This window comes from Marinobacter santoriniensis NKSG1, assembly GCF_000347775.1.
Taxonomy (GTDB): Bacteria; Pseudomonadota; Gammaproteobacteria; order Pseudomonadales; family Oleiphilaceae; genus Marinobacter; species Marinobacter santoriniensis.
In genome coordinates this window covers 1-57,671 of record NZ_APAT01000013.1, presented here as the reverse complement: position 1 = coordinate 57,671, position 57,671 = coordinate 1, and the positions used below count along the sequence as shown (strand labels likewise).

54 protein-coding genes and 1 pseudogene (1 of these 55 running past the window's edge) are annotated in these 57,671 nt (G+C 58.2%); 22 read left to right on the top strand and 33 right to left on the bottom strand.

The features are described 5' to 3' along the window. The 3 genes in view from hda to MSNKSG1_RS04090 are tightly spaced (at most 21 nt apart) and all read right to left on the bottom strand, a layout consistent with a single transcriptional unit that may run on beyond the window. Positions 1-299 carry the beginning of a DnaA regulatory inactivator Hda gene (gene hda / locus MSNKSG1_RS04100; protein WP_008937982.1) on the bottom strand. It extends 400 nt beyond the left edge of the window, so 299 of the gene's 699 nt are visible here — the first part of the coding sequence; the start codon lies at positions 297-299; its stop codon lies beyond the left edge, outside the window. Beyond that, the gene (locus MSNKSG1_RS04095) at positions 296-856 is read right to left on the bottom strand and encodes a CDP-alcohol phosphatidyltransferase family protein (RefSeq protein ID WP_008937981.1); all 561 of its coding nucleotides are present in this window, start codon (positions 854-856) and stop codon (positions 296-298) included. The genes hda and MSNKSG1_RS04095 overlap by 4 nt, the downstream gene beginning before the upstream one ends. A gap of 21 nt (positions 857-877) precedes the next feature. Further along, positions 878-2,206 (bottom strand): DUF2066 domain-containing protein, encoded by a 1,329-nt coding sequence (locus tag MSNKSG1_RS04090; RefSeq protein ID WP_227497949.1) that lies wholly within the window; start codon positions 2,204-2,206, stop codon positions 878-880. A gap of 133 nt (positions 2,207-2,339) precedes the next feature. Between MSNKSG1_RS04090 and purM the strand changes: the two genes are divergently transcribed. The 3 genes from purM to MSNKSG1_RS04075 all read left to right on the top strand — a co-directional run bounded on the left by purM (position 2,340) and on the right by MSNKSG1_RS04075 (position 4,892). Next, on the top strand, positions 2,340-3,404 hold the full coding sequence (gene purM, locus MSNKSG1_RS04085; RefSeq protein ID WP_008937979.1) for a phosphoribosylformylglycinamidine cyclo-ligase: 1,065 nt from the start codon (positions 2,340-2,342) through the stop codon (positions 3,402-3,404). Then, positions 3,401-4,063, top strand: coding sequence for a phosphoribosylglycinamide formyltransferase (gene purN / locus MSNKSG1_RS04080; RefSeq protein WP_008937978.1), 663 nt, complete (start codon positions 3,401-3,403; stop codon positions 4,061-4,063). Before purM ends, purN begins: the two co-directional genes overlap by 4 nt. 76 nt (positions 4,064-4,139) lie before the next feature. Then, positions 4,140-4,892 (top strand): DUF3108 domain-containing protein, encoded by a 753-nt coding sequence (locus MSNKSG1_RS04075; protein ID WP_008937977.1) that lies wholly within the window; start codon positions 4,140-4,142, stop codon positions 4,890-4,892. Here MSNKSG1_RS04075 and MSNKSG1_RS04070 read toward each other — a convergent pair. From MSNKSG1_RS04070 to apbC, 4 genes are all read right to left on the bottom strand, one after another. Then, positions 4,889-6,166 (bottom strand): valine--pyruvate transaminase, encoded by a 1,278-nt coding sequence (locus MSNKSG1_RS04070; protein ID WP_008937976.1) that lies wholly within the window; start codon positions 6,164-6,166, stop codon positions 4,889-4,891. The genes MSNKSG1_RS04075 and MSNKSG1_RS04070 overlap by 4 nt on opposite strands. Positions 6,167-6,232: 66 nt before the next feature. Then, positions 6,233-6,832, bottom strand: a complete 600-nt coding sequence (locus tag MSNKSG1_RS04065) for a YjaG family protein (RefSeq protein ID WP_008937975.1) — start codon at positions 6,830-6,832, stop codon at positions 6,233-6,235. Beyond that, positions 6,829-7,395, bottom strand: a complete 567-nt coding sequence (gene dcd / locus MSNKSG1_RS04060; protein ID WP_008937974.1) for a dCTP deaminase — start codon at positions 7,393-7,395, stop codon at positions 6,829-6,831. Before dcd ends, MSNKSG1_RS04065 begins: the two co-directional genes overlap by 4 nt. A gap of 251 nt (positions 7,396-7,646) precedes the next feature. Beyond that, entirely contained in the window at positions 7,647-8,747 is a 1,101-nt protein-coding gene (gene apbC, locus MSNKSG1_RS04055) for an iron-sulfur cluster carrier protein ApbC (protein ID WP_008937973.1), read from the bottom strand. 192 nt (positions 8,748-8,939) lie between these two features. On the opposite strand from apbC, the gene metG reads away from it, so the two are divergent. From metG to nth, 8 genes are read left to right on the top strand one after another with little or no spacing between them, the layout of a single operon-like run. Continuing rightward, entirely contained in the window at positions 8,940-10,970 is a 2,031-nt protein-coding gene (gene metG / locus MSNKSG1_RS04050; protein WP_008937972.1) for a methionine--tRNA ligase, read from the top strand. Positions 10,971-10,994: 24 nt separating this feature from the next. After that, positions 10,995-11,576 carry an electron transport complex subunit RsxA gene (gene rsxA, locus MSNKSG1_RS04045; RefSeq protein WP_008937971.1) on the top strand — a complete coding sequence of 194 codons (582 nt, stop codon included), beginning with the start codon at positions 10,995-10,997 and terminating at the stop codon, positions 11,574-11,576. Between the two features lie 16 nt (positions 11,577-11,592). Beyond that, a complete protein-coding gene (rsxB, locus tag MSNKSG1_RS04040; protein ID WP_008937970.1) occupies positions 11,593-12,171 on the top strand; it encodes an electron transport complex subunit RsxB in 579 nt (192 codons plus the stop codon). Continuing rightward, entirely contained in the window at positions 12,171-13,991 is a 1,821-nt protein-coding gene (rsxC, locus tag MSNKSG1_RS04035; RefSeq protein WP_008937969.1) for an electron transport complex subunit RsxC, read from the top strand. The genes rsxB and rsxC overlap by 1 nt, the downstream gene beginning before the upstream one ends. 21 nt (positions 13,992-14,012) lie before the next feature. Next, on the top strand, positions 14,013-15,065 hold the full coding sequence (gene rsxD / locus MSNKSG1_RS04030; RefSeq protein WP_040886633.1) for an electron transport complex subunit RsxD: 1,053 nt from the start codon (positions 14,013-14,015) through the stop codon (positions 15,063-15,065). A 3-nt stretch (positions 15,066-15,068) separates the two neighbouring features. Beyond that, complete coding sequence (rsxG, locus tag MSNKSG1_RS04025) at positions 15,069-15,740, top strand: electron transport complex subunit RsxG (protein WP_008937967.1); 672 nt, start codon at positions 15,069-15,071, stop codon at positions 15,738-15,740. Between the two features lies 1 nt (position 15,741). Beyond that, positions 15,742-16,461 carry an electron transport complex subunit E gene (locus MSNKSG1_RS04020; protein WP_008937966.1) on the top strand — a complete coding sequence of 240 codons (720 nt, stop codon included), beginning with the start codon at positions 15,742-15,744 and terminating at the stop codon, positions 16,459-16,461. Between the two features lie 27 nt (positions 16,462-16,488). Then, positions 16,489-17,127 carry an endonuclease III gene (nth, locus tag MSNKSG1_RS04015; RefSeq protein ID WP_008937965.1) on the top strand — a complete coding sequence of 213 codons (639 nt, stop codon included), beginning with the start codon at positions 16,489-16,491 and terminating at the stop codon, positions 17,125-17,127. Positions 17,128-17,183: 56 nt separating this feature from the next. On the opposite strand, the gene MSNKSG1_RS04010 is transcribed toward nth, so the two are convergent. From MSNKSG1_RS04010 to MSNKSG1_RS03930, 17 genes are all read right to left on the bottom strand, one after another. Next, the gene (locus MSNKSG1_RS04010) at positions 17,184-17,759 is read right to left on the bottom strand and encodes a chalcone isomerase family protein (RefSeq protein WP_008937964.1); all 576 of its coding nucleotides are present in this window, start codon (positions 17,757-17,759) and stop codon (positions 17,184-17,186) included. Between the two features lie 195 nt (positions 17,760-17,954). Then, complete coding sequence (gene rpoS / locus MSNKSG1_RS04005; RefSeq protein ID WP_008937963.1) at positions 17,955-18,941, bottom strand: RNA polymerase sigma factor RpoS; 987 nt, start codon at positions 18,939-18,941, stop codon at positions 17,955-17,957. Between the two features lie 199 nt (positions 18,942-19,140). Then, entirely contained in the window at positions 19,141-19,959 is an 819-nt protein-coding gene (locus tag MSNKSG1_RS04000) for a peptidoglycan DD-metalloendopeptidase family protein (RefSeq protein WP_008937962.1), read from the bottom strand. A gap of 209 nt (positions 19,960-20,168) precedes the next feature. After that, a complete protein-coding gene (locus MSNKSG1_RS03995; protein ID WP_008937961.1) occupies positions 20,169-21,056 on the bottom strand; it encodes a DUF368 domain-containing protein in 888 nt (295 codons plus the stop codon). Between the two features lie 86 nt (positions 21,057-21,142). Beyond that, the gene (locus MSNKSG1_RS03990) at positions 21,143-21,799 is read right to left on the bottom strand and encodes a protein-L-isoaspartate(D-aspartate) O-methyltransferase (RefSeq protein ID WP_008937960.1); all 657 of its coding nucleotides are present in this window, start codon (positions 21,797-21,799) and stop codon (positions 21,143-21,145) included. After that, positions 21,796-22,566 carry a 5'/3'-nucleotidase SurE gene (gene surE / locus MSNKSG1_RS03985; RefSeq protein WP_040886631.1) on the bottom strand — a complete coding sequence of 257 codons (771 nt, stop codon included), beginning with the start codon at positions 22,564-22,566 and terminating at the stop codon, positions 21,796-21,798. The genes MSNKSG1_RS03990 and surE overlap by 4 nt, the downstream gene beginning before the upstream one ends. A 21-nt stretch (positions 22,567-22,587) precedes the next feature. Then, complete coding sequence (gene truD, locus MSNKSG1_RS03980) at positions 22,588-23,631, bottom strand: tRNA pseudouridine(13) synthase TruD (RefSeq protein ID WP_040886630.1); 1,044 nt, start codon at positions 23,629-23,631, stop codon at positions 22,588-22,590. Further along, on the bottom strand, positions 23,628-24,107 hold the full coding sequence (ispF, locus tag MSNKSG1_RS03975; RefSeq protein ID WP_008937956.1) for a 2-C-methyl-D-erythritol 2,4-cyclodiphosphate synthase: 480 nt from the start codon (positions 24,105-24,107) through the stop codon (positions 23,628-23,630). The genes truD and ispF overlap by 4 nt, the downstream gene beginning before the upstream one ends. Before the next feature lie 27 nt (positions 24,108-24,134). Further along, a complete protein-coding gene (gene ispD / locus MSNKSG1_RS03970; RefSeq protein ID WP_040886629.1) occupies positions 24,135-24,851 on the bottom strand; it encodes a 2-C-methyl-D-erythritol 4-phosphate cytidylyltransferase in 717 nt (238 codons plus the stop codon). Positions 24,852-24,902: 51 nt separating this feature from the next. Then, positions 24,903-25,175, bottom strand: a complete 273-nt coding sequence (locus MSNKSG1_RS03965) for a septum formation initiator family protein (RefSeq protein WP_008937954.1) — start codon at positions 25,173-25,175, stop codon at positions 24,903-24,905. Between the two features lie 192 nt (positions 25,176-25,367). Continuing rightward, entirely contained in the window at positions 25,368-26,660 is a 1,293-nt protein-coding gene (gene eno, locus MSNKSG1_RS03960; protein ID WP_008937953.1) for a phosphopyruvate hydratase, read from the bottom strand. 200 nt (positions 26,661-26,860) lie between these two features. Continuing rightward, positions 26,861-27,706 (bottom strand): 3-deoxy-8-phosphooctulonate synthase, encoded by an 846-nt coding sequence (gene kdsA / locus MSNKSG1_RS03955; RefSeq protein WP_008937952.1) that lies wholly within the window; start codon positions 27,704-27,706, stop codon positions 26,861-26,863. Between the two features lie 2 nt (positions 27,707-27,708). After that, the gene (locus MSNKSG1_RS03950; RefSeq protein WP_008937951.1) at positions 27,709-29,337 is read right to left on the bottom strand and encodes a CTP synthase; all 1,629 of its coding nucleotides are present in this window, start codon (positions 29,335-29,337) and stop codon (positions 27,709-27,711) included. A gap of 88 nt (positions 29,338-29,425) precedes the next feature. After that, positions 29,426-30,775, bottom strand: coding sequence for a tRNA lysidine(34) synthetase TilS (gene tilS, locus MSNKSG1_RS03945; protein WP_040886628.1), 1,350 nt, complete (start codon positions 30,773-30,775; stop codon positions 29,426-29,428). Then, entirely contained in the window at positions 30,759-31,712 is a 954-nt protein-coding gene (gene accA, locus MSNKSG1_RS03940; RefSeq protein ID WP_008937949.1) for an acetyl-CoA carboxylase carboxyl transferase subunit alpha, read from the bottom strand. Before accA ends, tilS begins: the two co-directional genes overlap by 17 nt. A gap of 193 nt (positions 31,713-31,905) precedes the next feature. Continuing rightward, positions 31,906-35,388, bottom strand: coding sequence for a DNA polymerase III subunit alpha (dnaE, locus tag MSNKSG1_RS03935; RefSeq protein ID WP_008937948.1), 3,483 nt, complete (start codon positions 35,386-35,388; stop codon positions 31,906-31,908). A 43-nt stretch (positions 35,389-35,431) separates the two neighbouring features. Beyond that, entirely contained in the window at positions 35,432-35,899 is a 468-nt protein-coding gene (locus MSNKSG1_RS03930) for a TlpA family protein disulfide reductase (protein ID WP_008937947.1), read from the bottom strand. 72 nt (positions 35,900-35,971) lie between these two features. Between MSNKSG1_RS03930 and arsC the strand changes: the two are divergent. The 3 genes and pseudogenes from arsC (at position 35,972) to MSNKSG1_RS03915 (ending at position 38,534) form a co-directional block, all read left to right on the top strand. Then, positions 35,972-36,325, top strand: a pseudogene (gene arsC / locus MSNKSG1_RS03925) (arsenate reductase (glutaredoxin)). Between the two features lie 13 nt (positions 36,326-36,338). Further along, positions 36,339-36,698, top strand: a complete 360-nt coding sequence (locus MSNKSG1_RS03920; RefSeq protein ID WP_008937944.1) for a DUF2069 domain-containing protein — start codon at positions 36,339-36,341, stop codon at positions 36,696-36,698. A 36-nt stretch (positions 36,699-36,734) separates the two neighbouring features. Continuing rightward, entirely contained in the window at positions 36,735-38,534 is a 1,800-nt protein-coding gene (locus tag MSNKSG1_RS03915; protein WP_008937943.1) for a GspE/PulE family protein, read from the top strand. Here MSNKSG1_RS03915 and MSNKSG1_RS03910 read toward each other — a convergent pair. The 9 genes from MSNKSG1_RS03910 to smrA all read right to left on the bottom strand — a co-directional run bounded on the left by MSNKSG1_RS03910 (position 38,531) and on the right by smrA (position 46,137). Beyond that, the gene (locus MSNKSG1_RS03910) at positions 38,531-39,589 is read right to left on the bottom strand and encodes a DUF3080 domain-containing protein (RefSeq protein WP_008937942.1); all 1,059 of its coding nucleotides are present in this window, start codon (positions 39,587-39,589) and stop codon (positions 38,531-38,533) included. The two genes, MSNKSG1_RS03915 and MSNKSG1_RS03910, sit on opposite strands and share 4 nt — an antisense overlap. A gap of 26 nt (positions 39,590-39,615) precedes the next feature. Continuing rightward, positions 39,616-40,305, bottom strand: a complete 690-nt coding sequence (gene mtnC / locus MSNKSG1_RS03905; RefSeq protein WP_008937941.1) for an acireductone synthase — start codon at positions 40,303-40,305, stop codon at positions 39,616-39,618. Next, positions 40,302-40,862 (bottom strand): 1,2-dihydroxy-3-keto-5-methylthiopentene dioxygenase, encoded by a 561-nt coding sequence (locus MSNKSG1_RS03900; protein WP_008937940.1) that lies wholly within the window; start codon positions 40,860-40,862, stop codon positions 40,302-40,304. The genes mtnC and MSNKSG1_RS03900 overlap by 4 nt, the downstream gene beginning before the upstream one ends. Further along, positions 40,859-41,485 (bottom strand): methylthioribulose 1-phosphate dehydratase, encoded by a 627-nt coding sequence (locus tag MSNKSG1_RS03895; protein ID WP_040886663.1) that lies wholly within the window; start codon positions 41,483-41,485, stop codon positions 40,859-40,861. Before MSNKSG1_RS03895 ends, MSNKSG1_RS03900 begins: the two co-directional genes overlap by 4 nt. A 69-nt stretch (positions 41,486-41,554) precedes the next feature. Then, positions 41,555-42,553 carry an XdhC family protein gene (locus MSNKSG1_RS03890; protein ID WP_008937938.1) on the bottom strand — a complete coding sequence of 333 codons (999 nt, stop codon included), beginning with the start codon at positions 42,551-42,553 and terminating at the stop codon, positions 41,555-41,557. Then, entirely contained in the window at positions 42,546-44,750 is a 2,205-nt protein-coding gene (locus MSNKSG1_RS03885; protein ID WP_008937937.1) for a xanthine dehydrogenase family protein molybdopterin-binding subunit, read from the bottom strand. Before MSNKSG1_RS03885 ends, MSNKSG1_RS03890 begins: the two co-directional genes overlap by 8 nt. A gap of 1 nt (position 44,751) precedes the next feature. Next, the gene (locus tag MSNKSG1_RS03880; protein ID WP_008937936.1) at positions 44,752-45,231 is read right to left on the bottom strand and encodes a (2Fe-2S)-binding protein; all 480 of its coding nucleotides are present in this window, start codon (positions 45,229-45,231) and stop codon (positions 44,752-44,754) included. 82 nt (positions 45,232-45,313) lie between these two features. After that, positions 45,314-45,511 (bottom strand): hypothetical protein, encoded by a 198-nt coding sequence (locus MSNKSG1_RS03875; RefSeq protein WP_008937935.1) that lies wholly within the window; start codon positions 45,509-45,511, stop codon positions 45,314-45,316. Positions 45,512-45,555: 44 nt separating this feature from the next. Next, positions 45,556-46,137, bottom strand: a complete 582-nt coding sequence (smrA, locus tag MSNKSG1_RS03870) for a DNA endonuclease SmrA (protein ID WP_008937934.1) — start codon at positions 46,135-46,137, stop codon at positions 45,556-45,558. A gap of 169 nt (positions 46,138-46,306) precedes the next feature. Between smrA and MSNKSG1_RS03865 the strand changes: the two genes are divergently transcribed. The 8 genes from MSNKSG1_RS03865 (at position 46,307) to MSNKSG1_RS03830 (ending at position 57,658) form a co-directional block, all read left to right on the top strand. Then, the gene (locus MSNKSG1_RS03865; protein WP_040886627.1) at positions 46,307-48,220 is read left to right on the top strand and encodes a putative nucleotidyltransferase substrate binding domain-containing protein; all 1,914 of its coding nucleotides are present in this window, start codon (positions 46,307-46,309) and stop codon (positions 48,218-48,220) included. Positions 48,221-48,232: 12 nt separating this feature from the next. Then, positions 48,233-48,934 carry a 3'-5' exonuclease gene (locus MSNKSG1_RS03860; RefSeq protein ID WP_008937932.1) on the top strand — a complete coding sequence of 234 codons (702 nt, stop codon included), beginning with the start codon at positions 48,233-48,235 and terminating at the stop codon, positions 48,932-48,934. Positions 48,935-49,142: 208 nt separating this feature from the next. Next, the gene (locus MSNKSG1_RS03855) at positions 49,143-49,406 is read left to right on the top strand and encodes a DUF4212 domain-containing protein (RefSeq protein ID WP_008937931.1); all 264 of its coding nucleotides are present in this window, start codon (positions 49,143-49,145) and stop codon (positions 49,404-49,406) included. A 6-nt stretch (positions 49,407-49,412) separates the two neighbouring features. After that, the gene (locus MSNKSG1_RS03850) at positions 49,413-51,179 is read left to right on the top strand and encodes a sodium:solute symporter family protein (RefSeq protein WP_008937930.1); all 1,767 of its coding nucleotides are present in this window, start codon (positions 49,413-49,415) and stop codon (positions 51,177-51,179) included. A gap of 97 nt (positions 51,180-51,276) precedes the next feature. After that, a complete protein-coding gene (locus tag MSNKSG1_RS03845; RefSeq protein WP_008937929.1) occupies positions 51,277-51,783 on the top strand; it encodes a hypothetical protein in 507 nt (168 codons plus the stop codon). 45 nt (positions 51,784-51,828) lie between these two features. Then, positions 51,829-55,347: a hybrid sensor histidine kinase/response regulator gene (locus MSNKSG1_RS03840; RefSeq protein WP_008937928.1), complete on the top strand. Its 3,519-nt coding sequence runs from the start codon at positions 51,829-51,831 to the stop codon at positions 55,345-55,347. Beyond that, a complete protein-coding gene (locus MSNKSG1_RS03835) occupies positions 55,344-56,981 on the top strand; it encodes a tetratricopeptide repeat protein (protein ID WP_008937927.1) in 1,638 nt (545 codons plus the stop codon). The genes MSNKSG1_RS03840 and MSNKSG1_RS03835 overlap by 4 nt, the downstream gene beginning before the upstream one ends. Further along, entirely contained in the window at positions 56,978-57,658 is a 681-nt protein-coding gene (locus MSNKSG1_RS03830) for a sensor histidine kinase (protein WP_008937926.1), read from the top strand. The genes MSNKSG1_RS03835 and MSNKSG1_RS03830 overlap by 4 nt, the downstream gene beginning before the upstream one ends. Positions 57,659-57,671: the final 13 nt, after the last annotated feature.

The window sequence follows — 57,671 nt, the reverse complement described above, 5'->3', positions numbered from 1 at the left end:
CAAACCAGGCGTTGCGCCTCCAGCCCCGAAAGAGCTCCCGGACCGAAGGGCTCAAGTTCGGCCAGACTGACACAGACCGCACCCTCGCCCAGCGCTTCCACCTGATGGCAGGCGGCCTGGAGCAGATGGCTCTTCCCGGTATCAGAATCGCCGCAGACCATAACAACCGGAACGCCTTCAGGGCGCTGGCATACGGCCCTCAGCCGTACCGCCACGTCCTGATTCCGTTCGCCGTGAAAGTTATCGAATCGGGCATCGTCACGCAGTTTTACGCCGAGAACCAGTTGGGACGCCATCATTGGTGTCTCGCCCTCCAGGCCCGCATTCCCCAGACCAGCAAATAATGACCGCCGCTCACCACCGCAGACAGGGCGACCAGCAGAACTCCGACATCACGCACCCAGGTCGGCATCGGAAAGCCCGCCAGAAGAACAATAATCGCGAGCACGACGAGAATCTGAACAAACGTGTTTATCTTCCCCGGGATACTCGGCTCCATTTCGAACCGTCCAACCGTATAGTGGTAGGCCAGCGCTCCCCCTACAATGAGCAGGTCGCGGCCCAGCACTATCGCGAACAGCCAGACCGGGAGGACCGACGTGAGGGTCAACATCAGGTAGGACGTAATCAGAAGGGCCTTGTCCGCCAGCGGATCGGCAATCGCACCAAAGCGGGACCGCCAGTTGAAGTGCCTTGCCAGAAAACCGTCGAAAGCATCGGTCACGGACGCCAGGAAAAAGATAGCCAGAGCGTATCGATAGTTCTCCATCAGCAGGGCCGCAGCGAAGGGAACGATCAGGACAATCCGCAAAAACGTCAGGGCATTGGGTATCCAGCGCCAGCGTTCCGATTTCACAGGGCTCCCTCCACTGTCGCCTTATTGTCCGGGCTCTGTTCCGATGTTGGGCGCAGGCTGCCAGCGATAATAAAGCACCTGATAGAGCGAGTCGAAGGCCTGGGACGCATCGGCTTTGTCTTTTGCCAACGGCTGGTAGGTAAACGTGGTGGATGCAACGCCTTTATCCTTGACGTCCGCACCGTTGCCAGATGGTGACACAGCGTCCGGGCTTCCAGCGACCTCGTTCGCAGAGGTCTCGGCGCCACTTTCCGAGGCATCCTTAGCCGCCGCCTGGCTGCCTGTCTTTTCCAGCGCTTTCGGGGCGACTGACCCGGGGTCCATAGCGACAAACCGGGAATCCAGCGCGATGTACTGCTTCAGTTGGTCCAACTCTCCGGTAAAGGTCGCCCTCAATGTCAGCTGCGAACCTTTCACTCGGGCTGCGCTCACCTCTTGCACCGGCGTGAGGCCTTCCAGAACACCGGTCACACCGCCATAATCGGCGACGCTGTTAACCCCATCAATGACGATATCCACCTGCGGGGACTCCCCGACTTCATTCGCGGACACGGCATACTGGCTGGCGTACTGTTCAGTCCAGCGATCAATGACGGCTTTAACCAACTCGCCGGGCGTAGCGGCCGTTACTGACTGCTCGCCACCATTCGCAGCGCCGCCGTCAAAGACCCAACCTGCGCGCCATTGTCCACCACTGCGGTTAATACGAACCAGGGCCATGGCATCGTGGCTCAGATTTGAGGCAGACGACTGGACGTTACTGACGAACTGCCCCCATATTTCCGACAACAGTTCCCGGTCCCCGGCGGCAGATGCAGGTGGCAGTGCCAGCGGCAGGCCCCGGTCAGCGGCGGCTTCTTTGAAAGCGGCCCGCCAGGAATCAGCCGGTGACTCGTTTCCTCCCGGATCGCCTTCGGTAACAAGGCGGCGGGATCCCCGCTCCTCGACCGCGACCCAGGCCAGGGTCAATGGCCGGTTGGCGCCCCAAACGGGCGCATCTACCGACGCCAGGGCCTTATTCACGCCCACGGCTCCGAACGACATCTGCAGACGATCATTACCCTGGTCGTCCCTCAGAAACTGATAGGACAGCAACAATGATTCGGCATCGTCCAACAACGACGGTACGCCATCAAGGTTCAGAACGTCCCGGCTTCCCGAGACGCGAACCAGGACACGCCCGAGCCCATCGGCGGCTCCCTTGGCCAACTGATCAGGCCCGGAACCGGCCACCGGCACTTCGACCGAATAGAGGCCGGCGACGGTAACGGCATGAGCCTGGGACACCGTTATAATACTGCTCAGCAGAACCAGTGCTGCCGCTGCGATTGTCCGTACTGTCCGCGCCAAGTTTTGTCCCGATACTGACATGAATCACCCTGGTGTTCGCATGGATGGCGCATAGGATACACCATGGCCTATACCGTGAGTAGCTGTTAAAATCCGCGGCCTGTCCCACTATTGCCAACGGTTCCAATACACCATGAGCGAACAGAAGCCTTCCCTGACCTACCGCGACGCTGGCGTTGACATCGACGCAGGCAACGAACTCGTCAACCGTATCAAGGACACCGCGGCCCGCACCCGGCGCCCCGAAGTGCTTGGCGGCCTGGGAGGCTTCGGGGCCATGGTGGCTATCCCGCCGGGATACAATGAACCGGTACTGGTTTCCGGTACCGATGGCGTAGGTACCAAGCTCCGTCTGGCCATGCAGCTGGGCAAGCACGACACAATCGGCATCGACCTCGTCGCCATGTGCGTGAACGATCTCGTGGTAGGCGGTGCGGAGCCCCTGTTTTTCCTCGATTATTACGCCACCGGAAAACTGAACGTAGACGTGGCAGCGCAGGTCGTTGCCGGGATCGGCGAAGGCTGCTCCCAGGCAGGATGCGCCCTGGTCGGCGGAGAAACGGCGGAGATGCCGGGCATGTATGAAGGGGAAGATTACGATTTGGCAGGATTCTGTGTCGGTGTTGCGGAACGCAGCGAGATCATTGACGGCAGCCGGGTTCAGCCCGGAGATGTCCTTCTTGCTCTGGGATCGTCCGGCCCGCACTCCAACGGCTATTCCCTGATCCGTAAGATTCTCGAAGTCAGCAACGCCGACATCGATCAGACCGTTGGCGATACCCGCCTTGCGGATGCCTTGATGGCCCCGACCCGTATTTATGTGAAGAACCTGCTTCAACTGATCCGTGAAGTCGACGTCCGCGCCCTGTCGCACATTACCGGAGGCGGGTTACCAGAGAACATTCCGAGAGTTCTGCCCAAGGGCAGCATCGCCACCGTTGATACGGACAGCTGGACACTGCCACCGGTATTCCAGTGGCTGAAGGACGCCGGCGGGGTTGCCGCTGAAGAGATGTACCGGACCTTCAACTGCGGTGTCGGCATGATCGTCTGTGTTCCGGCGAACCAGAAGGATCTCGCGATCGACACCCTGAACGCGCTGGGCGAAACCGTGTGGCAGATCGGCGTGATCGAGAGCGCGGACGCCCAGGACGCAGAGCCCGTGGTCAAATACCAGCCAGGATTGTTGTCGGTATGAAGGCAGATCAAGCTCCACTGCCACGTATCCTGGTACTCGCATCCGGAAGCGGAACCAATCTCCAGGCACTGATTGACGCCAGTCGTGAACGGGACTATCCGGGGCAGATTATTGCCGTCGGATCCAACCGTCCCGGCGCCTTCGCCCTTGAGCGGGCGGCCCAGGCAAATATCGAGACGTTCGTTGTCGATCACACCAAATTCCAGAGCCGGGAGGAATTCGACGCCGCACTGATGGCAGAGATTCGTCGCCACAACCCGGACGTGCTGGTGCTGGCCGGCTTCATGCGGATCCTGACCACGGATTTTGTACGGGCCTTTCGAGGCATCATGCTCAATATCCACCCCTCCCTGCTACCAAAATACACGGGGCTGAACACCCACCAGCGGGTTCTCGACGCTGGCGATCAGATTCATGGGGTATCGATACATTTCGTGACCGAAGAACTCGACGGTGGCCCGGTGATTGCCCAGGCCGAGGTTCATGTGGCACCGGATGACACCGCCGAATCGCTCGCGGAAAAGGTGCAGGAGAAGGAACACATTCTGTACCCCATCGTTATTCGCTGGTTCTGCGAGGGCCGCATTCACCTGGGCAGCGATTATGTGCTCTTCGACGGCGAACCCATGGCTGCGCCGATGAGACTCCCCGAGAACTGAACAGATTGTCATGCCGGGATACCACATCACCGGCTACACTGTCGCTAAACCTGTCAGGTGAAAAGGACCCCGACTCATGACAAGCGACCGTCAACAGCCTCTTTCGTGTATCGGAAGGCTCGCAGGATTCCTCACAACCCTCGTCTTACTCCTGGCCTCGCCACTGGCGAGTGCGGAGCAGACCACCGACCTCGTCCCCTTCAAGGCCAACTACACGGCCACCATGGAAAAGGGCATTGAACTGAGCGGCACCGGCACCCGAAGCCTGACCGACCAGGGCAATGGGGTCTGGCTGTATCGAACCGATGTAAAGTCGTTTATCGCCAACATTGACGAATCGCTGGTGCTCAAGTGGGAAAATGGCCGGGTCATCCCTCTGCGCTATCGCTACCGGTTGTCCGGGCTCTTTATCAAAGATCGCAAGAAAGCGATCGATTTCGACTGGTCAGCGGGAACCGCCAGTGGCGAGTACAAGGGAAAATCCTTCGAACTCCCCCTGAAAGAGGGCACGCTCGACCCACTCGGCTACCAGCTTCAGCTGCGTCAGGACATCAAGGCGGGCCTGCGAGACATGACCTATGAGGTTATAGACGGGGATGAGTATGATACGACCCACTTCGCCATCCTCGAAAAAGAGCCGGAGACAGCCTCAAGCGACCTCCTCAGGGGCACCCTGAAAGCGGAAAAGGTTCGTAAGGAGGGCTCAAAGCGACAAACGCTGATGTGGTTCGATCCAGACCGGGAGTTCATCCTCGTACGCCTGCTCCAGATAGAGCCCGACGGCAAACGCTACGAACTCCATCTGGACGACGCAAAGGTCGAGGGCTAGCCCTGCCCTTTGGCGCTCTGCCAGACGGCCTTGACCTCATCCGCGATAATCCGAAGCCCGGCGGCTACCCGCTCATCATCCTGGGAATAGGTGACGCGCAGACACTCATGACGATGTTTCCATTCGTTCTCCGGCAGGCCGGGGAAGAAATAGTGGCCAGACACCACCAGCACACCCCGCTGTTTCAGGCGCTGGTAGAGCTCCAGACTAGAAATCGGAAGGTCCGGGAACCAGAGCCAGAGGAACATGGCGCCCTCAGGCTTGTGCACATACCAGCGACAAGAGTCCTCACCCATGGCCTCACGGAAGACTTCGACGGCACGCTCCATCTTGGCCTTGTAGAACGGGCATACAACATCCCGGCTGAGTGACAGGATTTCACCGGATCTGACCAGCGGTTCCGCTAACATGGCCCCGAAGCTACCCGTTGCCAGGTTCAGAATCGCGTTGATGCCCGACAACGCCTTGATCACCGGCTCCGAGGCAATCACGATGCCGGTTCGGGCAGCGGGAAGCCCAAGCTTCGACAGGCTCAAGCACAGAATGATGCGTTCATTCCAGGTTGGCTCGGCATCCACGAACAGAAGGCTCGGGAATGGCGTTCCATAGGCGCCATCGACGATCAGGGGAATGTCATGCTGTGCGGCAAGTGCCTCCAGACGGGCAAGCTCGTCGTCGGTGATCACGTTGCCGGTAGGGTTGGTCGGACGCGACACACAGATGGCGCCAGTTTCTCCGGTGACCTCCACCGCGTCAAAATCCACCCGGTACTTGAATTCGTGCGCATCGGTAAATGAGATATCCGGCTGAACCGCACGGAACAACTCTGGCTCAATCCCGGCATCGGCATACCCGATGTATTCCGGCGCAAGGGGCAGCAGAATGTGTTTTCGCTGTCCGTCGCCATAATCCCCACCAAACATGTTGAATAACATGAAGAAGGCAGCCTGGCTGCCATTGGTAAGGGCAATATTGTCCGGACTGAGGCCCCATCCGTACTCGCGATTCAACAACTCTGCCAGAGCACTGATGAATCCTTTTTCTCCCTGGGGCGGATCGTAGATGCCGACGAGTCGGCGAACTTCGTCCTCGTTCTGACTCATCTCAGCCAGAATGGCCTGAACACGATGCTGGATTTCCGGGATATGACCCGGATTGCCGCCACCCATCATGATCATGTCGTCACCGGACGCCATGGCATTTCCAAGGTCATCCATCAGTGAGGTTATACCGGCATCGGCGGTGAATTTACGGCCAAACGCAGAGAGTTTCATGGCACCATCCATTCAGCAACGAAACGCAGGGAGTTCAAAACAGAGTGAAGCGCGGATTGCCCGGGGTCAACTGTCCAGCGCAATGCCGAGGTTACTGACGCCCTCGTTGGCTGCACCGGTCCGCAATTCCTCAACAAAAGATTCCTTCGGAGTACGCTGTCGCTTCAGCGCCAGCACCAGGTCCCTCTGGAACATCTTGTCTTCTTTCATCAACGGATGATGATCCAGCAGACGGACCAGCTCATCTTCTGGCAGCGACTCGCCTTCCGACATTTCAATGAAATTCATGACCGTCGTCGTGGCCAACTGGGATGCTTCAGTTGCCCGGTGCTTATTCGGGTTGAGCCGATTGAGTAGCGCCTGCTCCAGCAACTGGCAAAAATCGAACGCGGGATACACGCCATAGGCGTCGTAGTCATCAACCTGAGGCGATAGCGACTCCAGTTTGGAGAGCAGCTGCGGGATCGCTGCATCACTCGTATCTTTCTGAAGCAGCTCCCAGGCGATGTCCAGCAACTGGCGCATCTTGGCGCCAGTTTTCAGGCCGACGGCCTCGACAAAGAGGGCGTAATTCGGAAACGAGCGCTCGGCGAGCGCCAGCAGGAAGGCGTATTCACGCCATCCCTGCAATTGTGAAACGGCTTTGAGGAACTGGTTGGCGTTCATGTCCTGGGCAGGGTCACGCCGGTCTGCCCCAGGTATTTGCCGCCCCGGTCCTTATAGCTGGTGTCACAGACTTCATCGGACTCGAAAAACAGCATCTGGGCAACGCCTTCGTTGGCGTAGATCTTGGCCGGCAGGTTGGTGGTGTTGGAAAACTCCAGTGTCACCTGGCCTTCCCATTCCGGTTCCAGCGGTGTGACGTTCACGATGATGCCGCAACGGGCATAGGTGCTCTTGCCGAGGCAGATGGTGAGCACGTTTCTCGGAATCCGGAAATACTCGACGGTCCGCGCCAGCGCAAAGCTGTTGGGCGGGATGATACAGACGTCGCCGGTGTAGTTGACGAAGCTGTTGTCGTCGAAGTTCTTCGGGTCGACCGTGGCGCTGTGGACGTTGGTAAAGATCTTGAACTCGTTGCTGCAGCGAACGTCGTAACCGTAGCTGGAAGTCCCGTAGGAGATGACACGGCCTTTTCCGGTTTCCCGAACCTGTCCATGCTCGAACGGTTCGATCATGCCGTGCTGCTCGGACATCCGGCGTATCCACTTGTCGGATTTAATGCTCATCGGTGAATTCTCGTTTCCGCTGGAAAAATTGAGGCGTAGTTTACCTGTTCCCTCGAGGTCTGTCGAAGCTTCCTCGGCTTCTCTCAAGACTGCTTGATCGGGGGCTGCAAGGCCAGGAAACGCTCTCCAAAACACGCTACGAGCACATCCCTGTGCGCTTGTTTCGGGCCGTCCATGGCCCTCAACAGTTTTGGAGAGCGTTTCCTGGCCTCGCGATCAAGCTTTACCGGAATTCGCCTCTTGTCGCCCCCTCAGTGCTCCGTTACCGAAACACTGGAGATCGAACCCGACAGATTCCGCTCCCGGGTGGACAATTCGGCACCAACCCGGCGAGCGATGTCGCGGTATCGGCGCGCCACTTCGGAGTCCGGTTCGGCGATCACCGAGGGGGTACCGCCATCGGTCTGTTCCCGGATGGTCATGTGCAGGGGCAGCTGCCCGAGGAGGGTGGTGTCGTATTCCTCGGCAATCCGCTCACCGCCGCCGTGGCCGAACAGGGGTTCTTCGTGGCCGCAGTTGCTGCAGATGTGAACGCTCATATTCTCGATCACGCCGAGTACCGGAATCTCCACCTTGCGGAACATTTCGATACCCTTTTTGCCATCCAGCAGCGCGATGTCCTGGGGCGTGGTGACGATGACCGCACCTGTCACGGGCACCTTCTGCGCCAGGGTGAGCTGGATGTCGCCGGTTCCCGGTGGCATGTCGACGATCAGGTAGTCAAGTTCGTTCCAGAGGGTCTGCTGGAGCAACTGCATAACGGCACCACTGACCATGGGGCCCCGCCAGACCATGGGCGTTTTTTCGGTGACAACGAACGCCATGGAATTGGCCTGCAGGCCATGGGCGTCCATGGGAACGAAGTATTTGTTTTCCCGGGTGTCCGGACGCTTGCCCTCCGGCACGCCGAGCATCATGCCAATGCTGGGGCCGTAGATGTCGGCGTCGAGAATGCCGACTCGAGCGCCTTCGGCCTGGAGAGCCAGTGCGAGGTTGACGGCGGTGGTGGATTTGCCGACACCGCCCTTGCCTGACGCCACAGCGATGATGTTTTTGACGCCGGGGACAGAGGGAATGTCTTTCTGCACTTTGTAGGAGTGGATCTTCTGGCCGACGTGCACGTCGGCGCTTTCTACTCCATCAACGTTTTCGAGCGCATTGGTAACGATTTGCTTGAGCGCTCCGGCAATTCCCTTGGATGGATAGGGCAGCTCAACCATCAGGGTGACTTTTCCACCCTCTTCCGAGGCGAGATTCTTGACGGCGCCGAGTTGGTACAGGTCCTTGTCGAGGTAAGGATCCCGATATTCTCGGACAGCGGCCTCCAGGGCCTGCTGGGAAATCTGGGTCATCGGCTTCTCCGGAATAAGCTCATGAACACGAAAACGGGTGTTTCGGGTGAAAAATTGCTGCTTGGAAGGTATCATCTGTGCCCGTTTCTGACCATATGGGGTCGCCATCCGCGACTATCAACACGGGTGTTTTCAACCGGCCCCTTTTATTTGCATTGCCAATCCTTATTCACAGAAGGTTCGGACATCACCATGACGCAAGCGAGCAAGCAACAGCGCGACATTCTGGTTACCAGCGCCCTGCCCTATGCCAACGGGCCGATCCACCTGGGTCACCTGCTGGAATACATTCAGACCGATATCTGGGTGCGCTATCAGAAAATGCGGGGCCAGAACTGCTACTACGTTTGCGCTGATGACGCTCATGGCACTGCGATCATGCTGAGAGCGGAGCGGGAAGGCATCACGCCGGAGCAGCTCATCGATCGAATCCGTCTGGAGCACCAGCAGGATTTCGCCGGTTTCCATATCCGTTTTGATAATTACTACTCCACCCATTCGGAGGAGAACCGCTTTTTCTCCGAGTACATCTATCGCCAGCTTCAGGAAAACGGACACATTGCCACCCGGAACATCACCCAGTTCTTCGATCCGGAGAAAGAGATGTTCCTGGCAGATCGCTTTATCAAGGGCACCTGCCCCAAATGCAAGACCGAAGACCAGTACGGCGACAACTGCGAAGCCTGCGGCGCCACCTACACGCCGGCGGAGCTGATCAACCCGCGCTCCGCGGTGTCCGGCGCCACTCCGATCGAGAAAGAGTCCGAGCACTACTTCTTCAAGCTCCCGGATTTCCACGATTTCCTGGCCAAGTGGACCCGCAGCGGCACCCTACAGCCGCAGGTTGCCAATAAGCTTGCCGAATGGCTGGATGCCGGATTGCAGGAATGGGATATCAGCCGCGATGCGCCCTACTTCGGGTTCGAGATTCCCGATGCGCCCGGCAAGTTCTTCTATGTCTGGCTCGATGCCCCAATTGGCTACCTGGCGAGCTTCAAGAATCTGTGTAACCGCGAAAACATCGACTTCGAGCACTTCTGGAGAGCCGATTCGTCCGCCGAGGTCTATCACTTCATCGGCAAGGACATCATCAACTTCCACGCCCTGTTCTGGCCGTCCATGCTGCACGATGCAGGGTTCCGGACGCCGACGGCCGTCTGGGCCCATGGCTTTGTCACAGTCAACGGCAAGAAGATGTCCAAGTCCCGTGGTACCTTCATCATGGCGCGCACCTATCTGGATCACCTGGATCCCGAGTACCTGCGCTACTACTTCGCCGCCAAGCTGACCGGCGGCGTGGATGACATGGACCTCAACCTTGAGGACTTCGCCGCGCGCGTGAATTCGGACCTCGTTGGTAAGGTCGTCAATATTGCCAGTCGCAGCGCCGGCTTCATTACCAAACGGTTCGACGGTCAGCTGGGTGAAGTGACCGAGCAGGAGAAGCTACGGGAGTTCATTGAGGCCGGAGAGCAGATCGAGGAATTCTTCGAGACCCGCGAATTTGGCCGTGCCATGCGTCGAATCATGGAGCTGGCCGACATTGCCAACCAGTACGTGAACGACGAGCAGCCCTGGGTCATTGCCAAACAGGACGGCCAGGATGCCAAGCTGCACGCGATCTGTACGAACGCCATCAACATGTTCCGCATCCTGATGACCTACCTGGCACCGGTACTGCCGGACACGGCCGAGGCATCAGAGGACTTCCTGAAGGCCAGACTGGACTGGAACAACCGCAAGGAACTGCTGGAAAACCACGGCATCAGCAAGTTCAAGCCGTTGATGAATCGGGTGGACATGGCCCAGATAGAGAAAATGCTGGACGCCTCCAAAGAGGAACTGCCCGCAGCGACCGGTCAGCCCGAACCGGCTGCCAATCTTGAACCGGTTGCGGACGAGATAGAATTCGGTGATTTCGCGAAAGTGGACCTTCGGGTGGCTAAAATTGTCAAAGCAGAGCATGTTGAGGGGGCAGACAAGCTTCTCCGCCTGACTCTTGACATAGGGCATGGCGAGCGCAATGTGTTTGCTGGTATCAAGTCTGCCTACAAGCCGGAAGAGCTGGAGGGCCGCATGACCGTCATGGTGGCCAACCTGAAAGCCCGAAAAATGAAGTTCGGTCTGTCCGAGGGCATGGTCCTGGCGGCCGGCCCGGGCGGTAAGGATATCTTCATTCTTTCTCCGGATTCCGGTGCCACTCCCGGCATGCGGGTGATGTAAGCAAATCGAGGTACGGAAGATCCGATGACAGAGTATTTGCTGATCCTGGTCAGTACTATCCTGGTGAACAACTTTGTGCTGGTGCAGTTCCTGGGCCTCTGTCCGTTCATGGGCGTGTCCGGGAAGCTGGAAACCGCCATGGGCATGTCGTTGGCCACCACATTTGTGCTGACGCTGTCATCGGTATGCAGTTACCTCGCCTACACCTACCTGCTTGCGCCGCTGGACCTGGCCTTCCTGAAGACGATCACGTTTATCCTGGTCATCGCGGTCGTGGTTCAGTTCACCGAAATGGTGGTGCGCAAGACCAGCCCCCTGCTTTACCGGGTACTCGGCATTTTTCTGCCCCTGATAACAACGAATTGCGCTGTTCTCGGGGTCGCCCTCCTGAATCTCAACAAGCACAACAACTTCGTCGAATCCGTTCTCTACGGATTTGGTGCGGCTCTCGGCTTTTCCCTCGTTCTGGTACTGTTCGCAGCCATGCGGGAACGCATCGCGGTTGCTGACGTACCAGTTGCCTTCCGGGGAGCGGCGATTGGCATGGTAACGGCGGGGTTGATGGCACTGGCGTTTTTGGGCTTTACCGGTCTGGTCACCGTCTGACGGAGCGTAGGTTGTTATGTGGACTGGCATTATCATCGCCGTTGTCGTTCTGCTGGCCCTGGCCCTTGTGTTCGGGGGGTTGCTCGGCTTTGCCTCCGAGCGTTTCCGGGTTGAAGGCAATCCCCTGGTAGACCAGGTTGATGCGCTCCTGCCCCAGACCCAGTGTGGCCAGTGCGGGTTCCCGGGGTGTCGCCCCTATGCCGAAGCCATCGCCAATGGCGAATCCATTAACAAGTGTCCGCCCGGGGGCGAAGCCACCATCAAGGCCCTGGCCGACCTGCTCGACGTCGAGCCGGAACCGCTGGATGCCGAGCATGGAGAGGAGCAGGCCAAGCGTGTCGCTGTTATCCGGGAGGACGAATGCATCGGCTGTACGAAGTGCATTCAGGCATGTCCGGTGGACGCCATCCTGGGGGCAGCCAAGCACATGCACACGGTGATCGAGAGTGAATGCACCGGCTGCGACCTCTGTGTCGAGCCCTGCCCCGTAGACTGTATCGACATGGTCACCGTTGAGCCGGACATCCGCACCTGGACCTGGTCACCGCCCGAGCCCGACATTATTGCGACCGACCGTCAGGGGGTAAGCGCCTGATGACACAGCTCTGGGACTTTGCCGGTGGCATCCACCCGGCCGAAAACAAACATCAGTCAACCCGCACTCCCATCCGGGACGCAGGCGTTCCCGAGTTACTTGTCCTGCCGCTTCAGCAACACATTGGCGAACCGGCGGAGCCATTGGTCGAGGTGGGTGAGCGAGTGCTCAAGGGCCAGAAACTGGCGGATATCCGCAGTGGCATCGGCGTACCCGTCCATGCCCCCACTTCCGGCATCATTGAGAGCATCACTGAACAGCCAGTGCCTCATCCATCCGGCCTGAATGACTGGTGCATTGTTCTGAGACCCGACGGTGAGGATCAGTGGCGGGAACGTCAGCCGATTACCGAATACCGGAGGCTGGAGCGGGAGGCGGTTCTTGAGCGGATTCGGGAGTCTGGCATTTCCGGCATGGGCGGTGCGGGCTTCCCGACCAACATCAAACTGCGGCCACCCAAGGATCGCAAGGTCGACACGCTGATCCTGAATGGCGCGGAGTGCGAGCCCTACATCACGGCCGACGACATGACGATGCGCGAGAAAGCGACCAAGGTCGTCGCTGGCCTCAAGGTCATGGCCTGGATCCTGCGCCCGGAGCGTTGCGTCATCGGCATTGAAGACAACAAACCCGAAGCCATCGAAGCCATCAGGGCCGCCTGCGAAGGAACCCAGATCGAGGTTGCAGTGATCCCGACCAAATACCCGTCGGGAGGCGAAAAGCAGCTGATCCGGATTCTGACCGGCCTGGAGGTTCCCAATGAAGGGATTCCCGCCGACATCGGCGTGATGTGCCAGAACGTTGGCACCGCCGTGGCCGTGGCACGGGCACTGTTTGAAGATACGCCACTGATTTCGCGAATCGTGACGGTCACCGGTGATGCCTTGCGGGAGCCGGGAAACTACGAAGCGTGGATTGGCACCCCCATCGAACACCTGCTGACAAAGGCCGGTGTCGACGAGGAAAAACTGAATCGTCTGGTGCTCGGCGGCCCGATGATGGGATATACGCTGACCACAACGGCGGTCCCCGTTACCAAGACGACCAATTGCATCATTGCGGCGACTGCTGCAGAGCTTCCCGATCCGCCAACGGAACAACCGTGCATCCGTTGCGGCCAATGCGCCGAAGTCTGCCCGATGGAGCTTCTGCCCCAGCAACTGTTCTGGTATTCGAAGTCCGAGGAATTCGAGAAAGCCGAACACCTTAACCTGTTCGACTGTATTGAATGCGGCGCCTGTTCCTACGTTTGCCCAAGCTCCATACCACTGGTTCAGTACTACCGCTATGCGAAGGGTGAAATCCGGGTCCAACGAGCCGAACAACTGAAGGCTGATCGTGCCCGTGAACGGTTCGAAGCCCGGAAAGCGAGGCTCGAACGGGAGCAGGAAGAAAAAGAACTGCGCCGCAAAGAGCGAGCCAAGGCCGCAGCGGAAGCCCAGGCCCGAAAACAGGCCGAGGCTGAACAGGCGGCGGAGACCGGCGACGCCACGGATGATCGCGCGGCCAAGGCAGCGCTGGTCCAGCAGGCTCTCGAACGCAAGAAGGCAAAGGCCATGGCGGGCGAGGCAAAGCCCGCTCCGGAACAAGACGACAAACCGGATATTGAAGCCCTTGAGAAGCAGCTGACCCAGGCCCGGTCAAAACTCGAAACGATGCAACGGATGCTCGATGAGGCAAAGGAACAACAGGCTGATAACGTCGATAAACTTGAACGCGCGGTCGCCAAGAACCACGATCGGGTGACCAGGGCCGAACAGGCCCTGCAGGAAGCCCGCCAGACCCTGTCAAGAAACACCGAAAACCAGACGTCCGATTAACCGAGCCAAGGCCCGACTCTAATGGCATTCGTTCAACAGTCTTCCCCACACGCCCGTAACGCCCGACCGACGTCGCGCGTCATGCTCTGGGTCATCATCGCTGCGCTTCCCGGCCTGCTGGCACAGGTCGGCTTTTTCGGATGGGGCAACCTGATCAATGTCGTCTGGTGCATCGCCGTTGCTCTGGGGTCCGAGGCCGCATTCCTTGCGCTTCGCGGAAAGCCGATCGCTTTCTTTCTCAAGGACAACACCGCGGCCGTTACCGGATTGCTGCTGGGCCTGTCACTGCCGCAGTTTGCACCCTGGTGGGTATCCGGTATTGCCGTGGTCACCGCCATCATCATTGCCAAGCAACTCTATGGCGGGCTGGGCTCCAACCCCTTTAATCCGGCCATGGTGGGCTACGCCCTGGTCCTGATTTCGTTCCCGGTGGCCATGACCACCAATTGGGCAGAGCCGTCCGGCCTGTTCAGCGGTGCGCCGGATTTCGTGGACACCCTGGGCCGTATTTTTTCCGCCTCCCAGACCAGCGTCGATGGCTGGACCATGGCCACGCCCCTTGATGAGTACAAACATCAGATCGCATCACACACGGCTGCGGAAGTTCTGAATCACCCTATGTTCGGCGATGGAATCGCCAAAGGGTGGGAATGGGTGAACCTTACCTTTCTGGCGGGCGGGTTGCTGCTTGTTTTCCTGCGGATCATTACCTGGCACATTCCGGCCGGATTTCTGGGTGGGTTGGCGGTTATGAGTCTCGCCTTTGGCAGTAACGCCGACCAGTACGCGCCCCTGACCCTTCATCTGCTGGCCGGCGGCACCATGCTCGGTGCGTTCTTCATTGCGACGGACCCGGTTTCTGCAGCGACAAGTCACCAGGGCAAGCTGATTTATGGCGCCGGAATCGGCATTCTGATTTACATTATCCGTACCTGGGGCAACTATCCGGATGCCGTCGCGTTCAGCGTGCTGCTACTGAATTTTGCCGTGCCATTCATCGATCACTACACGCCGCCACGCACCTATGGCCATCATAAGCCACGGCGTGGCGTACCGGGCAGGAATCAGGGGTAAAGCATGGCCGCACTTGCACAGTCCATTCGTCGTAGCGCCATTGGCCTCGGTATATTTGCCATCATTACCGGCGGTTCAATCGCCGTCACCCAGGCGCTCACACAGGAAAAGATCCGGGAACAGGCTGCCCGGGCAGAAGCCAGTGCTTTGTTCGAAATCTTTCCGGAGAGTGGCCACGATAACGATCTGTTGAGGGATACCGTCCAGTTGCCCGCCAGCGAACGGCTGGCAACGCAAGGGCCGGTTCAGGTCTGGGTTGCCCGGGATCAGGGAAAGCCGATCGGCTTCATCATGCCGGTGATCGCCCCGGAAGGTTACTCGGGAGACATTCACCTGCTGGTCGGGCTGGACCTTGAGGGCAAAGTGATCGGCGTGCGGGTAACGCGTCACAAGGAAACCCCCGGCCTCGGCGACCGGATCGAAACCAAGAAATCCGACTGGGTGATGGAATTCAATGGCCGATCTCTGAACAATACGCCCCCACCACAGTGGAAAGTAAAGAAAAACGGAGGGGTGTTTGATCAGTTCACTGGCGCCACCATTACTCCCCGGGCCGTCGTCAAATCGGTACAGAGTGCGCTGGTCTATTTCCGACAGAACCGAAAGGAAATCCTGTCCCGACTGGGGGCTTCAGAACGACCGGTCGGCCATTCAATGAGAAGGGGGCAATCCTGACATGGCAAGCAAAACTCCGGCAGAGATCGTCAGAGATGGGTTATGGGACAATAACCCGGCGCTGGTTCAGGTGCTGGGCCTCTGTCCGCTACTCGCCGTGACGAGCACTGTTGTCAACGCTGTCGGGCTTGGTTTGGCGACGTTGATGGTTCTGATAGGGTCCAATCTCGCCGTATCCCTGATTCGGAACTTTGTCAGCGAATCGGTCCGTCTTCCGGCTTTCGTGATGGTCATCGCATCGTTTGTCACCTGCGCCGAATTGCTCATGCAGGCTTACACCTACGAGCTCTACCAGATCCTGGGGATCTTCATTCCCCTGATCGTCACCAACTGCTCCATTCTCGGACGGGCCGATGCCTTTGCTTCCAAGAACCCACCGCACCTGGCCGTGCTTGACGGCGCCATGATGGGCCTCGGATTTCTCGCCGTTCTGATTGTCCTGGGAGGCATGCGGGAGCTTATTGGGCAAGGCACCCTGTTTGCCGACATGCAGCTCCTGTTTGGCCCGATGGCATCGAACTGGGTGATCCGTCCATTCGAAAACTACCCTGGCGTGCTGTTCATGGTGTTGCCACCCGGAGCCTTCCTGGGGCTGGGTTGCCTCATCGCCCTGAAAAACGCCATCGATCATCACCGGCAGGCAAAACGGGCCAAAGAGACGGCATCGGAGACCGTCAGTAGCGGCAGTAAACGGGTCCGTGTCACCGGAAACGTCTCATGATCCACTCAAAGAGCTCTTCCGGACGTCATGAATAAACAGAAACGCATAGAGATTTTTTCCCGCTTGCGGGAATCGAACCCCTCACCGACCACGGAGTTGAACTACTCCAGCCCGTTCGAACTGCTGGTGGCGGTTATTCTATCGGCCCAGGCAACCGATGTGGGGGTCAACAAGGCGACAGACCGTCTCTTTCCCGTTGCCAACACACCGGAAGCCATCCTGGCCCTCGGCGTGGAGGGACTGAAGGAATACATCAAGACCATTGGACTGTTCAACAGTAAAGCCGAGAACATCATCAAAACCTGCCGGATTCTGATCGACCAACACGGCGGTGAGGTTCCGGATAAACGTGAAGCGCTCGAGGCTTTACCCGGCGTGGGTCGGAAGACCGCCAACGTTGTACTGAATACAGCCTTCGGCCAGCCTGCCATGGCCGTGGACACACATATCTTTCGGGTTTCGAATCGCACCGGCATTGCGCCTGGCAAAAACGTGCTCGAGGTTGAAAACAGACTGCTCAGACTGGTCCCGAAGGAATTTCTCCAGGACGCTCACCACTGGCTGATTCTTCACGGCCGCTATACCTGCACCGCGCGTAAGCCCAAGTGCGGCGCCTGCATTATCGAAGACCTGTGTGAATTCAAGCAGAAGCGGGATTACCTCTGACCGGACACAAAAAAGCCGATGTGACGAATCACATCGGCTCTTGTTAGCTGCCGGGATCAACGCTTACCCAGCATCTCCTCTTTCAGGTCTTCCTGGGCCGGTTTGTCCGACAGCCAGATGCCGAATAGGGCCTTTTTGAAAGCCAGTCCGCCGATCGTATCTTTCATTTTGCCGTTCTTCAGCACGCGAACGCCCTCGTCGGGAACGTAAACCAGATCGAAGACATCCCCTTCCTTGATCTCGTCCTTGAAGACATCCATGAAGCGGTCAATCTCGTCCTGAACCGGCGCCATGTTGCCGTGGGTGGATGCTTCAAAGCCCTCCAGAGTTGCTTCGGTCATACGGTCACTGGTGATGAGACCAGAGATGATGTGGAGCGTGATCGCCTGGGGTTCGTCGGCGTCGATAACAGCCTGCCCGTCGCTTTCGGCCTGGGGAACGTAGAGACCGCCGACGTAGAGATCCATGAACCACTTGGAGCGGGTTCCTGCGCCATTGAGCTTCAGATCCGTTCCCATGGCCTGATAGGTTTCAGGCACATCCACACCTTCGATAGTGCGTGCAGAAACAGGGGCTGACAGGACCCCCGCCATCAGAAGTGATGCAACACCTGTCAACAGAGCCTTCTTCATAGTCCTTTCCTATTCAGTCGTTATTATTCACGTGTTTCATTCGTACCAGGTGACAGCCATATCTCCCCCGGTCCGCGCATTCTAGCAATGTCGCCGAGGGCCTTAGCGCAACCTGGTTCTCATTTGGACACCATGAAAACAGAAAAGCCGGCCCAGAGCACTGGCCGGCTTTTTCCCACGTCACGTCGCGAAGGATTATTTGAACAGAAGATTGCCAGAGAGTCCCTCTTTCTCAAGGATTTCCCTCAGTCGACGCAATGCCTCAACCTGAATCTGACGGACGCGCTCTCGAGTGAGGCCGATTTCCTGCCCGACTTCTTCAAGCGTGCTTACGGGGTAACCCCGAAGCCCGAACCGCCGGGACAGTACCTCCTGCTGCTTATCACTGAGCTGATCAATCCACTTCTCGAGACAAGAGCACATGTTGTTGTCCTGAAGCAGATCCGCAGGATCCGATGCTCCCTCGTCCGCCACAGTATCCAGCAGAGATTTTTCACCGCCGGATCCGATCGGTGTGTCCATGGATGCCACACGCTCGTTCAACCCCAGCAGTCGCTCGACATCTTCAACCGGCTTGTCGACCAGCCTGGCGATTTCTTCTGCCGACGGTTCGTGGTCCAGCTTCTGGGTCAGCTCCCGCGCTGCGCGCAAGTAAAGATTGAGCTCTTTTACCACGTGAATCGGCAGACGGATTGTCCGCGTCTGGTTCATGATCGCCCGTTCGATGGTCTGACGAATCCACCAGGTGGCATAGGTAGAGAAACGGAACCCCCGCTCCGGGTCAAACTTCTCCACAGCCCTGATCAGACCAAGGTTGCCCTCCTCGATCAGGTCCAGCAGCGTCAGGCCCCGGTTTACATAGCGTCGCGCGATTTTGACGACCAGTCGGAGGTTGCTCTCGATCATCCGCTTCCGGCCAGACTCTTCACCTTTCTGGGCCAGCCGCGCAAAGTACACTTCTTCTTCCGGTGTCAGTAAGGGTGAAAAACCAATTTCGTTCAGATAAAGCTGGGTGGCGTCGAGCTGCTTCTGGCTCGTAAAGTATCGCCCTTGCGTAGGGAAGTCCTGTTCGGCATCTCCCGCCGACGGCTTGGTCGCCTTGTCTTCCGCGAGCAGCTGATCCTCTGATTCCTCCAGATCCTCTACCCGATCAATGATGATGTCTTCTTGTTCAGCTGACATGTTTATTGCCCCGCCTCTCAATAATCCTGTATGAACGCCCGATACTTCTTTTTATTGCGGACACGTGTAGCTGTGTTCGTGTTTTTTCGTCAGGACATTTGTTGTTTGGCCGGCTTGAGCCGGTCACTTATTGTTATTTTTTCTGTCGCGGTTTCTGTCAGTGCCGTTGTTCGCAGCATCCCGGCTGCCAAACGCCGAATTAACGCGGAGGGAGATAATGGATGGGATCGACCGGATTGCCATTTTTCCGAATTTCAAAATGCAACATGGGTCTGTCCGCACCACTGCTTCCCAGTTCAGCGATAACCTGGCCGGCTTTTACATCCTCCCCTTCGTGCACCAGAATTTTCCGGTTATGGGCATAAGCACTTAGATAGTGCTCATTATGGTTCACAATAATCAGATTACCGTACCCTAGCAACCCATTCCCGGCATAGACCACATTGCCTTTGGCAGCGGCTTTGACCGGTTCGCCGGGTTTTCCGGCAATATCAATGCCTTTGTTGACTTTACCGGATGTTGAGTAACCTGCAATTACGGTGCCAGCGTGAGGCCATCGCCAATTCACGTGAGCCACGGTCTGGGTCCGTTTTTCCAGGGGCGCATCACGGTCAGCCGAGCGGGTTACCTTCGGTCGGGGAGCTGAAGCCGGGGTCTGTACCGGAGGCGGTCTGTGCCGAGTACTGGCTGATGCGGTATGGCCCGATGATGATCCGGAGGATGTGACCGTTCCGCGAAGGTCCAGGCGCAGCACCTGCCCTGCTTCGATGGTCCAGGGTGGGCCGATGCCATTGGCACTGCCAAGTTCCCGGTAGTCCCTGCCGTATCGCCACGCGATGCTGTAGAGGGTTTCGCCGGGCTGAACGACGTGCCGCCCCCAATAGACCGGCGGATTATAAAGATCGTCCTGATAGATGGCGGAGGTGTTGCAGCCCCCCAGCATGGACAGGGCGATTCCCAGAATCAGAATTTTCAGAGCACGAGTGAAGGGGCAGGTACCGGAGGGGAACCGAAGCATGACCGGACAGGCGGCGTGGAAGCATCCACGAAAGAATCTCACAGAAATAAAACTGCCCCAGTTATAATAAATCCGTATAAAACGGACAATGAATCGATGCAGATTCTAAAGTTTTAAAAGTAACTTGCTAATTTATTGCACATTTTCCCTCGCAATCCAAGTTACACACCAACCGGGGGTGTTACCGTCCGAAACATTATTTTTGTGCGTCAGGTAACACTTCTGCGAGAACCGAGCCATTCAATTCCAAGAACCAGGGCCAGTCCCAGGCAAGCCATGACCAACGCCACCAGCAACTGGGGGTCTTGCCCTGTCACCTGATGAAAGGTTTCGGGACTGACACTAAGCTCCGTTAAAGGCACCCGATCCCCGGAATGATTGATCCGCCAGCTCAGGGTCTCCTTCCAGGGCCAGACCTTGTTGAGCGCACCAATCATGAAGCCGGTCAGCAGCGCCATCACATAATCGTGGAAATGATGGAAAGCCCAGGTGATCAGGCGGGCAATGGACAGCAGTCCCAGAAGGCATCCGGCACCGAACAGCAACAGAATACCGAAATCACCGGATTTAACAGCGCCAAGAACCGGCGCGTACATGCCGATGATCAACAAAATGAAGCTACCGGATATCCCCGGAAGGATCATGGCACAAATGGCGAGTGCCCCCGCTCCGAAAAAAGCGAGGGAGGACGGTGAAACCTGGCCTGCCGAGAGGGTTGTCACCCACCAGGCGACTGCCGTGCCAGCCAGGAGGGGCAAGGCGAGTGGCCATCGATATCGACGGACCTGGCGTCCGACGTGCCACACCGAGGCAATGATCAGCCCGAAAAAGAAACTCCAGATCAGTACCGGATAATTCATCAGCGCAAAGGTAATGGCAGACGCCAGGGTAACCACGCTGGTCAGAATGCCGGCCAGGAGACAAACAAGGAATGTCCCGTCCGCCTCCCGCCAGAAGGCTCCGAGCCTGCCGCGAACCAGGTGGCGGAAGAAAGCCACCGGCAACGCGCTGATGGCTTCCAGCAGCCGGAAATAGATGCCGGTAATAAAGGCAATCGTGCCACCGGATACTCCGGGAACGACGTCTGCCGCGCCCATTGCAACACCCCGGATGAATACACCGAGCGGGCGCTGGTTCGCCCCGTCAAGGTTGGATGAACTTGATCTCTCCGTGTCGGACACTGTCACCGGATGACTCCCCCGAGCAGAGGTACAAAATGTACCGGTTCCAGTTCACGGTGTTCGAAACGATCACCACGGCGAATCACTTCCACCAGCATTTGTGTTTCCTCTCCAACAGGCGCAATCAGAACGCCGTTATCAGCGAGCTGTTCAAGCAGCTCCCGGGGTACTTCTATCGGTGCCGCCGTCACGACGATACCATCAAAAGGGCCGCGCTCAGGCCAGCCCATTCCACCATCCGCATGTTTCAGTTGGACGTTCCGGGAACCCAGTTGTCGGAGGCGCTCCCTGGCCCTGTCCTGCAGTGGCCTGATTCGTTCAACACTGCAGACCTCAGGAACCAGGTGCGCCAGAACGGCGGTCTGATAACCGGAGCCTGTCCCGAGTTCCAGCACACGAGCCGGCTCATGCGCCATCAGAATCTCGGTCATCCGGGCGACAATATAGGGCTGGGACAGTGTCTGGCCATACCCGATCGGGAGCGATGTATCCTCGTAGGCGCGATGAGCCAGCGCCTCGTCCAGGAAAATATGACGGGGAACGTTTCCAATGGCTTCCAGAACGCGCTCGTTTTCAATGCCGCCCTCCCGAAGCCGCTGAACCAGACGCATGCGAGTCCGGCGGGAGGTCATGCCAATACCCTGGAGCTGAGCACTCATTGATCGGTTTCTCCCCCGAAGCCGAGGCCGTCTACCCAGTCGCGGAGAGATATCAGTGCCTCATGCCGGGTCATATCAATGTGTACCGGAGTGATGGACACATACCCCTCGCGGACTGCGTGGAAGTCGGTACCGGGTCCGGCGTCGCCGCCGGCACCTGCCGCTCCTATCCAGTAACGCTGCTTACCCCGGGGACACGTCATGGGAACCGCACCTTCCGCACGCTCCCGGTGGCCGAGGCGCGTCACACGAATACCTGCAATCCTGTCCCATGGCAGGTCCGGCACGTTGACGTTGAGTATGGAACGGGGACCGAGCTCCAGGGGCTGACGCTGCTCCAATAGCAAACGCACAACATGGGCTGCGGTCTCATAATGAAAGTGGCCATCATTCACCAGGGATACCGCAATGGCAGGCAATCCGAGGTGCCGTCCTTCCGTTGCTGCCGCTACCGTACCCGAATAAATGATGTCATCACCGAGGTTGGCGTGGGTATTGATACCGGAAATAACCCGGTCGAAAGGCTGCTCGAACAGACCGTTGACAGCAAGATGCACGCAGTCTGTGGGTGTCCCGTCTACCGAGCGAAAGCCGTTGGGATGCGTCTCGACAGTCAATGGACGGTTGAGGGTCAATGCGTTACTGGCGCCACTGTGGTCACGGTCAGGGGCAACCACTTCCAGATGCCCCAGACCCTGAAGCCCCTCATACAGAGCTACGAGCCCGGGCGAATGTACACCATCATCATTCGACAAGAGAATGCGCACTGTGTTCTCCGCTAGCGTTTTTTATTGATTATCGGGACCAAGGCTACGGTCCTCCAGTTCCAGAACATCCCCCAGAACCGTTGTGGCAAATTGACCTGGTGCCAGCTGAAACTGCACTTCCAGCACATCGTCCGCCAGCCAGCACCAGGTCAGATTGTCTGGTCGTGCTACCAGCGGCCGGCGTTCCGGCTTCATGCGTGTTGCGGAAAACAACGCCGCAATGTCGGGATGCTGCGCGACCACATCGCGCTCCAGCCGTTCCTGATCTCCCGTGGCGTCGGTTCCACCATCGCCCCACATAGGGCCTGTGGGCGCGTCTACCGGCGCGGCTGACTCCCCCGGAAGAGGATCCCTCCAGCTGCCATCACTCACCCGGGCAGCCAGCACTTCATTAAAAAGCCACGAGCGTGCTGCCGAAAAGTACAATACGTTTTTCGTTCTCTGACTGCCACCTTTGGCGCCACGTTTTGACCGCCGATTCAGTCGTGCCGGGTCAATCTGCAGAGCTTTGTCGAGATTCCCACCGCCCCTTCCGAACCGTTGCGGCCCAAAATAGTTTGGCGCTCCCCTGTCCCGCAAACGACAGAGTGCCTCATCCAGGGAGCGCCGATCGCCAGAGACCGCTCGAAGCACAATCGTGAATCGGTTGCCCGCATGGTCTCCCCGCCTGAGTTTCTTCGGCGCCCGGGTCTCCGACAGCACCCGCCAGTGTTCCCCAATACGTTCAATCAGGGCCGCATCATCCTGTTCCATTCCCGGACGGTAAAGGCTGAACCACTGCGTTGTGACGGCGTGACGATCCTTGAGACCGCAATATCCGACATCGAATGCACGGCAACCGACCAGGCCGGCAAGGGTGCGGGCCACGTAGTCGGTGTTATCGCCAACCTTTTCAAGCAAGAGATAAAGATGCTCACCCTCTCCCGCAAGCCCGCCTGCATCCCCAAGATGCTCGTCCACGCGGAAGTCCTCGGGAAAACATTTCAGCCTTGCCCGCCCGGCTCGGCCTGAAGAGGTCGGCCAGTCCAATCGCCAGTGTCCGGGAGCAGAACCGCTGTCGTTCACAGAGCCCCCGGTTCAAGCAGGCAGATAGCCTGGCAGGCAATGCCCTCCGAACGCCCGGTAAAGCCAAGCCGCTCGGTGGTGGTCGCCTTGACGCTCACCCGGCTGACGGAGACCCCCAGGTCCTCGGCAATGTTCATTCGCATGGACTCTACGTGAGGCGCCATTTTCGGAGCCTGCGCAATGATCGTGGTGTCGACGTTGACGACCGCGAATCCCGCCTCACGAACACGCTCAACGACGCGGCGTAGCAGACCCCGGCTATCGGCACCGGCCCACTCGTCACTGGTATCCGGAAAAAGGTGTCCGATGTCTCCGAGCGCTGCGGCTCCCAGCAAAGCATCGGCGAGGGCGTGCAGAAGAACGTCACCATCAGAGTGCGCCTTCAGCCCTCTTTCATGGGGAATCTGGACGCCGCCAAGCGTCACAACACTGCCATCGCAGAAGGCATGGACATCGAAGCCCTGACCAATTCGCATGTTGATCTCCGATAAAAGGAATCCGTTTCAGGCGGAGTCCGTCGACAGCCGCTCCAGAATGAAACTGGCCAGCGCAAGATCCGACGGTACGGTGATTTTAATGTTATCCGGTCGCCCTTCAATCAGAACCGGTCTGTCGCCCATCAGTTCCAGTGCAGAAGATTCGTCCGTCACGCTGTACCCCCGGGAGAGACATTGCTCCAGAGCACGGGTGAGTGCGCCGAAACGAAACATCTGAGGGGTTAGCGCGCGCCAGAGATGACGCCTGTCTACGGTCGTGTCCACCCGGGCCGGCTCGCCACCATCCGCCTTTTTGAGCGTATCGGCCACCGGCGCGGCCAACAAGCCTCCCACCGGGTGATCCGATAAAGCGGTCACCAACCGTGACAGATCACCGGAATGAAGACAGGGGCGCGCCGCGTCATGGACCAGAACCCAGTCGTCTGGCTGCGCCTGTTCCTGGAGGGCGTGCAATGCTGAAAATACTGAATGCACACGTTCATCGCCACCGGTACAGGTCTGAACCCTGTCGTCGCCGGATGCTTCCGTATCCTGCCACCAACGATCCCTCGCATTGAGGGACACCATACAGCCGGCGAATTCAAACTGGTCGAGTATTCGGGACAATGTGATGTCGAGGAGGTACCGATGCCCCAGCATCAGGTACTGCTTAGGCAATTCCGATTTCATTCGGGTGCCGATTCCGGCGGCGGGAACGACAAGCCAGTGTTTGGGTTTATTCATGAGGCATTCGCACAAGGTAGGGAAACCCAGCGCCCGGTGCTCAACAGTTCATCAATTGTCCACAACGAGGAAGAAGGTTTCGTCCTTGCGGATCAGTCCGAGGTTCATCCGGGCTCGCTCTTCAACGGCACCCTGTTCGTTGCGGAGATTGCGAACTTCCGCATACAGGCTCTCATTACGGGCGGCCAGATCTGCATTCTCGGCACGCTGATCTGCGATGGCATTCTTGAGGGACCACACCTGCGCAAAACTGCCCTCCCCGACCCACAGGCGAACCTGAAGCAGGAGTATGAGCACAACCATGACTGCCCAGAGCGTTTTCATCTCGATCCCGTATAAATTTTAACCAGCCAGCAAACCAGCGATGAGTGTTGAGTATAGACCCTAGAGTAGATTAGCAACAAATTGTTCTAACTGGTTGTACAAAAAGGCCATCGTGTCCGAATTTTCACCCGGAACGCGATGGCCTTAACATTTTGTTACCCGAAAACCGGAAGTTTTCGGGTCATTGGCGCTTTACTGCCCCTTTATTTCACTCAGGCCGCGATAAGGCGCTTTGCCTTCCAGTGCCTCTTCGATTCGCAGCAACTGGTTGTACTTGGCAACACGGTCAGAACGGCACAGGGAGCCGGTTTTGATCTGGCCCGCACAGGTCGCAACGGCGAGGTCGGCAATGGTGGTGTCCTCGGTTTCGCCTGAACGATGGGAGATCACCGCGGTGTAACCGGCATCCTGAGCCATCTTGATGGCGTCGAGAGTCTCGGTCAGACTGCCAATCTGGTTGAACTTGATCAGGATGGAGTTACCGATACCCTTGTCGATACCCTGTTTGAGGATTTTGGTGTTGGTCACAAACAGGTCATCACCTACCAACTGCAGTTTGCTGCCCAGCTTGTCGGTGAGCACCTTCCAGCCATCCCAGTCGCTCTCGTCCATGCCGTCTTCGATGGAAACAATGGGGTAGCGCTCGGAAAGACCCGCCAGATAATCGGCAAAGCCTTCGGAATCGAAGCTCTTGCCCTCACCAGACAACTGGTACTGGCCGTCTTTATAGAATTCGGAAGAGGCACAGTCCAGCGCCAGGGTGACGTCTTTACCCAGTTCATATCCGGCCTTTTCTACCGCTTCCTTGATGGCTGCCAGCGCGGCTTCGTTCGACGGCAGGTTCGGGGCGAAACCTCCCTCGTCACCCACTGCGGTATTCAGACCCTGGGCCTTCAGAACTTTCTTCAGGCTGTGGAAAATCTCGGCACCCACACGAAGCGCTTCGGCAAAGCTCTTGGCAGCAACGGGCTGGACCATGAACTCCTGAATGTCGACGTTGTTGTCAGCATGCTCACCGCCGTTCAGGATGTTCATCATCGGAACCGGCATGGAGAACTTGCCAGACGTTCCGTTCACGTCGGCAATGTGCTCATACAGTGGCTTGCCAAGGGCCTCGGCTGCAGCCTTGGCAGCCGCCAGGGAAACCGCCAGAATCGCATTGGCACCCAGGTTGGCCTTGTTCTCGGTACCATCCAGGTCAATCATGATCTGGTCGAGAGCGCGCTGGTCCGCCGCGTCTTTACCCGTCAGCGCCTCGCGAATCTTTCCGTTTACCGCCTCAACTGCCTTGAGCACACCCTTGCCCAGATAACGGGACGCATCGCCATCCCGAAGCTCCAGAGCTTCGCGGGAACCGGTAGAGGCGCCAGAGGGAGCACAGGCACGGCCAAGGGTACCGTCTTCCAGGATAACGTCCGCTTCCACGGTCGGGTTACCGCGGGAGTCCAGAACCTCACGGGCTTTGATGTTAGCAATCTTGGTCATTCGACTGATTCTCCACGTTTTCTATATCTGAACGGTTATGACTTGTAATCGGGCAAAGAGCAGGTGGGAGATGACTTTCCAAAACTGTGCGGAGCCATGGATGGCGGAGCCCAAGCGCCACAGGGATGTGCCGCAAGGAGCGTGTTTTGGAAAGTCATCTCCCACCTGCTCGTACTCCCAAGCAAAACGAACACCGCCAATCAGGCGGTGTCGATAGGTTTGAAACTTTTTACCAGATCATCCACAGCCTTCACCCGCTGCAGGAAAGGCTCCAGCTGGCTGAGCCGCAGAGCGCAGGGGCCATCGCACCTGGCCTTATCCGGGTCCGGGTGAGCTTCCAGGAACAAACCGGCCAGTCCCTGGGACATACCAGCCAGTGCCAGATCGGTCACCTGGGCACGGCGGCCACCGGCCGAATCCGCCCGTCCGCCGGGCATTTGCAGGGAATGGGTTACATCGAACATCACGGGCACATTCATCGCCTTCATGATGCCGAAGCCGAGCATGTCCACCACCAGGTTGTTATACCCGAAGCTGCTGCCCCGCTCGCAAAGGATAACCTTGTCGTTGCCGGCTTCCTCGCACTTGGTGATGATGTGCTTCATCTCCTGGGGTGCGAGGAACTGGGCTTTCTTGACGTTAATCACCGCGCCGGTCTCGGCCATCGCCACCACCAGGTCGGTCTGACGACTCAGGAAAGCTGGCAGTTGGATGATGTCACAGACTTCCGCCGCAGGAGCGGCTTGGGCCGGCTCGTGAACGTCAGAAATAATCGGCACCCCAAAGCGGGCTTTGATATCAGCGAGGATCTGGAGCCCCTCGTCGAGGCCCGGGCCCCGGAAGGAGTGCACAGAAGATCGATTGGCCTTGTCGAACGACGCCTTGAATACGTACGGGATTCCCAGGCGACCACAGGTCTCCACGTAGGCTTCAGCCACCTCGAAGGCAAGCTCCCGGGATTCGAGCACGTTCATGCCGCCGAAAAGCACGAAAGGCTTATCGTTGGCGACCTCGATCCCTGAGACGTTGACCGTGCTCTGCGCCATGCTCAGGACTCCTTTTTGTGCGCCAAAGCGGCTGCCACAAAGCCCTTGAACAGCGGGTGGCCGTCCCGGGGGGTAGAGGTGAATTCCGGGTGGAACTGACAGGCCACGAACCAGGGATGCTCCGGCGCTTCCACCACTTCAACCAGTTTTCCGTCAGTGGATCGACCGGAAACCTGAAGACCGGCACCTTCCAGCTGGGGCAGGAAATGGTTGTTCACCTCATAACGGTGACGATGGCGTTCACGGATGGTTTTCTTGCCATAGCAGTTGGCGATCGTGGATCCCTCGGTGAGGACGCAGTCCTGAGCGCCGAGACGCATGGTACCGCCCAGATCGGACTCTTCAGTGCGCTCCTCGCGTTCACCGGTGGAATCCAGCCATTCCGTGATCAGCCCCACCACCGGCTCCGGGGTGTGGGTGCGGAATTCGGTACTATGGGCGTCTTTGAGACCTGCAACATTGCGGGCGTATTCGATGACCGCCACCTGCATCCCGAGGCAGATACCCAGATAGGGAACCTTGTTCTCACGGGCGTACTGTACGGTGCGGATCTTACCCTCGACTCCACGCTCACCAAAGCCACCCGGTACCAGAATCGCATCAGCCGACTCCAGAACCCGGGTACCGTCCCGCTCGATGTCCTCGGAGTCGATGTAGTTGATGTTGACCTTCGTCCGGGTCTTGATACCGGCATGAAGCAGGGACTCAATCAAGGATTTATAGGCATCCAGAAGCTCCATGTATTTGCCAACCATCGCAATGGTCACTTCCTGCTCCGGATGCATCAGCGCCTCGACAACACCGTCCCATTCGCTCAGGTCGGCTGAACGCGCGTCCAGATTGAACCGCTCGATGACCAACTGGTCGAGACCATGCTCATGCAGCATCCGCGGGATGGCATAGATGGACTTGGCGTCCTGGAGCGGAATGACGGCACGTTCTTCCACGTTGGTAAAAAGCGCGATCTTGCGACGGGAGCTGGCATCCACCTCGTGCTCGGATCGACACAGCAGGATATCCGGCTGCAGACCGATGGAGCGCATTTCCTTGACGGAGTGCTGGGTCGGCTTGGTCTTGATCTCGCCGGCAGTGGCGATGTAGGGAACCAGCGTCAGGTGCATGAAAAGGGCACGCTGAGGGCCGACTTCAACCTTCAGCTGACGGCAGGCCTCAAGGAAGGGCAACGATTCGATGTCGCCCACGGTGCCACCAATTTCGATCAGTGCCACATCCACGCCTGCCGCGCCTTCCACGACACGACGTTTGATTTCGTCGGTAATGTGTGGAATGACCTGTACGGTGCCCCCCAGATAATCACCGCGACGCTCCTTGCGGATGACTTCTTCGTAGACACGGCCTGTGGTGAAGTTGTTGCGGCGGCTCATCCGGGTACGGATAAAACGCTCATAGTGGCCAAGGTCGAGATCCGTTTCAGCCCCATCTTCGGTGACAAATACCTCACCGTGCTGGAACGGACTCATGGTGCCGGGGTCTACGTTGATGTAGGGATCCAGCTTGAGAATAGTGACCTTCAGGCCGCGTGCCTCGAGGATGGCTGCCAGAGAGGCAGACGCAATACCTTTCCCCAAGGAGGACACGACACCGCCGGTGACGAAAATATAACGCGTCATGCAGATTCCGTGATTATCTGGTTCGGTGAAGGAGGGAGATTGTTCATCTCAAGATGGGACGCCAGACTACCAGAAACCCCCTCCTGACTCAATCACAATCCCGCTCGACAATCAGCCTCCAGCCGGCGGCAGGAGCGCTTCCCGAGTATTGCCCAGAACACCACAAATCGCCAATTGCGATCAGTCTTTGCTGATCCCCCTCGACGCTGAAAACCAGCGGTAACCGAGCCCTTTCCCAGGGTGGAACCGCCTGTTCCTGAAGCCACTTTTTCAAGGGCCGGTCATACCCCCGCGGAGTCGGCTGGAAGGTTTCGCCGCCCTGCCTCGTAGATACCCGTATTGCAGGATTCGGCAGGGTCTGCTCGCTTGCGGGAATCAAACGGATAGACCACTCACCCCATCTGAGGGGCCGTTGCGGGGACAGTTCAGCATCCACCGGCAATGCCTCCGGCGTCGCCGGCACCAGGTAGAGCCGGTCACTGAAACGACGGATAGCAAACCCCTCGCCCACGATTTCAGGCGCGCCATCCTGGCGAGCTCCAATCAACTCGCCAATAACCTGCCCCCAGTCTCGAAGCGCAGGTTCCGGGTAGCCGGCACCCCGGATCCACCAGGTGATCAGATTTTTCCGTTCCACGGGACACAAGCCGGCAAGACGCTCGATAACCAGGCGACCGCAGTGATCGGCACACTGCTCCCAATGGAGTGCCGCCAACCGATCCGCCAGGAAAACACTCTCCCCACAGGCCCTGGCTGTGTGGGAGATTCGCCGGTTCAGCTCAGGCCAGCGGGATCGGATGAGTGGTAGCACACGCTGCCGCAGGAAGTTCCGGTCAAACCGTGCATCGGCGTTGCTGGGATCGTCAATCCATGGCAATCCTGCAGCTGTTGCCCAACCGGATAGATCCCCGCGGCTAAAATCCAGCAACGGCCGGTAAAGCAGACCTTTTCCGAGCGGACGCTTCCTCGGCATACCGGCGAGCCCCCGCACCCCGGTGCCACGAATCAATCGAAAGAGCAGCGTTTCGGCCTGGTCGTCTGCGTGGTGTGCCATCAGCAACAGATCACTGGGCTCCAGCAGCTGCTCAAAGACGTCATAACGCGCCTGACGAGCGGATTCCTCGAGTCCCCCGGCCCGGCCTCCCGAGCGCTGCACGTCAACCCGGCGGCAGGTCAGCGGAATGGCCAACTGCTCACACAGTTGCCGACAGAACCGTTCGGTGGCATCCGCATTAGGCTGGAGTTGATGGTTGACGTGAATCGCCCGGACATCGTGCGGCGTGGGATAGCAATAGGCAGCAAGGTGGGCCAGCAGGGTTGAATCCAGACCGCCGCTGAGGGCAATCCACAAAGTCCGGTGTTCGGGAAGCGACCTGACCGAAGTGCACAGAATCTCCGGCCAGGTATGACCTTCTGGGGGCTTATCGCCCGGTGTCATAGCGGGTGAGGCGTTCGTAACGGCGGGAAACCAGCTCATCCTGCGGCAAACGCGCCAGCTCGGCCACGCCCTGCGCCAAGGTCTCTTTCAGTGACTCCGCCATGGCTTCGGGATTGCGATGGGCACCGCCCAGGGGTTCGGCAATGACGTTGTCCGCCAGCCCAAGGTCCTTCAGGCGATCGGCGGTTACGCCCATGGCCTCTGCCGCCTGCGCGGCGTATTCCGCACTCTTCCACAAAATCGAGGCACACCCCTCAGGGGAGATCACCGCGTAGGTGGAATACTGCAACATATTCAGCTGATCGCAGACACCGATAGCGAGGGCACCGCCGGAACCACCTTCACCGATCACCGTGGAGATAATCGGCGTTTTCAGGCGGGACATGACGGCCAGGTTAAAGGCAATCGCCTCGCTCTGGCCACGCTCCTCGGCGCCAATGCCGGGATAGGCACCCGGGGTATCAATAAAGGTCAGGATCGGCATATTGAAACGCTCAGCCATTTCCATCAGGCGCAAGGCCTTGCGGTAACCTTCTGGCCGAGGCATGCCAAAATTCCGCTTCACCTTGTCCCGGACTTCACGACCTTTCTGGTGGCCGATCACCATGACCGGCCTGTCGTTCAGACGGGCGGTACCACCCACGATGGCCAGATCGTCAGCGTAGCGACGGTCCCCGTGCAGCTCATCGAAATCCTCGAAAATCATCTCGATATAGTCGAGCGTGTAAGGACGCCTTGGATGTCGCGCCAGGCGGGCGATATCCCATGGCTGAAGATCGGAGAAGATGCTTTCCGTGAGACTGACGCTTTTCTTCTTAAGGCGACTGATCTCGTCGGTAATGTTGATGTCGGTGTCGTTACCGACCATTCGAAGCTCTTCAATCTTGGCTTCGAGGTCGGCGATCGGCTGTTCGAAATCCAGGTAATTTGGGTTCATGATGTTCCATCATTTGATTGCCTGACGACCCCATGGGTCGCCAAAACCAGAATTTGGGACAAAGATAACAGCGCCCGAAGTCCGGCTAAAGCGGACATTGGTATGATGCCGTTTTATGACAAAACCGTAATTCATGAACCACTTAGCCGTTTCAGGAGCTGGACTCTACCGGCATTTCCAGAGCCTCTGTGGCTTAATCATAGACCAGTTCCACGGATTGGTCGCCCACCAGGTAACGAAGCTCCAACAGGAGATTGTCATCGGGCTGCACCCGCCAGGATTCACCCAGCTCGATCCGGGTTCTGGCATGGGGGCTGCTGTATTCAATCCACACCGGACTGCCGTCACAACGGAAGGGACGCAGCGTCTCGTCCAGCTTGTCCAACAGGCCATTCTGCAACTGGTCCGTCTTGAGCGCGAGTTTCAGGCCACGGCTGAACTGTTGCCGCGCCGTTGCAACGTCCAGCACCGAATTGACCCGCATTTTCATCTGTCCCGAGTAGTCATCGTGGCTCACCTGACCCTCTACCACGATCACCTGGTCCGACTGCAGCAGTTCCCGGTTTTCGAAAAAGGTTTCGGAGAACAATGTGGCTTCAATACGGGCACTGCGGTCATCAAGCGTAATAAAGCACATGGTGGAGCCGGTGCGGGTTTTCATGGTGCGCTGGGCGACGACCAACCCGGCCACTCTCTGGGGTGACTTGTTAGGCTTGAGATCGGCTATGGACGAGCGCACGAAACGTCGAACTTCCTTCTCGTATTCATCGAACGGGTGACCGGTCAGGTAGAGGCCAAGGGTATCCTTCTCGCCTTTCAGCCGCTGTTTTTCCGGCCACTCACGGACGTTCGCCACGTCCGAGTATGGGTCTCCGTCTTCGCCGCCCTGCAGCATCTCACCAAACATGTCCATCATGCCGGCCGCATCGTTGCGGGACTGCTGATCGGCCTGCTGAACCGCTTTGTCGATACTGGCCATTAACTGGGCACGGCCCGGACCGAGCTTGTCCATCGCCCCTGCCCGGATAAGGGCTTCCATCGCCCGCTTGTTCACTTTCTTGAGATCAACGCGCCGACAGAAATCAAAGATATCCTCGAACGGCCCACCCTCTTTCGCCGCCGCCACGATGCTGTCGATCGGGCCCTCGCCGAGCCCTTTGATGGCCCCCAGACCATAAACAATCTGGCCCTCGTCGTTGACGGTAAACGTGTATTCGGAACGGCTGACATCCGGTAGGACCAGATCCAGCTTCATGTTCCGGCACTCTTCCACCAGCGTCACGACCTTGTCGGTATTCTGCATATCGGCAGTGAGCACCGCCGCCATGAATTCCGCCGGGTAATGGGCCTTGAGCCAGAGTGTCTGGTAGGAAACCAGTGCGTAGGCCGCCGAGTGCGACTTGTTGAAGCCGTATCCGGCGAATTTTTCCACCAGATCAAAGATGTTCTCGGCCAGCGTCTTATCGATGCCGTTGTTCTCGCAGCCATCCAGGAAAATCGCCTTCTGCTTGGCCATTTCCTCAGGCTTCTTTTTACCCATTGCACGCCGGAGCATGTCTGCACCGCCCAGGGTGTATCCGGCCATCACCTGAGCAATCTGCATGACCTGCTCCTGGTAGAGGATAACCCCGTAAGTGGGCTCCAGCACCGGCTTCAGACCCTCGTACTGATAATCCGGATGTGGATAGGACATCGGCTGACGACCGTGCTTCCGGTCGATGAAGTCATCCACCATGCCTGACTGAAGGGGGCCGGGTCGGAACAGGGCCACCAGAGCGATCATGTCCTCCAGGGAATCGGGCTGAAGACGGCGGATGAGGTCTTTCATACCACGGGATTCAAGCTGGAAAACCGCCGTGGTTTCCGCACGCTTGAGCATTTCGAAGGACGGCTTGTCGTCCAGCGGGATGGCGCTGATATCAAGTATCCCCTCGCCGCGCTTTTCGCGCCGGGGATTAATCATGTGCAGGGCCCACTTGATGATCGTGAGCGTCCGCAGCCCGAGGAAGTCGAACTTGACCAGGCCGGCTTCCTCCACGTCACCTTTGTCGAACTGGGTAACGAGGCTGCCGCCTTCGTCATCGCAGTACAGTGGCGAGAAATCGGTAATCTTGGTGGGTGCGATGACCACACCACCGGCGTGCTTGCCGGCGTTCCTGCACACCCCTTCCAACTTAAGGGCCATCTCCCAGATTTCCTGGGCCTCTTCGTCCTGTTCCAGGAATTCCTTGAGCTGGGGTTCCTGCTCAATGGCCTTTTCCAGGGTCATGCCCACTTCAAATGGAATCAGTTTGGAAAGTTTATCCGCGAGCCCATAGGATTTGCCCTGCACCCGCGCCACGTCCCTCACAACCGCCTTGGCGGCCATGGTTCCAAAGGTAATGATCTGCGACACCGCTTCCCGACCGTATTTCTCGGCGGTGTAGTCAATGACGCGGTCCCGACCTTCCATACAGAAGTCGACGTCGAAGTCGGGCATCGAGACCCGCTCCGGGTTCAGGAACCGCTCGAACAGCAGATCGTATTCCAGAGGATCAAGGTCGGTGATCAACAAGGCATAGGCCACCAGCGAACCGGCACCGGACCCACGGCCAGGCCCCACTGGCACGCCGTTATTCTTGGCCCATTTAATGAAGTCCATCACGATGAGGAAGTAACCCGGGAACCCCATCTGAATAATGATATCCAGCTCGAAGTTGAGCCGTTTGTAATAGGCGGCCCGCTTTTCCTCGTAGTCCGGGTCGTCCCTTTCGAGGATGGTTTCCAGCCTGGCCTCGAGCCCTTCTTCCGACACCTGACGGAAATAGTCGTCCATCGTCATACCGTCCGGAATGGGGTAATTGGGCAGGAAATACTCTCCCATCCGAACTGTCACCGAACAGCGGCGAGCAATTTCAACGGTGTTTTCGATGGCTTCGGGAATATCCTCGAACAGCTCGATCATTTCCCCGGCACTGCGAAGGTATTGTTGATCGCTGAAGCGTCGATCCCGTCGAGGATCGTCCAGCGTCCGACTCTCGCCAATGCAGACCCGCGCCTCGTGCGCCTCGAAGTCGTCCGCCTCCAGAAAATGCACATCGTTGGTCGCCACTACCGGCAGATCGAGCCGGGAGGCCAGCTCGACACTCATGTGCAGGCAGTCTTCGTCCCCGGGACGGCCGGTTCGCTGGAGCTCAAGGTAATAGCTGTCGGGGTACAGGTTGGTCCAGTATGCCGCGCGCTCCCGGGCCAGCTCAGGCTTGCCAGCCAACAGGGCCTTACCGACATCACCCTGCTTGGCACCAGACAGCGCGATCAGGCCGGCGGCGCGTTCCTCCAGCCACCGACGCTGGATGATGGGCTTGCCGAACCGCTGACCCTCGGTGTAGCCCAGGGAAATGATTTCGGTCAGGTTCAGATAGCCGTCACTGTTGCGCGCCAGGAGTGTCAGGCGAAACGGGTTGTCAGGCTCGTCAGGATTTTCCAGCCACAGATCCGCCCCGATTATGGGCTTGACGCCCGCACCCACAGCCGCCTTGTAGAAACGCACCAACGAACACATGTTGGACTGTTCAGTCAGGCCGACCGCCGGCATACCCAGCTCGGCAACGCGGCTGACCAGAGGTTTCACACGAACCAGGCCGTCCACCATGGAGTATTCGGAATGTACGCGAAGATGTACGAAGGTCTGCGCCATAACGTGAGGCTTTTCCTGCTGGTTTTCTGTATGTTGGAACGGGTCAACCGCCAATCAGCGACCGGATGTCCGCTTCTGTCTGTGGGCCGAATCTGACTTCCACCAGATCGCCGTCCGGGTTGACAACGAACGTTGCCGGCAAGGCCATGGGGGTCTCCCACCCGAAGCGCTTGCCCGGGTCCTCCGCCAGCATTGTATATTCAATGCCCATCCGGGCGCCGAGGTCGGTCAGCTCCGCACCCGTTACACCATCGAAGTTCACGCCGAGCACGGCGATGTCCGGTGCCTTGTCCAGATTATTCAGCTCGGGAATTTCCTCTCGACAGGGCTTGCACCACTCAGCCCAGTAATTGACCAGAACCCACTGGTTGCGGAGATTGTCCCAATTCAGCTTCGGACCGTCGGCACGCGCAAACTCCTGCTTCTGACATCCAGCCACCAGAGCCGACAGTGTGATCATCAGAACAACCATCAGCCATCGACCGGGCCAGACCGAAACGGGGTACTGCACGTTTACGCCTCCTGTTAGACTACGGGCCTCGAATAACCCGCTGATCTCATTCAGACAAAATCAGGCCCGAAGATGACAGAACCGACCCGGATTTTCCACAACCCGCGCTGCTCCAAATCACGACAAACACTGGAACTCCTGAAAGAGCGTGGCATCGAACCGGAGATTATACGCTATCTCGAAACACCCCCGACAGTGGAGGAGCTCACACGCATCCTCGATCTGCTCGATTTTGAACCGCGTGACCTGATGCGCACCAAGGAAACGGAATACAAAGAGATGGGGCTCGACAATCCCGATCTCGGCCGGCAGGCATTGATCTAGGCGATGGTAGCCACGCCAAAACTGATCGAGCGCCCGATTGTCATCCACGACGGCAAAGCGGCTATGGGCCGCCCGCCGGAAAACGTTCTGTCGATTCTCTGAACCGGATTTCCCTATGCTTCAAAATGACACGGCCAAACTCACGGCCAGGGTAACCATCCTGCTGTACCTTGCGGTACTGGCCACGCTCGTCGTTACCACGTTTTTCCCGGCGCCTGTCGAGGGAGTATCGGTAACCTTGATATTGTCGGTAAAGCTTATCCCGCTGCTGGCATTCGCGGTTCCGGTATTCCGGGGCCATAACCGGGGTTACATCTGGATGGCTTTCGTGGTGATTTTCTACTTCACCCAGGCAGTCGTTTCGGCGTGGCTCAGCGAGGGTGCGCCGGGACCGGTCATACTCACGGCGCTTACCCTGCTGCTATTTGTCAGTGCCATGATCCACCTCAAGGTCAACCGGCCCCCAGCAGGCTGACAGAACTTCCAGAACCCGACTCCGGAGTCACGATTCATGGTGCAACAAACTCGCTTTGAAGCCCAGCGCACCAGCGGCGCAGCCCTGTCACTCCGGGAGCTCTGCACTGCCCTTGAGCGGACCGGTGAGATCAGCCAGGCCGATGCGGAGCGGGTCATGTCCGCGAATCTGGGCACAGCGACAGGAAGCCGGGAGGCCGGGAAGCGACACCCTCTGGAGCTGGTTGCCATCGCGGGCCTGAAGAGTGAACAGGACGGTCGGTCTCTGGATCTTGAGCGCCTCACTCGCTGGCTGGCTGACTGGTCGGGACAACCCTACTATCACATCGACCCCCTGAAGATAGATTCGCCGGCCATTGCCCGGGTGATGTCCTACGCCTTTGCCCAGCGCCACGGCATACTGGCCGTCGAGATCGATGCCAACGAAGTGGTTGTCGCCAGCGCCGAACCCTTCAAAACCGACTGGGAGAGCAACCTCCAGCAAGCCGTTCGCCGCGATATCCGGCGAGTTGTGGCCAATCCCGAGGATATTCGCCGGTACACCGTCGAGTTCTACCAACTTGCCAATTCCGTGAGCAAAGCCAGTGGCCAGGCAGCCGGGTCCGGGAACCAGAACTTCGAACAGCTCCTGGACCTGGGCACCAATGAAAATCCGGACGCCAACGATCAGCACGTGGTGCGAATCGTCGACTGGTTGCTCCAGTACGCGTTTGACCAGCGGGCCTCGGACATCCACATCGAACCGCGGCGGAACCTGACCCGCGTCCGGTTCCGGATTGACGGCGTTCTTCACAACGTCTACGAATTCCCCGAGCACGTCGGGGTCGCCGTGACCAGTCGCCTGAAGATTCTCGGGCGCCTGAACGTGGCAGAAAAGAGACGACCACAGGACGGACGGATCAAAACCCGGAAACCGGATAACAGCGAAGTCGAGCTTCGTCTTGCGACCATGCCGACGGCGTTTGGTGAAAAGATGGTTTTGCGGATCTTTGATCCGGAAGTCCTGCTCAAGTCCTACGAGCAACTGGGTTTCAGCAAGGACGACCAGGAACGCTGGCACGATATCACCGCGCATCCCCACGGCATTGTGCTGGTCACCGGCCCTACCGGTTCGGGTAAAACCACCACCCTGTATTCCACGCTCAAGCAGATATCCTCACCAGAACTCAATATCTGCACGATCGAGGACCCGATTGAAATGGTGGAGCCGGCATTCAACCAGATGCAGGTACAAACCAACATCGAACTGACGTTCGCGGCGGGGATCCGGGCACTCCTGCGACAGGATCCCGACATCATCATGATCGGGGAAATCCGCGATCTTGAAACCGCCGAAATGGCGGTTCAGGCGGCGCTTACGGGCCACCTGGTACTCACCACGCTACACACCAACGATGCACCGAGTGCCATTACCCGGCTGATGGAACTGGGTATACCGCCCTATCTGATACGCGCAACCGTACTCGGCGTAATGGCCCAGCGACTGGCAAGAACCCTTTGCCCTCATTGCAAGCGCCCGGCTCCGGTCGAGGAAGAAGCGTGGCGGACCCTCACCCGTCCCTGGAAAGCACCGGCGCCGAAGACCTTCTACGAACCCGTTGGTTGCCTAGAGTGCCGAAACACCGGCTATCTTGGCCGTGCGGGCGTCTACGAAATCATGACGCTTTCGGATAACCTGAACCGGCAGATCACCGAACAGTGCCAACTGGAACAGCTGCGACTGGATGCCTACAAGGAAGGCATGAAGTCTCTGCGACTGAGCGGCGCACAGAAAGTGGCAGCCGGACAGACCACCGTCGAGGAAATCCTGCGGGTGACCCCCGAGAGCCAGCGCTAGGCGCCCGGGCGCAGCCCGCATTGGCCCAACAGGTCCTGCCAGGCTTTGGTATGCATGCTCATCGCCTCGTCCAGCGCGCGCCAGAGGCTGCCCTCTCCAGTCATGGCCAAATAGCGTTCGTACCACTCCCGGAACGAACCCGGCATGGTCGCCTGCTGCAGTGTCGCGAGGCGCCCGAGCGGTACCATCAGTTCATCCCGGGCACGACGCACATCAGCCAGGTATGGCTGTACCTTCTCAACGTAGACGCTGAAAAACATGCTTTTGACGATGTCCGACTGGTTGTTGGGTTTGCCATTGAGGCAAAGCGGGCGATCATCAAGCCTGGCGCGGATGATCCGGGTGGCATCCCGTAGCCGGGTCACGAGCAGGTTCGCGCTGTTGATCAGCTGACCGGCACGGTATTCAGCCTGCCAGCGCTGCTGGACCTCTCCGGCGAAATCCAGAGACACGTCCAGGTCCCCGGTAACCAGCTTCTTGACGGCAACATCAAGACGGCTGATTTCTCTCGCCAGATCCGATACCGGGTCGCCGTCCGCAGCCACCGGATAGGACCCCTTGGCCAACGTAAACAGGGTCTCGACCTCTTCCACACCCCAGGTACCATTCCAGACCGCGATGGGGAGAGATTTGCGCTTACTCTCAATGGCTTTCTTGAGCGTGGCTTTCAGATCTTCGTCGTCGATAGCCCCGATACACGCCCGGGCAGCATGAATGAATCGGAGTTCGTAGCGAAGACGATTCAGAGGCTGCATGACCCGCCCCATGACCGAATTCTTCTCGCCAACCACATGCTGAAGCTCACAGCCGTATAGCGACAGAAAGTCCAGCATGCCCAGCTCCAGGTCGGGCATCTCCAGCACCCGGTCCCGGCGGCGCGGGATCTGGTCTGCCTGCGGCACTGGCGAATAGCGGGGTTCGGTTTCAAGCACCCGCGCCACCCGCTCCACGTACTCATCCATCATCGGGCGGGCGCTGGAGAACGGATTGCAGGCAGAGAGCAACGGAAACAGCAGAAGTGGCCATAACCTCAGAATACAATGTGCCAGTGTCATGGTCGCTGTCTCCGGATACCGGAGGATCAACGCTTGCGCAGCAGCGTATCCACCTCCGCAAAGTTTCGGGCGACATGCCGGGCGGTTTCCGGCAGATCGCCGTCCCTCACCAGCCAGGCCGTTTTCATGCCGGCGCTCTCGGCCGCTTCCAGTTCTGCTTCCACATCGGAAAGAAACAGCACTGTGCCGGCCTCGACACCAAGCTCTCCCAGGATATTGCGGTACGACGCCGCGTCTTTCTTGCCGCCGATCCGGGTATCAAAATACCCGGAAAAGAACGGAGTGAAGTCGCCTTCGGTCGTAAAACCAAAAATCAGTTTCTGGGCCTTGACCGACCCCGAGGAATATACGAACAGCCTCAGGCCCCGATCATGCCAACGTTGAAGGTAGTCCGCTGCATCCGGATAGATGTGACCTTTCAGCTCACCCTCCTGATACCCCTGCTCCCAGACCATTCCCTGGAGCGCCTTGAGGGAAGTCTCTTTGCGGTCGTCCCGGATCCAGCCCGACAACGCGTCAATCAGGCCCTCCAGGTCGCTCCGGTCAACCCCGGAAACCCTGGCAACCTCATCAAGCTGCTCCGATACGGCGGGTTCATCGACGTGCTCGCGAATAAACCCCGGAAGGTGCCTGGTGGCGAACGGGAACAGCACATCGTGAACAAACGAAATCGAGCTGGTCGTTCCCTCGATGTCGGTCAGGATCACCCGGATCATCCGCCGGCCCCCGCAAGCGCCTCATAGCGCGGGAGATGGCTGGCGATATCCTCGCCGGTGAAGTCGGCCACCCAGCCCTCGGGGTTAGAAAACAGGCGAATACAGGTGAATGCGGGCTCCGGCCCCATGTCAAACCAGTGACGGGTGCCATCGGGCACACTGATGAGGTCGTTTTTCTCGCAAAGCACGGCGTAAATCTGATCACCAAGGTGGAGATAGAACAGGCCGTTACCACGGACGAAAAAGCGTACTTCGTCTTCGCTGTGCACATGTTCGTCCAGGAACTTTTGGCGCAGCTCCCCTTTTTTTGGGTTGTCCGGATTCAGGCTTATAACATCGGCGGTCTGGAAACCGGATTCCTCCTTGAGGCGAGCGATTTCATCACCGTAGGCCTCAAGAATGCTCTCGGGTGTTGCGTCTGCCGGCAGATCCCGGGTCGGCCACTGCTCAAAGCGGATACCCTGCTCCGCCAGCCTTTCGCGGATCTGCGCGGTATCCCGGGTAACGGTATGGGCACGATCCGGCTGGTTCTGGTCAAAAATGCTCAAGGTGGTCATGGGCGAACCCTCATGGTTTCAAGTTCACAATCAAAAAGAAATTCAAACGCTTCCACATGACGAAGGCAGTCCTCCATGGTTTTGCCCCAGGTATAGAGGCCGTGACCACGGATCAGATAACCGGGCTGGCCGGGGTGTTCACGGAACCAGCTCTTTGTCTCTTCGGCGAGCGCATCAATATCCTGGGTGTTCGCAAAAACAGGCACGGTCAGCACGGATTCATGGGTCTCTACGCCGGCGAACGCTTTTTGCAACTCGTAGCCCTCCAGTTCCAGTGAGTGCCCCGGAGCAATCAACCGACTCAGTACCGTCGCCTTCACGGAATGAGTATGCAGCACCGCCCCTACTTCCGGGAACAGTTGATACAACACGGTGTGTAGACGGGTTTCCGCAGAGGACCGGCTGTTGCTCTGTACCGCACCGCCATCAAGATCCACGACCATGATGTCTCCAGCAGACAACTGGCCCTTGTGACGGCCGGATACGGTGATCGCAATGTGCTGATCATCAATGCGTTCGGAGTAGTTACTGCTGGTTGCCGGGGACCAGCCACGCTGATAGAGGAAGCGACCGGCCTCGATAATGGAATCGGCGGCAACGGCGTATCGGATGACATCGAACACGGTGTTCTCCAGCAGGAATGGGCCGGGGAGCATCAACCTTCCCTGTCTTCCGCCCCCTGTTTGCGGCCATTATAGGCCGGCTTGAGCAGCCCGCAAATCATGTCTTGCGGCGATCAGGTCCGCCACGATAGAAATCGCGATTTCGGCCGGCGTCTTACTGGGAATATCAACCCCAATAGGCGCCCGGAGGCGGACCAGGCGATCATCCTCCAGGCCCAGGGATGCCAGGCGTTCCCGACGCGCATCGGAGGTCTTTCGGGAGCCCATTGCGCCCACGTAGAACGCCGATGAATGAAGCGCCGCCAGCAACCCCATATCGTCAATACGGGGATCGTGGGCAAGCGCGAGAATGCCGCACCATGGATCCTGGTAGGACTCGGCCACCAGATCGTCCGGCAAGCGCCGGCTCAGTGGAATGTGGGGGTAATTCCAACCATCCGCGAAGGTATCACGGGGTTCACACAGGGTGACCTCAAAGCCGGCAGCCGAGGCGAAGTCGGCGACATGCCGTGCGACCTCACCGGCACCAATCAGCAGCAAACGACATTCGGGCTGGAGCGTGTGGCGAACCACCAATCCATCGAATTCGACACCGTTGCGGGCCTTTGCATCCGCTGAACTCGCCTGCGCATTTCCGTGATCAACCCGCACCTCCCGGACGAGCGGCTTTCGATCCTCGAGGGAACGACAGACCTCGTCAATATGGGCGCCCGATCGTTCCGCCGTAAGCGGCTCCACCAGCAGGCGAATCCGCCCACCACAGGGTAACTGGAAATGATCGCGATCGTCGTCGGTTATACCGTACTCAACCACTTTGGGGCTGTCATCTTCATCATCCGAGGCGCGCCGCAGCAGATCTTCCTCCAGGCAACCTCCGGATACGGACCCCCGCCAGCGTCCCGACTCCGAAACCGCCAGCCAGGAACCGGCTGGGCGCGGCGATGACCCCCATGTCTCGATAATCGTGCACAACCACACCCGCTCTCCCTCCGCCAGCCAGTTGCGAACGGAGGCAAGAACAGATCTCTGGTCATTCATGGACATCAGGGGCGGCGCGGAGTCAGGCATCGGCTTTCAACGGCAGGGTTCGTTGGCGTTTGCCCGTCAGGGCAAAAAGCGCGTTACCAAGCGCGGGGATCACCGGCGGCACGCCCGGCTCACCCACACCAGTGGGCGCCGCCTGGCTATCAATAATATCCACCGCCACCTCGGGTTTGTCGTACTGGCGAAGCAGTTGATAGTTGTGGAAATTGCTTTGCTGCACTTCACCCTGCTCAAGGGTAATCTCGCCATAGAGCGCGGCGGTCAGGCCAAACAGGATCCCGCCCTCGATCTGATCCGAAACGATCCGCGGGTTGATGGCCTGTCCGCAGTCAACCGCGGCCGACACCCGATACACCCGAATCGCTCCATTCTCGATTCCGGCTTCCACAACCTGAGCCACATAGGTACCAAAACTTCGAACCACGGCAATGCCCCGCGCCCTGCCGTCGGGCAAGTCACCGCTCCAGTTACCGAGCCGGGCAACACGGTCCAGTACCGCCAGGTACCGCGGTTCCTGAGCCAGCATCCGGCGGCGGAAGCGATAGGGGTCCTCTCCGGCCTCGTGGGCCAGCTCATCCATGAACGTTTCCACGGCAAAGCCATTATGGGAATAGCCGACCGACCGCCAATAACTGATTGGCACGCCGGGATCGGTCTGGGTATGCCGGATATCGATATTAGCGACCTGGTAAGGGTATTCCACCGCGCCTTCGATGGCTGAGGTGTCCTTGGGGGTGGCAATGCCTTCGGCCCACACACCCACCGTACCCAGCGTGTCGTATAGAAATTTTGGTGTCCAGGGGAACTGGGCCGGCCCGGCGTTCCGGACGTACCAGTTCAGGATCTGCGGACCCACGATCTGATGGTGCCAGCCGGTCACATCACCCTGTTTCAGGCTCGCTTTCATTCGATGAAGCATCGCGGGGCGGTAGAGATCGTGTTGGGTATCCTCTTCGCGCGACCAGATCAGCTTGACCGGGCGATCGGTCCTGAACGCGATGGCGGCCACTTCTTCGATATAATCCTGGGTCAGTCGCCGACCAAAGCCGCCCCCAAGAAAGGTCGTGTTGACGGTGACATCCTCAGGTGACAGATCCGTCACCCTCGCCACCGCAATACGCGCCAGGTCGGGTCCTTGGGTGGCCGCCCAGACTTCCATCCGGGCACCCCGGTACCAGGCGGTTGCATTCATCGGTTCCAGGGTGGAGTGGGCAAGGTACGGCTGCTCATATTCCGCCTCGACCACCTTATCTGCCGACGCCTCGGCCTCGTCGTAATCGCCTTCACTTCGTTCGGACTCGCCCTCCTCGTCTTTCGCGGCCCTGGAATACGATTCGAAAACGTCTGCCGTGGAGAGCCCCAGAGCTTCACTGTAATCCCAGTCGACCTTCAAGGCAGCCTGTGCTTTGCGGGCACGCCAATACTTGTCAGCGACGACGGCAATCCCGCGGTCGATCTCGAAAACATCAAGAACACCGGGCATGGCCCTGACACTGTCGGCATTGAATTCCCGGGCCTTGCCGCCATAGCGGGGTGACCGGGTCACCACGGCATGCACCATCTCGGGCAGCTCCACATCGATGCCATAGATGGGTGCTCCGGTACTTTTCAACTCAGCGTCCAGCCGGTGGTTCTGTTTGCCGATGTATTTCCATTGATCCCGTGGTTTGAGCGCTACGTCGCCACGAATGACTTCTTTTGACGCCAGCTCCACGAGCTTGCCGTAGGGCATGGAATCAATGCCGTTGGGGTGCACAACCCGGCCTTCCCGGGTCGAGCAATTGATAGCCTCGACATTCCAGACCCGTGCCGCGGCCATAACCAGCATTTGCCGGGCAGAGGCCCCAGCGGTCCGTAACGGCTCCCAACTCGTGGCAACACTGGTACTGCCTCCGGTGAGCTGCAGGTTGTAGAGCGGATTGCGGTATTCATCGGCAACGGGGGCGAACCGCTGCTCGATCGTTTCTGGCCGCACGTCAAGTTCTTCGGCAATAAGGGTGGTCAGTCCCGTATAGGTTCCCTGCCCCATCTCGACGCGAGCCAAAGTAAAGAAGATTCTGTCGTCCCGGGTCAGCTCCAGCCAGGCATCCGGGCGCCATTGTCCGGTCTCTTCCTGATAGCCGGTTTGCAGGCCGGCACATCCGGGCAGGGAGAGCGACAGCAGGAGACTACCGGAAGCACCGGCACTGACTTTCAGGAACTCACGGCGATTCAGGCTCATATCAGGCGCCCTCCGTTTGCGTGGACGCACCGGACACAACAGACTCTACGGCCTCAATGATCCGGGTGTAGGTCCCACAACGGCACAGGTTGCCGGTCATGGCCGCTACGATTTCGTCCCGCGCCGGAGCCGGATTATTGGCAAGCAGATAAGCGGCACTCATGATCTGTCCGGACTGGCAATAGCCACACTGGGGCACTCCATGCTCAATCCAGGCCTTCTGGAGGGCATGCATCGTATCCCCGTCACCAAGCCCCTCGATGGTAACCACCTCGTCCCCGGCCACTGCGCTGACCGGAATCGAACAGGATCGCGTCGCTTCGCCGTTGATATGAACGGTACAGGCGCCGCAAAGCCCGACGCCGCAACCAAACTTGGTGCCCTTGAGCCCCAGTTCATCTCTCAACACCCACAACAAAGGAGTGTCGCCTTCTACATCGAGAGAATGGCGCACACCATTCACCATCAGACTCAGAGCCATCTTCTGTTCTCTCCCGGTTTCAATCGCCGTTGCCCGACGCTCGTTATTGTTATCCGACGCACACCCTGGTTACGGATGCCCTTTATTTGATGATTTCCTTTCCATCCTTGTTAACCCAGATCTTCCGCTCACCGGAATCCATCTGGCCGTTGCTGTCCCAGATCTCGCGATCCTTGGATGCATCTTCGAGTTTACCGTTGTCATTCCAGATAACCCGATCCTGACACCCGGCCAGAACGAGAACCGACATCAGCACCAAACTGAATTTTTTCACTGCCATACCTCCAGAAACGATCATTTAAAAAGAAAGTGGATGGATGTCTCTTAACGACTACCGTGAATCTCACGATTGTGCTGCTTGTCCCGTTCGCTTTTTCTCACCATGACATAAACGGCACCTGTGCCACCATGGTGTTTCTGGGCCGAATGAAAGGCGAGAACGTCATTGAGCTCGGGCAACCATTTGGCCAGATAGCTTTTCAGCTGGGCGATACCGTCGGGGTTCCTCTCCCCCTTACCGTGCAGGATGATCACCGAGCGGAGACCATATCGCACACAGTCGCCGATGAACCGATACACCTCCCGTCTCGCTTCCTCGACCGTCATGCGGTGAAGATCGAGCCGGGCCTCAATGGGGTACTGGCCGAGACGAAACTTCCGAAACACGCCGTGTTGAATGCCCGGTCGTTGCCAGCTCAGTATGTCATGGGCCGTCAATGGCTCAACCATGTCGGAGGTAAGAGGATTGGTATCCTTGAGCGGCGTTGCCACCGCAGCACGTTGCCGCTCGACATGCCCCGGCGTCAGCTCACGTGGCGTTGCCACGTCAGCCCGGTTCGCTTTTCGTATGCGCCTGACGTCCTTCATTTCTTCCAGAAAGGCCAGGCGCTCTTCTTTACTGGTCATGGATCATTTCGGATCTGATTTGATGGATGTCAGAACTTTACCACCGGGCCGGCCTACCATAAAGAAAGCCAGGCAGTGACCACTCGACTGCGACCAAAATCGTAAGGTTGCATCCGGTGCCCTGCACTACACTCAGACGGATAACAACAACGATCACATGGATCCAGACATGGCAGCAAACGTGGACAGTCAACGCCCCCAGAATACGCGCGCGATCATGGGTTTCCTTCGTGAGCACGCCCCCTTTTCGAGCATGGATGACACCCATCTCGCCCACTTTGCCGAACATGCGACGCTCCGCTTCTTCGCGGACGGAGATGTCGTGCTCTCGCCGGACGATGGCACGGTCAAACGATTTTACGTGGTCAAACAGGGACGGATTCGTGGGGAACGCCACAATGAGAAAGAGGACCGCACGGAAACCACCTTCGAAATCAGTCAGGGCGAGTGTTTTCCCCTGGCCGCACTGATCGGTGAGCGCCCCACCCGGACCCTTCACCGGGCTACCGGCGACACGTTCTGTCTGAGCATCGAGCAGGACGCGTTCATCACCCTGTTTTCGGAGAGCGACCCGTTCCGGGATTTCTGCCTCCGGGGCGTCAGCAGCCTTCTCGACCAGGTCAACCAGCGTATCCAGTCCAATGCCATGGCTTCCATCGGCTCCAGCAATTCGCTGGACACCCCTCTGGAGCGATACGCCCTGCGAAACCCCATTGTATGCTCGCCAGACCTTCCTGTGCGCAAGGCCGTTGCGCGCATGCACGAAAACAATGTCGGCAGCATTATCATCACCGACGACAACCGCCACCCGACCGGCATATTCACGCTTCGGGATCTGCGCACCATGATTGCCGAAGAGAAGGGGCCGCTGGACACGCCGATTCGGCAGGTCATGACTCCCGAACCGTGCCGCCTCTCCGCTCAATCCGATGCCTTCGAAGCAGCGATGCTGATGGCCGAACACCACTTTGCGCACCTGTGTGTCGTCGATGAGGATCAGCGCCTGATTGGCGTCGTCTCTGAGCGGGACCTGTTCTCGCTGCAACGGGTGGACCTGGTCAACCTGGCACGAACGATTGGCACCGCAACCCACTTACGTACGCTGGTCAGCCTCCGCTCCCAGGTCTCCCGGCTGGTGGATGCGATGCTGGCCCACGGTGCCGACTCCGGCCAGGTGGTAAAAATCATCACCACACTGAACGACGTGACCGTTCGGCGCGTGCTCGAGCTGAATATCAAGAAGAATGACCCGGGCATTCCCTTCACCTGGCTGACCTTCGGCTCCGAAGGTCGACAGGAACAGACCCTGTTGACCGACCAGGACAACGGTATTCTTTTCCGGACGCCCGAGGGCATGACCGAAGAACAGGTGCGCGAAAAACTTCTGCCCTTCGCACAGACCGTCAACCAGGAGCTTGCCGAGTGTGGCTTTACGTTATGCAAGGGCAATATCATGGCGAGCAACCCGAAACTCTGCCTGAGCGACCGGGAATGGGACGACTGGTTTATACGGTTCATTGATGCCTCGACACCCCAGAACCTGGTCTATTCATCCATCTTCCTGGATATGCGGGCCGTTTTCGGCCCCACCGAGCCCTTGCACGAACTGCTGGAAAAGGTGCTGACCCGAATTCGCAAGAACGCGCTTTTCCAGAAAATGCTTGCCGGTAACGCGTTCCAGCGGAAACCCCCGCTGACCATGTTCCGGAATTTCCGCTACGTTAACGACGGTAAAAAGCATGCCCTGGACCTCAAGCGACAGGGTCTCGCCCCATTCGTCGAGTCGGTGCGCGTGTTTGCCCTGGCGAACGGTGTCGAAACCGCCAATACCCTGGAACGCATGGAGGAACTCGCCCGCAAAGGGGTTTTCGATCCCAAGGATGCCAACGCCTGGAAAGAAGCCTACAGCCTCATTCAGGCCATCCGCATGCGCGCACACCAGGAGATGCTGGATCGGGGCGAGGAGTTGACGAACTACATCGATCCGGACGACCTCAACCCGCTGGACCGCCGCATTCTCCGGGAATCGTTCCGACAGGCCCAGCGTCTCCAGCAGAAGCTGGAAGTCACCTATCAACTGTGAGTTGTCCCAAGCATGCTCGAATACATCAGACACTGGCTTGAAAAACGACGGGGCCTGAAGGATGGCAACTGGGACAACCTGCCCTCCCCCAAGACCGTGGGCGACCAGCTGCTCTCGGAGATCCGCCTGATCGTTCTCGACCTTGAAACCACCGGACTCAACCCGGGACAGGATGAGGTGATCGCCATCGGTGCCGTTGCTATCACCGGAGGGGTCATCCACCTCGACGACCAGTTCGACCTGATCCTGAGACGGCCGGATCTGGATATCAGCGAAACCGTCCTCATCCACGGCATTGGCCCGGAAGCCCTTACCCAGGGCCACGAAACCGAGGATGCGCTTCTGTACCTGCTGGACTGGATGAATGGCGACCCGGTCCTCGCCTACCACTCTGCCTTTGACCAGAAATTCCTGGAAAAGACCCTCAAGCAACAACTGGGCTATGTCCGGAGCCATGTCTGGATCGATGTGGCCGACCTGTTACCGGCGTTTTTCCCCAATGCTCAGACCGGCGGCAAGGGGCTGGACCACTGGGCGGATTTCTTTGGCCTGGAGGTCAGCGAACGGCACCATGCCGCGGCAGATGCATTAGCGACAGCCGAACTGACATTGGTGGCTCTGAATCGAGCCGGAAAGGATGGCGTGAAAACCCTCAAAGCACTCAGCGACAAACTTCGATATCACAGGCAACTTCAAAACATGAAACGCTTTTGAGCCCCGTGGAGCGTTGCCCCGGAAAACACCGATTTCTGTCCCAAATTACTGAGAATTAGACCTTTTGCCAATATCTATAAATTAGTTGCCAAGTAAAGTCGGTAAAGACAACAGTCGGAGAAATACTTATATGAATAATAAATTCTCTATCCGAAAGGTCTCACCAAAAATCCACCCAACCTCCACAACAACAACACAGGAGTGAGTTATGTCAGGTCATAGCTACGACGCTGAAAAGTACTGGAAGGCGAACCTCCGTCTGATATTCGGGAGCCTGATTGTCTGGGCCCTGGTGTCTTACGGTTTCGCGATTCTTCTTCGCCCGATGCTGGCCGGTATCGCCGTTGGCGGAACCGACCTCGGGTTCTGGTTTGCCCAGCAGGGCTCGATTCTTACCTTCATCGGTCTGATCTTCTTCTATGCATGGCGCATGAACAAGATCGACGAACAATTCGGCGTGCACGAGGAGTAAGATCGAATGAGCCAATTTGCAATCAACCTCATATTCGTCGGGGGCTCGTTCCTCCTCTACATCGGCATCGCCATCTGGGCCAAAGCGGGAAGCACCAAAGACTTCTACGTGGCCGGTGGCGGCGTTCACCCCATCACCAACGGCGCAGCCATTGGTGCGGACTGGATGTCAGCGGCATCCTTCATCTCCATGGCGGGCCTGATTGCCGCCGGCGGCTACTCCGCCTCGACCTTCCTGATGGGCTGGACCGGCGGCTACGTGCTGCTCGCCATGCTGCTGGCCCCCTACCTCCGCAAGTTCGGTAAATTTACCGTTCCGGAGTTCATCGGGGACCGCTTCTACAGCAAGAACGCTCGTCTGGTAGCCGTTATCTGTCTGATCGTCGCGTCAGTGACCTACGTTATCGGCCAGATGGCGGGCGCCGGTGTTGCCTTCTCCCGCTTCCTGGAAGTTGACTCCACCATGGGCCTGATGATCGCTGCGGTCGTGGTATTCGTATACGCGGTTCTCGGTGGCATGAAGGGGATCACCTACACCCAGGTGGCCCAGTATTGCGTGCTGATTGTGGCTTACACCATCCCGGCCGTATTCATCTCCATGCAGCTCACTGGCAACCCGATTCCGGGTCTGGGCCTGTTCTCCACCCACGTGGATTCCGGCATGCCGCTGCTGACCAAGCTGAACCAGGTCATCACCGATCTCGGCTTCAACTCCTACACAGCGGACGTGGACAATAAACTGAACATGGTTCTGTTCACGCTGACCCTGATGATCGGTACCGCCGGTCTGCCACACGTTATCATTCGCTTCTTCACCGTTCCCAAGGTTGCCGACGCACGCTGGTCCGCTGGCTGGGCTCTGGTCTTCATTGCCCTGCTGTACCTGACTGCACCGGCCGTTGCTTCCATGGCTCGTCTGAACCTGATGACCACCATTTACCCCGACGGCACCCAGTCCGCCCCGATCCAATACGACGATCGTCCGAACTGGGTCAAGGAGTGGGAAATCACCGGTCTGATCAAGTTCACCGACAAGAACGGAGATGGCCGGATCCAGCTGTACAACGACACCCCCGCGTTCCAGGACCAGGCTGAGGCCCGTGGCTGGAAAGGTAATGAGCTGGTGGTTAACCGGGACATTCTGGTACTGGCCAACCCCGAAATCGCCAACCTCCCCGGCTGGGTTATCGGTCTGATTGCAGCCGGTGGTCTGGCGGCGGCGCTGTCCACGGCGGCAGGGCTGTTGCTGGCGATATCCTCTGCGGTGAGTCACGACCTTATCAAGGGTTCCATCAACCCGGATATCTCGGAGAAAGGCGAATTGATGGCAGCGCGGATTTCCATGGCCGTTGCTATCGTCCTAGCCACCTATCTGGGCGCCAACCCACCGGGCTTTGCGGCCCAGGTTGTGGCACTGGCCTTCGGTATCGCAGCAGCGTCGCTGTTCCCGGTACTGATGATGGGTATCTTCTCCAAGCGCATCAACAACAAGGGTGCGGTTGCGGGTATGCTGACCGGTCTGGCCTTCACGCTGTGCTATATCTTCGTGTACAAAGGCTGGCTGTTCATTCCGGGTACCAACAACCTGCCGGATAACGCAGCGAACTGGGTACTGGGCATCTCCCCGCTGTCCATCGGTGCGATTGGTGCCGTCATCAACTTTGCGGTAGCCTTCCTGGTATCCAACGCAACTGAAGAACCGCCCGTTGAGATTCAGGAACTGGTTGAAAGCGTCCGTTACCCGCGTGGTTCCGGTCAGGCTCAAGACCACTAAGCTACATCTCAGCCTGATTCAGTCTCTGAATTGACAGGTTGATACTGAACGGGCTTCCTCTCCGAGGGAGCCCGTTCTTTTTTGAGGAAGTGTATTTATGTTCTGGAACCTTATTGCCACTGTTTTCTGTGGCCTCGGCGCTGCCGGTATTGCCCTGGGCATTCGTGCGGCGACCCGAAACAAAGCCCCTCGCTGGCTGATTCCGGTTTTCGCCGGAGTGGGCATGCTCGCCTATCTGATACACGGTGAGTACACCTGGTACGACCACAAAAAAGAACTCCTCCCGGACGAGGCCGTCATCGTGGATACCGAAAACGACGGAATCCTCTGGCGTCCCTGGACCTTTGTATTTCCTTACGTCACCGCCTTTTCAACGGTCGATCTCAAAAGTATCAGCCGGGATACCGATAATCCTGACATCGTGCGGTTTACACTTTATCGTTTTGAACAGAAGGTTACCGATGCGGTGTCCCACCGCGTTCACCTGTTGAACTGTGCGACGGACGAACTGGTTCCGCTGGGGTCGAATGGATCGCCGCGGATCGACAACATGAAAGTGCTGGATCAAACCGATCCCCTGTTGACGACGGTCTGTTCCCATTAATCAAAAACCAAGAAAAACCATCGGGATCAAGAAGAACGGTCACTTATGATTAGCGCCTGGCTACTGGTAGCCATCTCAATTACCTACATTTCCATTCTGTTTGTCATCGCCTGGGCCGGTGACAAACATCCGGGACTGTATCGGCGCCGGCTGGCCCGAACCCACATCTACGCGCTTTCACTGGCCGTTTACTTCACTTCCTGGACCTTCTATGGCGCCGTAGGGCGTGCCACACAGGAAGGCCTGGGTTTTCTGCCCATCTATCTCGGGCCCCTTCTGGTCTTTATTTTCGGCGCGCCCTTGCTGCGTCGGATCATCTACATCAGCAAGCGAAATAACAGCACCTCCATCGCGGATTTCATCGCCTCGCGATATGGCAAATCCCAGGTCCTGGCAGCCATGATCGCAACCTTTGCGCTGATCGGCAGCGTGCCCTACATCGCGTTGCAGCTCAAAGCAATCTCCATGGGCTTCAATGTCCTGTCCGATCGCGGCAGCGGTTATGGAGAGCTGAGCTCGGCGGCCTGGAACGACTCTGCCTGGTATATCACGCTGGCGTTGGCGGTATTCACGGTCCTTTTCGGCACACGCCATCTCGAATCCACGGAACACCATCGAGGCATGATACAGGCGGTCGCCTTTGAATCCCTCATCAAGCTTGTGGCCTTCGTGGCCGTCGGTTTGTTCGTGGGTTATGGACTTTTCAATGGATTCGGAGATCTCTTCGAGCAGGCACGCAACGCCGAACTCACCGGCATCCTGACCACCGAACAGCTTGGTACAACGGCCTTTATCACCCAGACGCTGGTCGCCATGCTGGCGATCATCTGCCTGCCCCGGCAGTTCCATGTGATGGTCGTTGAAAATACCGACCACAGGGATTTCGAGGTGGCCCGGTGGGCTATGCCCATTTACCTGGTGGTTGCCAGTGCTTTCGTCATCCCGATTGCGGCCGCCGGCCTGCTCTATCCAGAGTCCATGAACGGCAACCCGGACATTCTGATCCTGCAGCTACCGATCATGGCGGGGAAAGAGTGGCTGGCCGTTCTCGCCTTTCTGGGCGGCGGATCTGCTGCCGCTGCCATGGTTATCGTCTGTTCGGTAGCCATCGCAACCATGGTGAGCAACGAGATTATCATGCCAGCGTTGCTCAAATTCTTCCGTCCCGGCATGAACCGCCGGAGCGATCTGAGTTATCTGTTGCTGAGCATTCGACGGGTCGCCATTTTCGTGGTTCTGCTTACCGCATACGGTTTCTACCGCATGGCCGGAGAGGATTACAGTCTGACGGCATTCGGCCTGCTTTCCTTTGCGGCGGCGGCACAATTCGGGCCGGCACTGGTCGGCGGTATCGTCTGGCGACAGGGCAACTTCACAGGTGCAGCCTGGGGACTGGCACTGGGCTTTCTCATGTGGTGCTACACCCTCCTCCTGCCTGCCCTTGCCTCCACGGGCTGGGTCGCAGACAACCTGATCAACCATGGACTATGGGGGCTTTCGTGGACCCGACCGACCGCGCTCTTCGGCTCGGACCTGGACCAGACCAGTCACGGCATTATCTGGAGTCTGGGCATCAACACCGTGACCTACATTGTCCTGTCCATGCTGACCCGTCAGCGGGTTCGGGAAAAGATCCAGATAGCCTCCTTTTTCCATGATCCCCAGCCGCGGCCGGAAACCCCCCACCACCAAAGCTGGCAGGGGGAAGTTCTTACCTCGGACCTGCAGGCGCTGACGGACCGATTCATGGGGGAAGAGCGTTCGGAGACAATTTTCCGCAATTACGAACGCCGAAATGCCATCCGCCTGCATCCACAACGCCCCGCATCGACGCACTTGATGAAATACATCGAGCGACAACTCGCGTCGGTCATCGGTGCATCAACGGCTCGCGTCGTGCTCGAATCAACACTGACCGGTCGGGACATGCAGATCGAGGATGTGGTCAGCATCGTCGACGAAGCCTCACAGGCAATGACGTTCAGCCGGGAATTGCTGCAGTCTGCGATCGAGAACATCAGCCTGGGCGTCTCAGTGGTAAACCACCAGCAGCAGCTCGTGGTCTGGAACCATCGTTACCTGGAACTGTTCAACTATCCCAAGGGGTTCGTACGTGTCGGCCGTCCCATTGAAGAGCTGATGCGGTACAACCTGACCAATGCCAACCTCTCGGCCCGGCGTATCGACGATATCATTACCGACCGTTGCGACAGCATGAGACTGGGCAAGCCCATGTCCTATGAACGCCAGCGTCCCGACGGCACCGTTGTGAGGATCGACGGTAGCCCGATCCCAGGCGGCGGCTATGTCACCACGTTCCAGGACATCACGGCGATGCGGCGGACTGAGCAGGCGCTCAAGGAGACCAATATTTACCTGGAGCAGCGGGTCAAGGAGCGAACCCAGGAATTGCAGGTCATCAACGAGCAGATGCTCAAGGCCAAATCGGTTGCGGAACAGGCAAACCAGAGTAAAACCCGGTTCCTGGCCTCTGCCAGTCACGACCTCCTGCAGCCGCTCAATGCCGCCCGACTGTTCACATCCGCCCTGGCCGGAAAAGCCGAGGATGGCGAGATGAAAGAGCTCGTGGACCATATCGACAGCTCTCTCGGTGCCGCAGAAGAAATCATCAGCACGCTCCTGGATATCTCGAAACTGGATGCCGGCGCACTGGAGCCGAACATCGGCGTCTTTCCGGTTGACGATCTTCTGAAGCACCTGGCCACCGATTTTACTGCCATCGCCAAGGAGCAGGGTCTTGAACTTCATGTCGTGCCCAGCACTGCCTGGGTGCGGTCCGATTCGAAGCTGCTTCGGCGGGTTGTGCAGAACTTCCTGTCCAACGCGATCCGATATACCCCCAGTGGCAAGATTCTTCTCGGATGTCGACGGCTCAAGGGATATATCAGAATTGAAGTATGGGACACCGGCCCCGGGATTCCCGAAGACCAGCTGGCCCACATTTTTGAAGAGTTCCGCCGCTTTCAGCAGGGTCGGGACAAGAAGGGCCTGGGACTCGGGCTTGCGATTGTTGACCGCATCAGTGGCATGTTGAACCACCCGGTCTCTGTACACTCGTCGCAGGGTCGGGGCAGCGTCTTCGGAATTACGGTTCCTGTCGCACCGCCGGAACAGGATCGCCCGAACGTCGCTGCCCCAACGGCGGCCTCTCGCCGGGTATCCAGTCTGGGCGGCCTGCATGTGCTCTGTATCGATAACGATCCCACGATTCTTCAGGGTATGGTCGCACTGTTGAGCAACTGGCAATGTGAGATAACCGCCGCCGAGAGCCTGGAAGATGCGTTGGAACAGCTTGCAGGCGGTCGCCCGGATATCATACTGGCGGATTATCAGCTGGACGATAACAAAAATGGTCTGGACGCGATGGACAACCTGAGAGCCAATATAAGCGACGACATTCCCGGCATCCTGATCACGGGTTATATGGGGCCGGAAGTTCGCGAGGACGCCATCCAGCGTGGCTATCAAGTCCTGTATAAACCGGTCAAACCCGCCGCCCTGCGGGCACTGGTCAATAAACTTCTGAAGCAGACACGCTCATGACTGACTCACCGTCGCCTGGAATCAACCGGTTCGGAAAGCTGAGCTTTCTGATCGTGGATGACTTCGAAAACTTCCGATTGTCCATGCGCCAGATGCTGAGAAGTTGCGGGGCCGATAAGATCGAGCTGGTTGCCCACGCAACCCAGGCCATCCAGTATTGCGCGTACAACCACGTGGACGTCGTGCTGTGCGACTACAATCTCGGCGAAGGAAAAAACGGACAGCATGTTTTGGAAGAGTTACGGCACAAGAAACTGCTGAAACGCTCTTCCCTGTTTTTGATGGTTACCGCGGAAACGTCCAAAGAGATGGTCATGGGCGCACGCGAGTATCAACCGGATGGCTATCTCACCAAGCCCATCAACCGTGCCATGCTCGAAAAGCGGCTCAGCGCCCTGATCGATCAGCGCAACGCATTGCTGCCCATCAATCGCGAGATCGACCGGGAGAACTATCCCGAAGCGATCTCCCAGTGCCTTCAGGCCCTGCCTCGCCAGCCGCGCTACAAGACCTGGCTGATGAAAACTCTCGGTGACCTTTACTTCCAGTTAGGGGATCTGGCGCATGCGCTGAAAACCTATGATGACGTTCTGGCCCAGCGTGAGCTCTCCTGGGCACGGCTTGGTCGTTGTCGTGTCCTGTTGGCAAATCGCAACTACGACGAGGCGGTGGATGCCCTCAGACAACTGATCGAAAAACATCCCGACTACATGGAAGCATACGACCTCCTGGCGGAGGGCCTGGAAAAACAGGGGCGGCCCGCCCGGGCCCAGAAAGTGCTCGAGCAGGCTGCAGAGCATTCACCCAATGCCATGCTACGCCAGCGGCACCTGGCAGAACTGGCCGGAGCAAATCAGGATATAGCGATCGCATCGGAAGCCTGGCGCCAGACTGTGGCCCTCGGCACGCATTCGATCCACGACAACAGCCGACATTACCTGTCACTCGCCCATACGCTGTCAGAGCTCAGTGAAGGCGAAACGGGTGAAGAAGCCGCCGCCCAGGCGAACGAAGCTCTGGCGGTCCTGTCTCGCATGGAAAAGCGTTTCGAAGAGGACGGACTCCAGCTCAGGAGTGACATCGTGAAATGCCGCGTTCACGCCGGCCAGAATCGAACGAAGGAGGCAGAGGCGCTACTGGATTCCATCCGGAATCAGGTGGACAGTCAGGACCACCTTTCCGCGGACCTTGGAATTGACTACGCCCGTACTCTGTTTCGTTTGGGGCACGATGACGAAGCAAAAGCACTGCTGGGCAAACTCGCCGAGGATTACGCCGACGAACCTGAAATCCTGCAACAAATCGAGAACCTGCTGGATGAACCCGTCGGATTCCGTCAGAAGCTCAAAGCGCGCACCCTGAACCGAGATGGTATCAAGGCATTCGAATCCGGCGACCTCACGGCCGCTGCCGCGGCGTTTCAAGAAGCCCTCGCCATTGTGCCAGACCACGCCGCGCTGAATCTGAACCTGATCCAGGTACTCATGAAAGAATCCGAGAAGACGACCGAGCGCGCAAAGCTGATCGAACAGTGCCTTGCCTGCCTGGATCGGTTGGAGGGCCTGCCGGAACAGCACCGCCAATACCGCCGGTACATCGCACTGAAAAAGAAACTGGAAGGACTGCAGTCATGAGCGACCAGAACATCGATTTTTCCATGGTTATCGCGTCTGCGGTCCATGACATGAAAAACTCCCTGGGAATGCTTCTGAACTCGCTCGATGAGCTTCGTACGGAGCATCAGAGTACCCTGGGCGGCTCACCGAGGTTCAATACGCTTCAATACGAGGCGGAGCGGATGCATAACGATCTCGTCCAGCTCCTGGGGATCTACAGACTGGGTGAAAACAACCTCTCCGCACACATAGAGGAGCATTTCGTACCGGATTTCCTCGCCGAACACCTTGCCCGGCACACCCCCCTGCTGGAGGGGCTTGGAATCAGCTGTTCTATCGAGGCTGATGACATCAACGGCTTTTTTGACGATGACCTGCTCACCGGCGTTCTGAACAATACCCTCAATAACGCCATCCGCTACACGAAAAGCACCATCCGTCTGACTGCTCGTCAGGAAGACGGTTACCTCGTGATCGGCGTAGAGGATGACGGAGAGGGCTATCCCGACAACATGCAGCACTCAGGTACGTTGAATTTCAAATCCCTCGATTTCAACAGCGGGAGCACCAGTCTCGGCCTTTTCTTTGCTTCCTCGGTTGCCCGTCTGCACGCCGAGGGAAACCGATCGGGATCCATAAGACTGCACAACGGCGGCACTCTGGGCGGCGGTGTATTCGAAATCTGGCTGCCCTGAAGCAGCCGATTTA

Coding starts and splice junctions, on each gene's coding strand:
- purM (WP_008937979.1), top strand. CDS start 2,340: ATGAGCGAACAGAAGCCTTCCCTGACCTACCGCGACGCTGGCGTTGAC.
- purN (WP_008937978.1), top strand. CDS start 3,401: ATGAAGGCAGATCAAGCTCCACTGCCACGTATCCTGGTACTCGCATCC.
- MSNKSG1_RS04075 (WP_008937977.1), top strand. CDS start 4,140: ATGACAAGCGACCGTCAACAGCCTCTTTCGTGTATCGGAAGGCTCGCA.
- MSNKSG1_RS04070 (WP_008937976.1), bottom strand. CDS start 6,166: ATGAAACTCTCTGCGTTTGGCCGTAAATTCACCGCCGATGCCGGTATA.
- MSNKSG1_RS04065 (WP_008937975.1), bottom strand. CDS start 6,832: ATGAACGCCAACCAGTTCCTCAAAGCCGTTTCACAATTGCAGGGATGG.
- dcd (WP_008937974.1), bottom strand. CDS start 7,395: ATGAGCATTAAATCCGACAAGTGGATACGCCGGATGTCCGAGCAGCAC.
- apbC (WP_008937973.1), bottom strand. CDS start 8,747: ATGACCCAGATTTCCCAGCAGGCCCTGGAGGCCGCTGTCCGAGAATAT.
- metG (WP_008937972.1), top strand. CDS start 8,940: ATGACGCAAGCGAGCAAGCAACAGCGCGACATTCTGGTTACCAGCGCC.
- rsxA (WP_008937971.1), top strand. CDS start 10,995: ATGACAGAGTATTTGCTGATCCTGGTCAGTACTATCCTGGTGAACAAC.
- rsxB (WP_008937970.1), top strand. CDS start 11,593: ATGTGGACTGGCATTATCATCGCCGTTGTCGTTCTGCTGGCCCTGGCC.
- rsxC (WP_008937969.1), top strand. CDS start 12,171: ATGACACAGCTCTGGGACTTTGCCGGTGGCATCCACCCGGCCGAAAAC.
- rsxD (WP_040886633.1), top strand. CDS start 14,013: ATGGCATTCGTTCAACAGTCTTCCCCACACGCCCGTAACGCCCGACCG.
- rsxG (WP_008937967.1), top strand. CDS start 15,069: ATGGCCGCACTTGCACAGTCCATTCGTCGTAGCGCCATTGGCCTCGGT.
- MSNKSG1_RS04020 (WP_008937966.1), top strand. CDS start 15,742: ATGGCAAGCAAAACTCCGGCAGAGATCGTCAGAGATGGGTTATGGGAC.
- nth (WP_008937965.1), top strand. CDS start 16,489: ATGAATAAACAGAAACGCATAGAGATTTTTTCCCGCTTGCGGGAATCG.
- MSNKSG1_RS04010 (WP_008937964.1), bottom strand. CDS start 17,759: ATGAAGAAGGCTCTGTTGACAGGTGTTGCATCACTTCTGATGGCGGGG.
- rpoS (WP_008937963.1), bottom strand. CDS start 18,941: ATGTCAGCTGAACAAGAAGACATCATCATTGATCGGGTAGAGGATCTG.
- MSNKSG1_RS04000 (WP_008937962.1), bottom strand. CDS start 19,959: ATGCTTCGGTTCCCCTCCGGTACCTGCCCCTTCACTCGTGCTCTGAAA.
- MSNKSG1_RS03995 (WP_008937961.1), bottom strand. CDS start 21,056: ATGGGCGCGGCAGACGTCGTTCCCGGAGTATCCGGTGGCACGATTGCC.
- MSNKSG1_RS03990 (WP_008937960.1), bottom strand. CDS start 21,799: ATGAGTGCTCAGCTCCAGGGTATTGGCATGACCTCCCGCCGGACTCGC.
- ispF (WP_008937956.1), bottom strand. CDS start 24,107: ATGCGAATTGGTCAGGGCTTCGATGTCCATGCCTTCTGCGATGGCAGT.
- ispD (WP_040886629.1), bottom strand. CDS start 24,851: ATGAATAAACCCAAACACTGGCTTGTCGTTCCCGCCGCCGGAATCGGC.
- MSNKSG1_RS03965 (WP_008937954.1), bottom strand. CDS start 25,175: ATGAAAACGCTCTGGGCAGTCATGGTTGTGCTCATACTCCTGCTTCAG.
- eno (WP_008937953.1), bottom strand. CDS start 26,660: ATGACCAAGATTGCTAACATCAAAGCCCGTGAGGTTCTGGACTCCCGC.
- kdsA (WP_008937952.1), bottom strand. CDS start 27,706: ATGGCGCAGAGCACGGTCAACGTCTCAGGGATCGAGGTCGCCAACGAT.
- MSNKSG1_RS03950 (WP_008937951.1), bottom strand. CDS start 29,337: ATGACGCGTTATATTTTCGTCACCGGCGGTGTCGTGTCCTCCTTGGGG.
- tilS (WP_040886628.1), bottom strand. CDS start 30,775: ATGACACCGGGCGATAAGCCCCCAGAAGGTCATACCTGGCCGGAGATT.
- accA (WP_008937949.1), bottom strand. CDS start 31,712: ATGAACCCAAATTACCTGGATTTCGAACAGCCGATCGCCGACCTCGAA.
- dnaE (WP_008937948.1), bottom strand. CDS start 35,388: ATGGCGCAGACCTTCGTACATCTTCGCGTACATTCCGAATACTCCATG.
- MSNKSG1_RS03920 (WP_008937944.1), top strand. CDS start 36,339: ATGCTTCAAAATGACACGGCCAAACTCACGGCCAGGGTAACCATCCTG.
- MSNKSG1_RS03915 (WP_008937943.1), top strand. CDS start 36,735: ATGGTGCAACAAACTCGCTTTGAAGCCCAGCGCACCAGCGGCGCAGCC.
- MSNKSG1_RS03910 (WP_008937942.1), bottom strand. CDS start 39,589: ATGACACTGGCACATTGTATTCTGAGGTTATGGCCACTTCTGCTGTTT.
- mtnC (WP_008937941.1), bottom strand. CDS start 40,305: ATGATCCGGGTGATCCTGACCGACATCGAGGGAACGACCAGCTCGATT.
- MSNKSG1_RS03900 (WP_008937940.1), bottom strand. CDS start 40,862: ATGACCACCTTGAGCATTTTTGACCAGAACCAGCCGGATCGTGCCCAT.
- MSNKSG1_RS03890 (WP_008937938.1), bottom strand. CDS start 42,553: ATGCCTGACTCCGCGCCGCCCCTGATGTCCATGAATGACCAGAGATCT.
- MSNKSG1_RS03885 (WP_008937937.1), bottom strand. CDS start 44,750: ATGAGCCTGAATCGCCGTGAGTTCCTGAAAGTCAGTGCCGGTGCTTCC.
- MSNKSG1_RS03880 (WP_008937936.1), bottom strand. CDS start 45,231: ATGGCTCTGAGTCTGATGGTGAATGGTGTGCGCCATTCTCTCGATGTA.
- MSNKSG1_RS03875 (WP_008937935.1), bottom strand. CDS start 45,511: ATGGCAGTGAAAAAATTCAGTTTGGTGCTGATGTCGGTTCTCGTTCTG.
- smrA (WP_008937934.1), bottom strand. CDS start 46,137: ATGACCAGTAAAGAAGAGCGCCTGGCCTTTCTGGAAGAAATGAAGGAC.
- MSNKSG1_RS03865 (WP_040886627.1), top strand. CDS start 46,307: ATGGCAGCAAACGTGGACAGTCAACGCCCCCAGAATACGCGCGCGATC.
- MSNKSG1_RS03860 (WP_008937932.1), top strand. CDS start 48,233: ATGCTCGAATACATCAGACACTGGCTTGAAAAACGACGGGGCCTGAAG.
- MSNKSG1_RS03855 (WP_008937931.1), top strand. CDS start 49,143: ATGTCAGGTCATAGCTACGACGCTGAAAAGTACTGGAAGGCGAACCTC.
- MSNKSG1_RS03850 (WP_008937930.1), top strand. CDS start 49,413: ATGAGCCAATTTGCAATCAACCTCATATTCGTCGGGGGCTCGTTCCTC.
- MSNKSG1_RS03845 (WP_008937929.1), top strand. CDS start 51,277: ATGTTCTGGAACCTTATTGCCACTGTTTTCTGTGGCCTCGGCGCTGCC.
- MSNKSG1_RS03840 (WP_008937928.1), top strand. CDS start 51,829: ATGATTAGCGCCTGGCTACTGGTAGCCATCTCAATTACCTACATTTCC.
- MSNKSG1_RS03835 (WP_008937927.1), top strand. CDS start 55,344: ATGACTGACTCACCGTCGCCTGGAATCAACCGGTTCGGAAAGCTGAGC.
- MSNKSG1_RS03830 (WP_008937926.1), top strand. CDS start 56,978: ATGAGCGACCAGAACATCGATTTTTCCATGGTTATCGCGTCTGCGGTC.